This is a genomic window from Pseudomonas sp. Pseusp11, from assembly GCF_047304405.1.
GTDB lineage: Bacteria > Pseudomonadota > Gammaproteobacteria > Pseudomonadales > Pseudomonadaceae > Aquipseudomonas.
Window position 1 is genome coordinate 1 of the sequence record NZ_JBGLZF010000029.1, and the last position, 57078, is coordinate 57078.

Below are 57078 nucleotides of genomic sequence, written 5' to 3' on the forward strand. Positions count from 1 at the left end.
AAAGATCGCAGCCTGCGGCAGCTCCTACAGGGGGAGTGCGGTGTTGTTGAAGGGGGCGAGTAACTCGCCCCCTATAGATCAAGCGTAGCTTTCGATCGACGGGCAGGCGCAGACCAGGTTGCGATCGCCAAACACGTTGTCGACGCGACCGACCGGCGGCCAGTACTTGGCTTCGATCAGCGACGCTACCGGGTAAACAGCTTGCTCGCGGCTGTACGGGTGAGTCCACTCGCCAACGATTTCCGCAGCGGTGTGCGGGGCGTTTTTCAGTGGGTTGTCATCCTTGTCCAGCGTGCCGTTTTCCACTGCGCGGATTTCTTCGCGGATGCGGATCATGGCGTCGCAGAAGCGGTCCAGTTCTTCCTTGGATTCGCTCTCGGTCGGCTCGATCATCAACGTGCCGGCCACCGGGAACGACATGGTCGGGGCGTGGAAGCCGAAGTCGATCAGGCGCTTGGCCACGTCATCGACGCTGATGCCGCTGCTGTCTTTCAGCGGACGCAGGTCGAGGATGCACTCGTGCGCCACCAGACCGTTGCTGCCGGTGTACAGCACTGGATAGTGCTCTTCGAGGCGACGGGAAATGTAGTTGGCATTCAGGATCGCCAATTGCGAAGCGCGCTTGAGGCCGGCACCGCCCATCATTCGAATGTACATCCAGGTGATCGGCAGAATGCTCGCGCTGCCGAACGGTGCCGCGCAGACCGCGCCTTCCTTGCGTTCCATCTGGGCGTGGCCCGGCAGGAACGGCGTCAGGTGCGACTTGACGCCAATCGGGCCGACGCCCGGGCCGCCACCGCCGTGTGGGATGCAGAAGGTTTTGTGCAGGTTCAGGTGCGATACGTCGCCGCCGAACTTGCCCGGTGCGCAGAGGCCGACCATGGCGTTCATGTTCGCGCCATCGATATACACCTGGCCGCCGTTGTCGTGAATGATGCCGCAGATTTCGCGGATGCCTTCTTCGAACACACCGTGGGTCGACGGGTAAGTGATCATCAGCGCAGCGAGGTGCTCGCGGTGCTCGATGGCCTTGGCGCGCAGGTCTTCGATGTCGACGTTGCCACGGGCATCGCACGCGGTCACAACCACGCGCATGCCGGCCATGTTGGCGGTGGCCGGGTTGGTGCCGTGGGCGGACGACGGGATCAGGCAGATGTCGCGACGGTCTTCGCCACGGCTCTGGTGGTAGGCACGGATCGCCAACAGACCTGCGTATTCACCCTGGGAACCGGCGTTCGGTTGCAGGGAGATCGAGTCGTAACCGGTGGCGGCGCAGAGCATCGCTTCCAGTTCATCGGTCAGTTGCTGATAGCCGGCGCTTTGCTCGGCCGGAGCGAACGGGTGCAGGGCACCGAATTCAGCCCAGGTCACCGGGATCATTTCGCTGGCGGCGTTGAGTTTCATGGTGCAGGAACCCAGCGGGATCATGGTGCGATCCAGGGCCAGGTCCTTGTCCGCCAGTTTGCGCAGGTAGCGCATCAGCTCGGTTTCGGAGTGATAACGGTTGAACACCGGGTGGCTGAGGATTGGCGATTGGCGAACCAGTGCGGCCGGGAGGGTGCTTTGGACCGATGCGGCCAATGCAGCGAAGTCCGGCAGTGCCTTGCCGTCGGCCAGCAGGTTCCACAGGGTTTCGACGTCAGCCTGGCTGCTGGTTTCGTCGAGGGACAGACCCAGACGCTCAGCATCGACCACGCGCAGGTTGATCTTCTGCGCATGAGCCTTGTCGTGCAGGGCTGCCGTTTGCGCGCCGGTTTTGATCGTCAAGGTGTCGAAGAAGCTGGCTTGCTCGACGCTCAGGCCCAGTGCGCTCAAGCCTTTGGCGAGGATCGCGGTCAGGTGATGAATGCGATTGGCGATCTGCGTCAGGCCTTTCGGGCCGTGGTACACGGCGTACATGCTGGCGATGTTGGCCAACAGCACCTGGGCGGTGCAGATGTTGCTGGTGGCTTTCTCGCGACGGATGTGTTGCTCGCGGGTCTGCATGGCCAGGCGCAGGGCCGGCTTGCCGAAACGGTCCACGGAAACGCCGACCAGACGGCCCGGCATGTCGCGCTTGAATGCATCCTTGGTGGAGAAGTACGCCGCGTGCGGACCACCGAAGCCCAGCGGCACGCCGAAGCGTTGTGCGCTGCCGATGGCCACGTCGGCGCCGAACTCGCCCGGTGGGGTCAGCACGGTCAGGGCCAGCAAGTCAGCAGCGACCGCGACCAGTGCATTAGCGGCGTGGAAGCGCTCGGTCAGTTCGCGGTAGTCGAACACGTCACCGTTGCTGGCCGGGTATTGCAACAAGGCGCCGAAGAACGGCGTCACGTCGGTCAGTTCACGCTCGTCGCCAACGACCACGTCGATGCCCAAAGGCTCGGCACGGGTGCGCAAAACGTCGAGGGTTTGCGGGTGGCAATGAACGGAGGCGAAGAAGGCGTGGCTGCCCTTGTTCTTGCTCAGGCGTTTGCAGAAGGTCATCGCTTCGGCAGCGGCAGTGGCTTCGTCCAGTAGGGAGGCGTTGGCGATCGGCAGGCCGGTCAAGTCGCTGATCAGGGTCTGGAAGTTCAACAGCGCTTCGAGACGGCCCTGGGAAATTTCTGGCTGGTACGGGGTGTAAGCGGTGTACCAGGCCGGGTTTTCCAGCAGGTTGCGCAGGATCGGCGACGGTGTGTGCGTGCCGTAGTAGCCCTGACCGATGTAGGTCTTGAACAGCTGGTTTTTGCCGGCGATGGATTTGATCAACGCCAGGGCATCGGCTTCGCTCAGGCCGTCTTCGAGGCCGAGGATGCTGGTGCCTTTGATGCTGTCGGGAATCACGCTGGCGCTCAGGGCTTCCAGGGAGTCGAAACCGAGGCTGTTGAGCATGGCTTGCTCGTCGCCTGCACGCGGGCCGATGTGGCGGGTGATGAATTCGTTGGCGGTCGTCAGATTGACTTGAGTCATGTCGGGGCTCCTCAGGCTTGGGCAATCAGACGGTCGTAAGCGTCTTGATCCAGCAGTTGGCCGACAGCCGAGGCGTCGGTTGGCTTGAAGCGGAAGAACCAGCCTTCGCCCAGCGGATCTTCGTTGACCAGTTCAGGGCTGCTATCGAGGGCCGGGTTGGTCTCGACCACTTCTCCGTCCAGAGGCATGTACACGCCGCTGGCGGCTTTTACCGATTCCACGGTGGCGGCTTCTGCGCCTTTGTCGTAGGACTGCAGCTCAGGCAGTTGTACGAAAACCACGTCGCCCAGTGCGTTCTGCGCGAAAGCGGTGATGCCGACTGTAACGGAGCCGTCAGCTTCGGTGCGCAGCCATTCGTGATCTTCAGTAAAACGCAACTCGCTCATGGAAACTCCTAAGGGGGCCAGACTCGTCTGGTGGACGCGATGGAATGCAGGGGCAATGCCCTGCTTTATGAGTGGTTACTTAGCAAAATCGCGGCCAATGTTATTTTGTTGTTTAAAAACAATGACTTATGAATTTGTATGGACCGTCGTGTTTCTGTAGCTGTAGCGAAATCGCTACAGCTCGAGCCAAAGAAAAAAGCTTAGGTGGATCAAAGCCTTGGACAGCGCTGATCAGGAAGGGGTGTATCGATATCATTCCACTGTAGCGCTTTCAGTACAGATGGAGGTCGCTTTTAAACAGGTTAGAAACCCTTGAATTGGAACCCGACCCGTAGGAGCTGCCGAAGGCTGCGATCTTGTCCCAGGCACTGCAAGGCGAAAGTCAAAAGATCGCAGCCTTCGGCAGCTCCTACGGGGGATGTGTCGGATTGAAGACGGTGTTCCAACATCCGACCGAGTAAGCCTCACGGCTTATTGGGAATCCCGTACTTGCGCAACCGATGGGCAATCGCGGTGTGGGAGGTTTGCAGGCGGCTGGCCAGTTGGCGGGTCGAGGGGTAGCTGACGTAGAGCTTTTCCAGCAGGTCCTTCTCGAACGCTTCCATGGCCTGTTCGAGGCTGTCGACCTCAATGTCGCTCTGGCGCGCCACAGAGGTGCCGGCAATGTCGAGGTCGCCGATGTCCACCAGGCTGCTTTCGCAAATCGCCGCGGCGCGGAAGATCACGTTCTGCAATTGCCGCACGTTGCCGGGCCAGCGGTTGCCCAGTAGCGCCGGGTAGGTGCCGGGGGCCAGGCGACAGACCGGGCGCTGGATCTGCGCGCAGGCCTGCTGCATGAAATAGCGCGCCAGCAGCAGAATGTCCTGGCCGCGCTCGCGCAGGGGCGGGACTGCGACGTTCAGGACATTGAGACGATAGAACAGGTCTTCGCGGAAGGTGCCTTCGCTGACCATTTTTTCCAGGTCGCGATGGGTCGCGCTGAGGATCCGCACGTTGACCTTCACTTCGCGATCGCCACCGACCCGACGGAAGCTGCCGTCGTTGAGAAAACGCAGCAGCTTCGCCTGCAAATACGGCGACATCTCGCCAATTTCGTCGAGAAATACCGTGCCTTGGTTGGCCAGCTCCATCAGCCCTGGCTTGCCGCCCCGTTGTGCCCCGGTGAAGGCGCCGGGGGCGTAGCCGAACAGTTCGCTTTCGGCGAGGTTTTCCGGCAGTGCCGCGCAGTTCAAGGCCAGGAACGGTGAACTGTGGCGGGCGCTGATGGCGTGACAGGCACGGGCCACCAGTTCTTTACCGGTGCCGGTTTCACCCTGGATCAGCAGTGGTGCATCGAGGGCGGCGACCCGCTGGGCGCGGGCCTTGAGCGTACGAATCGCTGGCGATTCGCCGAGCAGGGCATCGAAACCTTCAGCGTGGTCGTGGTGCAGCGCCGAGAGGCGTTCACCGATGCGGTTCGGTTGATACAGGGTCAGCAGGGCGCCGGCGTCGGTGATCGGCGTGGCGTCCAGCAGCAGGGTTTGACCGTTGACGGTGATTTCGCGCAGCGGCAGGCGGAAGCCGTTTTCCAGCAATGTGTCGAGCAGCGCCGGGTCGGCAAACAGCTCGCTGATGCTTTCACCCGCCGGCTCGCGACCGTACAGGGCAATCAGTGCCGGGTTGGCCAGCAGCACCTTGCCGGCGCTGTCCAGGGCCAGCACCGGGTCGGTCATGGCGGCGAGCAGCGCATCGAGCTGCAAGTGACGGCGTTGACCGGGAAGGATGTCGACCACCGTCACCGCTTGCACGCCATGCACGTTGAACAGCGCATCGCGCAGCTCTTCGAGCACGGCCGGGCTCAAGGTCGGGGCGTCGATGTAGACGTTGGGTGGCACCATTTCCACCGCATCCAGATTGAGATTGCGCCCACCGAGCAAGGCCAGGACTTCCTGGGTGATACCGACGCGGTCGATGAAACTGACGTGGATGCGCATGGGGCGGCTTGATTCTGGAGTGCGGAGGGTGGCAAGTATGCCTTGCAGGAGGGTGGTAGGTGAAATCGGTAATGGGAGATGGCTTGAAAAGATCGCAGCCTTCGGCAGCTCCTACGCCAAGCGCATTCCCCTGTAGGAGCTGCCGAAGGCTGCGATCTTTTGATCTTCCAAACGTTATTCCAGGTGTTCGGGTTTGACCGGATCGCCCGACTTCATGTTGAGCTGTGCCCGCACGTCTTCGAACATTGCATCGTAGTACTGGTGAATTGAACCGATGCTGCTCAGCGTCTTGGGGATGCCGTACTTCTCGGCGATTCTGGTGACGTTACTGGCGAAGTTATAGGCCTGATCCTTTGGCAGGAAAAATGACTCCGTCAGTTCCTTGCCCTGGATGCTGCCGTGCATCGTGAACTGCATCCCTTTGCCCTCCTTGGGATCCTGGGTGACTTCATAGTCGATGCACACGTTGTAGCTGACATCGCCCTTGTTCAGTGCGTGGCGCTCGATGTGCAGGTGACCGGGCTCAAACTTGGCCATTGGCGTCTCTCCTTCAAAGGCATTGAATCAGGGCAGACCTCGCGCCTGCCTCCCTGCGTTTCTTTCTATTGATAGCTGATGCCAGGCGTCGCTGTGCTGATACGGGTGCCGGCCTTGCCCTGGACGATCGCTTCGATGTCCGAGAGTGAACCGATTACCGCGACTTTCCCAGTATGGCGGGCGAACTCGCAGGCCGCCTGGACCTTTGGTCCCATTGAGCCGGCGGCGAAGCCGAGTTTGTCCATTTCATCGGGGTGGGCCTGGGCAATGGCTTTCTGCGTGGGTTTGCCGAAATCGATGAACGCCGCGCTGACGTCGGTGGCGATCACTAACAGATCGCTTTCAAGCTGTTCGGCCAGCAGCGCCGAGCACAGGTCTTTGTCGATCACCGCTTCCACGCCTTGCAGTTTGCCGCTGGCGCCGTACATCGTCGGGATGCCCCCACCGCCGGCGCAGATCACGATGCTGCCTTTTTCCAGCAGCCACTTGATCGGGCGGATTTCGAAGATACGTTTGGGTTTCGGGCTGGCGACCACGCGCCGGAACTTGTCGCCGTCCGGGGCGATGGCCCAGCCTTTCTCGGCGGCGAGTTTCTCGGCGTCGGCCTTGGAATAGACCGGGCCGATGGGTTTGCTGGGGGCCCGGAACGCCGGGTCGTTGGGGTCGACTTCGACCTGGGTCAGCAGGGTGGCGAACGGGACTTCGAAGTCCAGCAGGTTGCCCAGTTCCTGTTCGATGATGTAGCCGATCATGCCTTCGGTTTCGGCACCGAGCACGTCCAGCGGGTAAGGAGAAACCTGGGTGTAGGCCGCCGCTTGCAGCGACAACAGGCCGACCTGCGGACCATTGCCGTGGGCGATCACCAGTTGGTTGCCGGGGTAGACCTTGGCGATCTGTTCGGTGGCGATCCGGATGTTGGCGCGCTGGTTGTCCGCAGTCAGGGGTTCACCCCGGCGGAGCAGGGCATTACCGCCCAGAGCAACGACGATACGCATAATGCAGATCCTTTCAGAGAGGGAGCGAACAACACGATGATCGTTCCCACGGTCCCCGTGGGAATGCCGCCTGGGACGCGGAGCGTCCCATGTGACGCGGAGCGTCAGTGGATGCATTCCCACGCAGAGCGTGGGAACGATCACCGCAACCAGTGTTCAGCCGTCAGACATCCGCCAGCGCCGACACCAGAATAGCCTTGATGGTGTGCATACGGTTTTCCGCTTGCTCGAAGGCGATGTTGGCAGGCGATTCGAAGACTTCTTCAGTCACTTCGACGCCGTTGGCCAGGTGCGGATAGCGTGCGGCGATGTCCTTGCCGACCTTGGTTTCGCTGTTGTGGAACGCCGGCAGGCAGTGCATGAACTTCACGCGCGGGTTGCCCGAGGCCTTCATCATGTCGGCGTTGACCTGGTACGGCAGCAGTTGCTCGATGCGCTCGTCCCACGCTTCCACCGGCTCACCCATCGACACCCAGATGTCAGTGTGGATGAAGTCCACGTCCTTGACCGCGGCTTTCGGGTCTTCGGTGATGGTGATGCGCGCGCCGCTCTCTTCGGCGAAGGCTTTGCACTGATCGATGAAGTCCTGATGTGGCCACAGCGCTTTCGGCGCGGCGATGCGCACGTCCATGCCGAGTTTGGCGCCGATCATCAGCAACGAATTACCCATGTTGTAGCGCGCATCGCCGAGGTAGGCGTAGCTGATGTCGTGCAGCGGTTTGTCGCTGTGTTCGCGCATGGTCAGGGTGTCGGCGATCATTTGCGTCGGGTGGAATTCAGCGGTCAGACCGTTGAACACCGGTACGCCGGCGAACTTGGCCAGCTCTTCGACGATTTCCTGTTCGAAGCCGCGGTACTCGATGGCGTCGAACATCCGCCCCAGCACGCGGGCGGTGTCTTTCATGCTTTCCTTGTGGCCGATCTGCGACGACACCGGGTCGATGTAAGTGACGTGGGCGCCTTGGTCATGGGCCGCGACTTCGAAGGCGCACCGGGTGCGGGTCGAGGTTTTTTCGAAGATCAGCGCGATGTTCTTGCCTTGCAGGTGCGCACGCTCGGTGCCGGTGTATTTGGCGCGTTTGAGGTCGCGGGACAGGTCCAGCAGGTAGTGCAGCTCGCGAGTGGTGTGGTGCATCAGCGAGAGCAGGCTGCGGTTGCGCATGTTGAAAGCCATGATTGGATCTCCTTGGGTTTCGGTTATCCCCTCGGCCGTGCTGGATAAGCATCGGCCAAGGCTCGAAAGTTAATAATCGATAGGGTCGCGAATGATCGGGCAGGTCATGCAGTGGCCACCGCCACGCCCGCGCCCGAGCTCACTGGCGCTGATGGTGATGACCTCGACGCCGGCCTTGCGCAGCAGGGTGTTGGTGTAGGTGTTGCGGTCGTAGCCGATGACCACGCCTGGCTCCACCGCCACCACGTTGTTGCCGTCGTCCCATTGCTCGCGTTCGGCGGCAAAGGCGTTACCTCCGGTTTCGACGACGCGCAGCGCCTTGAGGTTGAGGGCCTTGGCCACGGTGTCGAGGAAGCTGGCTTCTTCACGGCGCACGTCGATGCCGCCCGGTTTGCTTTCATCGGGGCGCAGGCTGAAGGCGACGATCTGCTTCACCACTTCCGGGAAAATCGTCACCAGGTCGCGGTCGCAGAAGCTGAACACGGTGTCCAGATGCATCGCTGCGCGGGATTTCGGCAGGCCGGCGACGATGACTCGTTCCACCGCTTTGTTCTTGAACAGGTTGACCGCCAATTGGCCGATGGCCTGGCGGGACGAGCGCTCGCCCATGCCGATTAACACCACACCGTTGCCGATCGGCATCACGTCACCGCCCTCAAGGGTGGCGCTGCCGTGATCCTGGTCCGGGTCGCCGTACCAGATCTGAAAGTCGGCATTGGTGAACTGCGGGTGGAATTTGTAAATGGCGGTGGCCAGCAGGGTTTCCTGACGGCGCGCCGGCCAGTGCATCGGGTTCAGGGTCACACCGCCATAGATCCAGCAGGTGGTGTCGCGGGTGAACTGGGTGTTGGGTAGCGGCGGCAGAATGAAGCTGGAATGACCGAGGAAGTCGCGGAACATCTGGATGGTCTTGCCACCGAAACTGTCTGGCAGGTCATCGGCGGAAACCCCGCCGATGAGGAACTCGGCGATCTTGCGTGGTTCCAGGCTACGTAGCCAGGCTCCCACTTCATGGACCAGGCCGAGGCCGACCGAATTGGCGGTGATCTTGCGTTCCAGAATCCAGTCCAGCGCTTCAGGCATCGCGACGATGTCCGTCAGCAGGTTGTGCATTTCCAGCACGTCGACACCACGCTCGCGCATTTTGGTGACGAAGTCGAAGTGATCGCGTTTGGCTTGGGCGACCCACAGCACATCATCGAACAGCAGTTCGTCGCAGTTGTTCGGGGTCAGCCGCTGGTGGGCCAGGCCGGGGGAGCAAACCATGACTTTGCGCAGTTTGCCGGCTTCGGAATGGACGCCGTACTTAACTTTTTCCGTGGTCATTACCGTGTTCCTCCAGATCAAAACATTCAGGTGCTGCTTTTCATTACAGTGCTAAAGGGTCAGAAAGCCGGCATACAGCCCATAGGCCGCCACCAGGGCGCCTATGACGACGGCGACGAAAATCAGCTTCTCGACGTTAGTGAAAACCGGTTTGTCGACTTCAAGTTTGGCCTTGGCGAACAGGATCGCGCCGGGGGCATACAGCAGGGCGGAGAGCAGCAAGTATTTGACGCCGCCGGCGTACAACAGCCAGATCGCGTAGATCAGTGCGATGCCACCGATGACCAGGTCTTTGCTGCGCTCGGCCGCAGCGTTTTCATAGCTCTCGCCGCGCACTGCCAGCAGCACGGCATAGGCCGCCGACCACAGGTACGGCACCAGAATCATTGAGGTGGCGAGGTAGATCAGCGACAGGTAAGTGCTGGCCGAAAACAGCGTGATGATCAGGAACAGCTGCACCATCGCGTTGGTCAGCCACAGTGCGTTGGCCGGTACAAGGTTGGCGTTTTCACGGCGCAAAAACGCCGGCATGGTGTGGTCCTTGGCGGCAGCGAACATGATTTCCGCGCACAGCAGCACCCACGACAGCAACGCCCCGAGCAAGGAAATGATCAGGCCGACGCTGATCAGCACCGCGCCCCAATGACCGACCACGTGTTCCAGCACCGCGGCCATCGACGGGTTCTGCAGTTTCGCCAGTGCAGGTTGGGTCATGATGCCCAGCGACAGAATGTTCACCAGCACCAGGAACAGCAGCACGGTGATGAAACCGATAACCGTGGCCTTACCGACGTCGCTGCGTTTTTCCGCGCGGGCCGAGAAAATGCTCGCGCCTTCGATGCCGATAAACACCCACACGGTGACCAGCATCATCTTGCGCACCTGGTTCATCACGCTGCCCAGGTCCGGGTTTTTCACGCCCCAGATGTCAGCGGTGAAGATCTCCAGTTTGAAGGCGAACACGGCGATCAATACGAACAGCAGCAGCGGCACGACCTTGGCCACGGTGGTCACCAGGTTGATGAACGCCGCTTCCTTGATTCCCCGTAAAACCAGAAAGTGCACCGCCCAGAGCAGGAGCGAGGCGCCGATGACGGCAGCAACGGTGTTGCCTTCGCCGAAGATCGGAAAGAAATAACCGAGGGTGCTGAACAACAGCACGAAGTAACCCACATTGCCCAGCCAGGCGCTGATCCAGTATCCCCAGGCGGACGAGAAACCCATGTAGTCGCCGAACCCGGCCTTGGCGTAGGCATAAACACCGCCATCCAGATCAGGCTTGCGATTGGCCAGGGTCTGGAAGACGAAAGCGAGGGTCAACATGCCCACCGCGGTAATCGCCCAACCAATAAGAACAGCACCAACGTCAGCACTGGCAGCCATGTTCTGGGGCAAAGAGAATATTCCGCCACCAATCATTGAACCGACCACTAAAGCAACGAGCGCACCGAGTTTCAGTTTTCCGGGGGATTCAGACATGGCATGACTCCAGTGCAGGAGAAGAGAGACAACAGAGTAGTTCTGCAGGCTGTTCAATCAGCTGACATAGATCAGTGCATGGGCACATTCCATTGTTAATGAAAGACTTATGTATCGTTCTCGGGCATAGCGGTATTGCCGGGGAAGCCCTGTTCAGAGGGGGGCAAGTCAGGTGGGCGTAAGCGGTATTGCTTGGGCTTTGAAATTAGTGTGTTTCTGCGGTTTCGCCAATTTTCTGATAACTGTTTTATATGACAGATTTGATTTATCAGGTGCGCGGTACTGGAATTAATGAATAAACGTTATTTCGTTTTATCTGTTTAGTTAAAAAACAACTACGCGACGATGTTTGCGGTGACTGTTCGGGCCTCATCGCGGGCAAGCCCACTCCCACATTGGATCGATATACATCTGTAGGAGCGAGGCTTGCCCGCGAAAGCTATCTGATGATCACCACCACTGCGCGCGATGGGCGCCCAGTTCCCCGGCCGGCAGCGCCCATTGCAGTGGCGTCCCGGTGATCTTCAACGGCACCTGCAACCGATGGGCCGGCCCCCACGGTGTTTGCTCAATCAACATCCCTTGATCGTGGTCATCCTCTGCGCGCAACGGCTCGTTGGTTCCGGCGCCATGTTCGATCAACAACTTCGCCGTCCGTGCCAGCGACAACCGCGCAGAGCCACCGTGCTCCAATAGCTTGATCGCACTGGCCGCCATCAAATACCCGGTGGCGTGATCAAGGGCCTGGACCGGCAGCGGTGTCGGTTTATCCGATTTCTTCCAGTGCATGCCCGCGTCGGCAATCCCGCTGCTCATCTGCACCAGGCTGTCGAAGCCGCGACGGTTCTGCCAAGGGCCGCTCCAGCCGTAAGCGTTGAGGCAAACATCGATCAGGCCTGGGGCCAGTGCCTGGCGTTGGGCGATGCCGTAACCCAGGCGTTCCAAGGCGTCGGCGCGGTAGCCGTGGAGCAGGATGTCGGCGTCCTTGAGCAGGCTTTCGAACACCGCGCGATCGGCTTTGTCGTGCAGATTCAGGCGCGCACAGCGTTTGCCCAAGGTGACTTCCGGCACCACGCCCGGTTCGTTCCAGGTCGGTGGGTCGATGCGCAGCACATCGGCGCCGAGCCCCGCGAGGAAGCGGCTGGCGATTGGGCCGGCGAGTACTCGCGTGAGGTCCAGCACCTTGATCCCGGCCAACGGTTGCGCCACCGAGCCTTGCCACGGTTTCATGTTTCGGCTGCCATCGGTGCTGAACTGAATCAACGGCTCGGCGTTCACGGCCCGACCTTGGGGGTGAGCTTGCCATTGCTTCCAGCTACGCATCTCGGCGGCGCAACCACCGGCCTCGACCACCGCTTGTTCCAGATCGCTTTTCGCCCACTGAGCCACTTTGCTCGCCATGGCTGTGCGGTCGGCACAGGTGCCGAGCACTGATTCAGCAGCGGCGCGGTGATGGGGCGCGTTGGTGTGCAGGCGGATCCAGCCGTCCTTGGTCGCGTAGTCGCCGGCGACCGGGTCCCACAGCGGCGGGACGCTCCAGCCCACGGGGCGGATCGAGGTGGCGAACCAGAACGACGCCAGGCGGCGGTCGACCTCAAGGCTGGGTAAGCGACCGGTTTGTTGATGCAGCAGTTCGCTGGCTGCCTGGCCGGCGGCGGCAATGCTGGCGCAGGCCAGGTCGGTCACGGCAAACGCCGAGGGCAGGGCGCCGCTCGAGGTGAACGGGATTGGGGTGTGAGGCAAGCCGAGTGCGGCTTGAATGGACGAGAGTAAATCAGTCATCGAAGGCCCTCCGGAACGAGAGCCCGAGCATAGTTCAAAAAAACGGCGCGGCCAGATGAAATCCTGTGGGGGTATTCATCGATTTTCGAGAGCCAATACACACGATCCAGAATGAGTGTTTAACGACACCCTGTGTTACGTCCTAAAGGCCACGAAACCTTGCGCCGTTGCCTACGCCTGCGCCAGAATCCGCCGGCTTGTGCGCCTTGGGCCGGGTCGGTAACTTGATTCGCATCACTGATTCCCAGTGATCGGGTTTAGCAGCCCGTGGTTAACCTAAGGTCGTACGCGCACTATCAGTCAGGCTCCATGCCTGCATTTGATGGCGGCTGTACGCAGGGCGCTTCGGCGCGCCGGCTTCCTTAGGTTCCCCGGTCTGCTAACCTGCGTTCAGCTGTCACCCCTTCTTTTAGCAGAGAAGAGGTTCCAGCATTATTTTGGAACCTGAAAATGATAAAGCCTACGCCAAACCCACCGCTCACCGATCCGGTCTCCCCCTACGAATCCCCCGATTCCAGAAAACTCAACGAAGCCGCCGAGCGCGCCCTCGACCATTACCTCAAGCCGGCGGCCACGGTCATGGCCACACCCTACCAACCCAACAAGCTGTACATGGCCAACCCGGCGGCCGCCACCGAGCCGATGCTGGTCAACGCCAGTGAAACCCTGGGCTCGGCCACCGTCATGCTCAACGACTTCGCGGCCTTGCTCGAAGGCACCCACCGCAAAACCCTGTTGGGCATCGCCCAGGTCGTGATGCTGGCCGAACTGGCTGTGAATCAGGTGCTGGATAAGGTGGTGCCGACTGAGTGATCCCCCGAGGATTGGGTATGCTGCTCACTTAAACGCACTCTTGGTCATGCCTACCTTTGTGGCGAGCGAGCTTGCTCGCGCTGGGCTGCGTAGCGGCCCCAAAAATCTGACAACCATTACCGATTTTTGTGAGTGCTGCGCACTCAAGCGGGAGCAAGCTCCCTCGCCACAGGTTTCTCTGACCTGTAGGAGCGAGCCTGCTGCCACAGCTTTACCCACGCCCCAACAGATAGGTCGCGTAATCCGGGATGCGGTGTTCGTGAGCCTGGTCCATCAACGGGCTGCTGAGCAGGTAGTCGGCGCTGCATTCGTTGCAGGCCACGGGGATGTTCCACACCGCCGCGACCCGCAGTAATGCCTTGATGTCCGGGTCGTGGGGTTGTGGCTCGAACGGGTCCCAGAAGAACACCAGCATGTCGACCCGCTGCTCGGCGATTTGCGCGCCGAGTTGCTGGTCGCCGCCCAGTGGACCGCTGATCATGCTTTCCACCGGCAGGCCGAGGCGTTGTTGCAACAACAACCCCGTGGTGCCGGTGGCGACCAGTTCATGCTGCGCGAGTTTGTCTTTCTGCCGCTCGGCCCAGTCCAGCAAAAACACTTTGCAGTGGTCATGGGCGACCAGGGCGATACGCTTGCGCGCCGCCATGGTCTTTTGCGTAAAGCTGATACCGATCATCGGTTGCTGCTCCAGACGAGAATGCGCCTGCGACGACGCATTTCTTGACGTTGCAAATACTCCTACAGGGCCGCGTCCAACAACGAATGAGGCGTCGTACGCCCCATCGCTTATTCAGCGTTGCAGAGCGCCAGGCAGTTATCGAGCATGCGGTTGGAGAAGCCCCACTCGTTATCGTACCAGGCCAGCACTTTGAGCAGCTTGCCGCTGGACTTGGTGTGGTTGGCGTCGAAGATCGACGACAGCGGGTTGTGGTTGAAGTCGCTGGAAACCAGCGGCAGGGCGTTGTAGCCGAGAATCTTCGAGTGCTGGCTGGCTTGTTTGAGCAGCGCATTCACTTCATCGGCCGACGCTTCGCGCTTGAGCTGCACGGTCAGGTCCACCAGCGACACGTTGATCACTGGAACACGCACCGCCATGCCGGTCAGTTTGCCCGCCAGTTCCGGCAGCACCAGGCCCACCGCTTCAGCGGCGCCGGTCTTGCTCGGGATCATGTTCTGGGTGGCGGAACGGGCGCGGTACGGGTCGGTGTGGTAGACGTCGGTCAGGTTCTGGTCGTTGGTGTAGGCGTGAATAGTGGTCATCAGACCGCTTTCGATGCCCAGTTCGCGGTGCAGCACCTGGGCCACCGGGGCCAGGCAGTTGGTGGTGCACGAGGCGTTGGAGATGATCTGGTGCGACTGGCGCAGAATGTCGTGGTTAACCCCATAAACCACAGTGGCGTCGGCGCCTTTGGCCGGGGCCGAGATAATCACTTTGCGTGCGCCGGCCGTAATATGGGCGGCGGCTTTGGCACGGTCGGTGAACAGACCGGTGCATTCGAACACGACGTCGACCTTCTCCGCGGCCCAGGGCAGTTCGGCCGGATTGCGAATGGCGCTGACCGAAATACGGTCGCCGTTGACGGTCAGGCTTTCCTGATCGTGCTGGACATCGGCATCGAATGTGCCGTGAACGGTGTCGTACTTGAGCAGGTGAGCATTCATCGAGCTGTCGCCCAGGTCGTTGATCGCAACGATCTGCAGATCCTGACGATAGCCTTGGGTATACAGTGCGCGCAGGACATTACGGCCGATACGGCCAAAACCATTGATTGCGATTCGAAGAGTCATTTACAGCGCCGCCGTCGTTTTGTTGTTGGAATTACAAGATTATTCGCAAAAAAATAGAAAACAAGCCTTTTTAGTGGCAATATTTTGTTTTATCTACAACGATTGACCTGAATCAACTGGTCCGAATGATCAAGAAAGCCGTCTGTCATCCCGATCACAACGGCGTTTGATCAGCATAGACAATCAGGTCGCCACATCCGTTAGCCTGGAGTTCTACACATGCATCCCCGCGTCCTTGAGGTCACCGAACGGCTTATCGCCCGCAGCCGCGCCACGCGTGAGGCTTACCTTGCATTGATCCGCGGCGCGGCCAGCGACGGCCCGATGCGCGGCAAGCTGCAATGCGCCAACTTTGCCCACGGCGTGGCCGGATGTGGCAGCGACGACAAGCACAGCTTGCGGATGATGAACTCCGCCAACATCGCAATTGTTTCGTCATATAACGACATGCTCTCGGCGCACCAGCCGTACGAAGTCTTTCCTGAACAGATCAAAAAAGCCCTGCGCGAAATCGGCTCCGTCGGCCAGTTCGCCGGCGGCACCCCGGCCATGTGCGATGGCGTGACCCAGGGCGAGCCAGGCATGGAACTGAGCCTGCCGAGCCGTGAAGTGATCGCGTTGTCCACCGCCGTGGCGCTGTCTCATAACATGTTCGACGGCGCGCTGATGCTCGGCATCTGCGACAAGATCGTGCCGGGCCTGATGATGGGCGCGTTGCGCTTCGGTCATCTGCCGATGATTTTCGTGCCGGGCGGGCCGATGGTGTCGGGCATCTCCAACAAGCAGAAAGCCGATGTGCGTCAGCGCTACGCCGAAGGCAAGGCGACCCGCGAAGAGCTGCTGGAATCGGAGATGAAGTCCTACCACAGCCCTGGCACCTGCACGTTCTACGGCACCGCCAACACCAACCAGTTGCTGATGGAAGTCATGGGCCTGCACTTGCCGGGCGCCTCGTTCGTCAACCCGAACACGCCGTTGCGCGATGCGCTGACCCGCGAAGCGGCGCATCAGGTGACGCGCCTGACCAAGCAGAATGGCAACTTCCTGCCGATCGGCGAAATCGTCGACGAGCGTTCGCTGGTCAACTCCATCGTGGCCCTGCACGCCACCGGCGGCTCGACCAACCACACCTTGCACATGCCGGCCATCGCCATGGCCGCGGGCATTCAGTTGACCTGGCAGGACATGGCCGACCTCTCCGAGGTGGTGCCGACCCTGAGCCACGTGTACCCGAACGGCAAAGCTGACATCAACCACTTCCAGGCAGCGGGCGGCATGTCGTTCCTGATCCGCGAACTGTTGGAAGCCGGCCTGCTCCACGAAAACGTCAACACCGTGCTCGGCCACGGCCTGAGCCGCTACACCCAGGAACCGTTCCTCGATAACGGCGAGCTGGTCTGGCGCGAAGGCCCGATCGAAAGCCTCGACGAAAACATCCTGCGCCCAGTGGCTCGTGCATTCTCGCCAGAAGGCGGTTTGCGCGTGATGGAAGGCAACCTCGGCCGTGGTGTGATGAAGGTCTCGGCGGTCGCCCTGGAAAACCAGGTCGTCGAAGCCCCGGCCATGGTGTTCCAGGACCAACAGGACCTGGCCGATGCGTTCAAGGCCGGTTTGCTGGAGAAGGATTTTGTCGCGGTAATGCGCTTCCAGGGCCCGCGCTCCAACGGCATGCCGGAACTGCACAAAATGACGCCGTTCCTCGGCGTGTTGCAGGACCGCGGTTTCAAAGTCGCGTTGGTGACTGACGGGCGCATGTCCGGCGCCTCGGGGAAAATCCCGGCGGCAATCCATGTCAGCCCCGAAGCTTATGTGGGCGGCGCTTTGGCGCGGGTGCGAGAGGGCGATATCATCCGTGTCGATGGCGTCAAAGGCACCCTGGAGCTTAAGGTGGACGCCGAAGAATTTGCAGCGCGCGAGCCGGCCAAAGGCCTGTTGGGCAACAACATCGGCACCGGTCGCGAACTGTTTGGTTTCATGCGCATGGCCTTCAGCTCCGCAGAGCAAGGCGCCAGCGCCTTTACTTCTGCCCTGGAGACGCTTAATTGAAACTGGCTTTGGTCGGTGACATCGGTGGGACCAACGCACGTTTCGCGTTGTGGAAAAACCAGCAACTGGAATCAGTCCAGGTGCTGGCAACGGCAGACCACGCCACCCCGGAAGAAGCGATTGCGCTGTACCTGAACGGGCTCGGCCTGGCGCCGGGTTCGATCGGTTCGGTGTGCCTGTCGGTGGCGGGCCCTGTGAGCGGTGATGAATTCAAATTCACCAACAATCACTGGCGGCTCAGTCGCAAGGGTTTCTGCAAGACCTTGCAGGTGGATCAACTGCTGCTGGTCAACGATTTCTCGGCCATGGCGCTGGGCATGACTCGCTTGCAGCCGGGCGAGTTCCGGGTGGTCTGCGAAGGCACGCCGGAACCGTTGCGGCCAGCAGTGGTAATCGGTCCGGGTACAGGCTTGGGCGTAGGCACGTTGCTCGATCTGGGCGAGGGCCGTTTTGCCGCGTTGCCGGGGGAGGGTGGTCACGTCGATCTGCCGCTGAGCAGCCCGCGAGAAACCCAGCTGTGGCAACACATCTATAACGAGATCGGCCATGTCAGCGCTGAAACGGCATTGAGCGGCGGTGGTTTGCCGCGAGTCTACCGGGCGATTTGCGCCGTGGACGGCCACACGCCTGTGCTCGACACGCCTGAGGCGATCACAAAGGCCGGGCTGGCGGGCGATCCGATTGCCCTGGAAGTGCTCGAGCAGTTCTGCTGCTGGCTCGGTCGCGTGGCCGGCAACAACGTATTGACCACCGGCGCACGGGGTGGCGTTTACATCGTTGGCGGGGTGATTCCACGGTTTGCCGATTTCTTCATCGAAAGCGGTTTCGCCCGGTGCTTCGCCGACAAGGGCTGCATGAGCGATTACTTCAAAGGCATTCCGGTGTGGCTGGTGACAGCGCCGTATTCCGGCCTGGTGGGCGCGGGTGTGGCGCTGGAACAGGCCTGAGACCTGTGGCGAGGGGGCTCGCCCCCGTTCGGCTGCGAAGCAGTCGTAAAAAAGGACCGCTACGCGATCCAACGGGGGCAAGCCCCCTCGCCACAAATCCGCGCACGTCATCAGATTTCCGTAAGGCATAATCCTCCCCAACACAAACAACAAGGATGCCGCCGTGAGCTCAGTCAACAAGTCGATTTTGTTGGTCGATGACGATCAAGAGATACGCGAGTTGCTGGACACCTACCTGACCCGTGCCGGTTTCCAGGTTCGTACCACGCCCGATGGCGCAGGCTTTCGTCAGGCGCTGAACGAGGCGCCGAGCGATCTGGTGATCCTCGACGTGATGCTGCCGGACGAAGACGGTTTCAGCCTCTGCCGCTGGATCCGCCAGCACCCGCGCCAGGCTCACGTGCCGATCATCATGCTCACCGCCAGCTCCGACGAGGCCGATCGTGTCATCGGCCTGGAACTGGGCGCCGACGACTACCTCGGCAAACCCTTCAGCCCCCGTGAATTGCAGGCGCGCATCAAAGCCCTGTTGCGTCGTGCGCAGTTCGGTCAGGAGCGGTCCGGCGGTGAAGTGCTGGCCTTCGACGACTGGCGGCTGGACATGGTCAGCCATCGGCTGTTCCACACCGACGGCGAGGAAGTGATTCTCTCCGGCGCCGATTTCGCCCTGCTGAAACTGTTCCTCGATCACCCGCAGGAAATCCTCGACCGCGACACCATCGGCAACGCCACCCGTGGCCGTGACTTGATGCCGCTCGATCGCATCGTCGACATGGCGGTCAGCCGTTTGCGCCAGCGCCTGCGCGACACCGAAAAGCCGCCGCGGCTGATCCGGACCGTGCGTGGCAGCGGCTACCAATTGGCAGCCAACGTGGTTGCCGGCAATGGCCACTGAGTTCCTGCGCAAGCTCGCCGGGCGCGTGCCGGTGCCGCGCTCGCTGCTCGGGCGCATGTTGCTGCTGACCCTGTTGGCGGTGCTGTTTGCCCAGACACTGTCGAGCGTGATCTGGGTTTCGCAACTGCGCGCCACGCAACTTGAAGGGCTGGTCACCAGCGCCCGCAGCCTGGCCCATTCGATGACGGCCAGTGTCAGTTATTTCCGCTCGTTGCCGGTGGCGTTCAGGCCGCTGGTACTCGACCAGTTGCGCAGCATGGGCGGCACCCGGTTCGTGGTGACCCTCAACGACAAACCCTTGGGCATGGAAGTGCTGCCGATCACGCCGCGCAAAGAAGCGGTGCTCAAAGCGGTGGACGAGGTGCTGCGCCAGTCGCTGGGCCAGGACGCGGATATTTCGGTGACGTTCGTCAGCCCCGAAGACCTGCGGATCTTCAATAGCGGGCTGAAACTCGATGAATTGCCACGCTCCTGGGCGCACTACGCGTTGACCCTGGAGCCAGTGAACCCACCGGTGCTGGTCACGCAAATCCAGATGGCGCCGGGGGAATGGCTGTACATCGCCTCGTTGTTGCCCGAACCCTACACCAGTCTTGAAGAGCAAGGCCTGCCGGCACAGCAAGTCTGGTTCATCGTACTCACCAGCGGCTTCTTGCTGCTGTTCATCGGCCTGCTGGTGCACTGGCAGAGCCGACCGCTCAAGCGATTGGCGCGGGCGGCGCGGGACATGTCCTTGGGCGCCGACGTCGAACCGGTCGCTCAGGGCGGTGGCAGTGAAGTGGTGGAAGTCGGTCGCGCGTTCAATGCGATGCGTGAACGCATCAGCCGTTACCTGACCGAGCGCAGCCAGTTGTTCAGCGCGATTTCCCATGACTTGCGCACACCGATCACTCGGCTGCGACTGCGGGTCGAATTGCTTGAAGACGAGAAACTGCAAGCCAAGTTCGGGCGTGATCTGGATGAGCTGGAGTTGCTGGTCAAAGGCGCGCTGCAATGCGTGAAAGACACCGACATCCACGAAAACATCGAGCAGGTGGACCTCAATCATGTGCTCGACTGCCTGGTGGAACCGTATCTGGCGCCTAACGGCAATGGCCGCGTGACACAGCAGGGGCGGGCGCTGCTGCCGTATCCCGGCAAGCCACTGGCGCTCAAGCGCTGCATTGGCAACCTGATCGACAACGCCTTGAAGTACGGGCAGAACGCGCATCTGCACATCGATGACGACGAGAGCGCGTTTGTGCTGCATGTCGACGACGAAGGTCCGGGCGTGCCCGAGCAGCGGCTGGAGCAAGTGTTCGAGCCGCACTTTCGCTTGGCCGGGCAGCAGCAGGGTTATGGCCTGGGGCTGGGGATTGCGCGCAACATCGCCCATAGTCATGGCGGTGAAGTCAGCCTGCAAAACCTGCGTGAAGGCGGGTTGCGCGTGACGTTGCAGTTGCCGCGACCAATGGATTGACACTGCCCCTGTGGCGAGGGAGCTTGCTCCCGTTGGACTGCGGAGCAGTCCCTCTTTCAGGGCCGCTCCGCGCCCCAACGGGAGCAAGCTCCCTCGCCACAAGTAACCACTCACTTCAAAATCAGGGTGAATGTCACAGCTCGGTGACAAAAGCCGCCCCCTTCGTTACCTGCCCGCCACCGACCGTTGTTTAGACTGGTCCCAGTCATAACAACAAAAAAGGTACCGCATGGACACCTTCCAACCCGCCTTCAGCAGTTGGCTGAACGCGCCTGCCCATCAGCAATGGCTTACCGCCGAAGGCCTGCGCCTGCTGGCGTTTGCCAGGGCTTCAAAGCTTCCCGAAGGCTTTGGCAATCTTGATGAAAAGGGCCGCCTCCCAGCCAGCGCCCAAGCCGAAACCATGAACACCGCGCGCATGACCCACAGCTTCGCCATGGCCCACATCCAGGGTTTGCCAGGGTTCGCCGAGCTGGTGGACCACGGCATCAAAGCCCTCAGCGGGCCGCTGCGTGACGCCGAACACGGAGGCTGGTTCGCCACGCCCGAACACCGCGACGGCAATACCGGCAAAGCCGCTTATCTGCATGCCTTCGTGGCGTTGGCCGCGAGTTCTGCGGTGGTTGCCCAGCGTCCCGGTGCGCAAGCCTTGCTCGACGATGCGATCCACATCATCGACAGCCATTTCTGGAGCGAGGGGGAGGGCGCCATGCGCGAGTCCTTCAACCGCGACTTCAGTTGCGAGGAGGCCTATCGCGGCGCCAACAGCAACATGCACGCCACCGAAGCCTTTCTCGCCCTGGCCGATGTCACCGAGGACCATCGCTGGCTGATTCGCGCGCAGCGCATCGTCGAGCGTGTCATTCACGAACACGCCGCCGCCAACGATTACCTGGTGGTCGAGCATTTCGACCGCGACTGGCAGCCGCTGCGTGACTACAACCACGACAACCCGGCCGACGGTTTCCGCCCTTACGGCACCACGCCGGGTCATGGTTTCGAATGGGCGCGGCTGTTGCTGCACCTCGAAGCCGCGCGGGTACAGGCCGGGATGCTCACGCCGGGCTGGCTCGTCACCGATGCGCAAAAACTCTTCGAGCACAATTGCCGCCACGGCTGGGACGTCGACGGTGCGCCGGGCATTGTCTACACCCTCGACTGGGACAATCGCGCGGTGGTTCGTCATCGCTTGCACTGGACTCATTGCGAAGCCAGCGCCGCTGCCAGTGCGCTGCTCAAACGCACCGGTGACGAACAATACGAGCGCTGGTACCGACTGTTCTGGGAATTCTGTGACAGTCATTTCATCGACCGCTGCGATGGCAGCTGGCATCACGAGCTCGATCCGCTGAACCGCCCGAGCGCCGATATCTGGGCCGGTAAACCCGACCTGTATCACGCCTGGCAAGCCGTATTGATCCCGCGCCTGCCGTTGGCGCCGAGCATGGCCAGTGCGCTGGGGCAGTTGTCCCAGAGCATTCCTGTGTAACCATGTGGTGACATTCGCGCGTCCCTTCGTTACCTGCGAAGGGCTATCCCCTGTTTAAAATCCTATGCAGCGCAAGCACCAGACTTGCATGCATAACAACAAGAAAGGTACTACTAGATGAATGCGATTTCTCGCCTCGCTACTGTCATTTCTCTCGCTTCACTGCTTCCCGTTACTGCATTCCCGCTCAGTGCCCTTGCCGCCGATTCCAAAGGTTCGGTGGAAGTCGTTCACTGGTGGACGTCTGGTGGTGAAAAAGCGGCTGTCGATGTGCTCAAGGCTCAAGTCGAAAAAGACGGTTTCACCTGGAAAGACGGCGCAGTCGCCGGCGGTGGCGGTGCCACTGCCATGACCGTACTCAAAAGCCGCGCCGTTGCCGGTAACCCGCCGGGCGTAGCGCAGATCAAAGGTCCGGACATTCAGGAATGGGCGTCTACCGGTCTGCTCGATACCGACGTCTTGAAAGACGCTGCCAAAGCTGAGAAGTGGGACAGCCTGCTCGACAAGAAAGTCTCCGATACCGTGAAGTACGACGGTAACTATGTGGCCGTGCCGGTGAACATTCACCGCGTCAACTGGTTGTGGATCAATCCGGAAGTCTTCAAGAAAGCCGGCATCGAAAAAGCGCCAACCACCCTTCAGGAATTCTACGCGGCCGGTGACAAGCTCAAGGCTGCGGGCTTCATCGCGCTTGCCCACGGTGGCCAGCCTTGGCAAGACAGCACCGTGTTCGAAGCGGTGGTCCTGTCGGTCATGGGCGTCGATGGCTATAAGAAAGCCCTGGTCGATCTGGATAACGCGGCGCTGACCGGTCCTGACATGGTCAAGGCGCTGACCGAGCTGAAGAAAGTCGCGACCTACATGGACGCCGACGGCAAAGGCCAGGACTGGAACCTGGAGGCGGCCAAGGTCATCAACGGCAAGGCCGGCATGCAGATCATGGGTGACTGGGCCAAGAGCGAGTGGACAGCGGCCAAGAAAGTCGCCGGCAAGGATTACGAGTGCGTAGCCTTCCCGGGCACCGACAAGGCCTTCACCTACAACATCGACTCGCTGGCCGTGTTCAAGCAGAAAGACAAGGGCACTGCTGCAGCTCAGCAGGACATTGCCAAGGTCGTGCTGGGTGAGAACTTCCAGAAAGTCTTCAGCATTAACAAGGGCTCGATCCCGGTTCGAAACGACATGCTGAGCGACATGGGCAAGTACGGTTTCGACTCCTGCGCCCAGACGGCTGCCAAAGACTTCCTGGCGGACGCCAAGACCGGTGGCTTGCAGCCGAGCATGGCGCACAACATGGCGACCACGCTGGCGGTACAGGGTGCTTTCTTTGATGTCGTGACCAACTTCATCAACGATCCGAAAGCCGATCCTGCCACTGCCGCCAAGCAACTCGGCACTGCCATTAAAGCAGCCAAGTAACCGTTAGCCGTGCACCCCTGTGGGAGGGATTTTGTGGGAGCCGGGCTTGCCCGCGATGCAGACACCTCGGTTTATCAGTTGCACCGAGGTGATGCCATCGCAGGCAAGCCAGCTCCCACAGAAGGCCGCTCCCACAAGGGAAAGCGCTTGTAATCTTTTCTCTTCGTACTGGATCTTCCCATGAGTTCTGTTGCTGTGTTCAGCAAGGCCTCGCCGTTCGATGCACTGCAGCGCTGGCTTCCCAAGCTGGTGCTGGCGCCGAGCATGTTCATTGTTTTGGTGGGGTTCTATGGCTATATCCTGTGGACCTTCGTCCTGTCGTTCACCACTTCGACCTTCCTGCCGACTTACAAATGGGCAGGTCTGGCGCAGTACCAGCGGCTGTTCGACAACGATCGTTGGTGGGTAGCGAGCAAGAACCTGGCGCTTTTCGGCGGCATGTTCATCGGCATCACCCTGGTGATCGGTGTGTTGCTGGCGGTGTTTCTTGACCAGCGCATTCGTCGCGAAGGTTTCATTCGCACCATTTACCTGTACCCGATGGCGCTTTCGATGATCGTCACCGGTACCGCCTGGAAGTGGCTGCTCAACCCGGGCATGGGCCTGGACAAATTGCTGCGTGACTGGGGCTGGGAAGGCTTTCGCCTGGACTGGCTGATCGATCCGGATCGCGTTGTGTACTGCCTGGTGATCGCGGCGGTATGGCAAGCCTCGGGCTTTATCATGGCGATGTTCCTCGCCGGTCTGCGTGGCGTTGATCAATCGATCATCCGTGCCGCCCAGATCGATGGCGCGAGCATGCCGCGCATTTACCTGAAAGTGGTGTTGCCGAGCCTGCGCCCGGTGTTCTTCAGCGCAGTGATGATCCTGGCCCACATCGCTATCAAGAGTTTCGACCTGGTGGCGGCAATGACCGCCGGTGGCCCGGGTTATTCCTCCGATCTGCCTGCGATGTTCATGTATTCCTTCACCTTCAGTCGCGGCCAGATGGGCATGGGCTCGGCCAGTGCGATTCTGATGCTCGGTGCGATTCTCGCGATCATCGTGCCTTACCTGTACTCCGAGCTGAGGGCCAAACGTCATGACTAGTTTCGCTGCCAAACCTGCCATCAGCCTGAGTCGCATCGCGATCTATGGCGTGCTGCTCCTTGCGGTATTGCTGTACCTGATACCGCTGGTGGTCATGCTGTTGACCAGTTTCAAGACGCCGGAAGACATCAACTCCGGCAACCTGCTGAGCTGGCCGACCGTGGTCAGCGGTATTGGCTGGATCAAGGCCTGGGGCACGGTTGACGGGTACTTCTGGAACTCGATCAAGATCACCGTTCCGGCGGTAATGATCTCCACGGCCATCGGTGCGTTGAACGGCTATGTGCTGTCGATGTGGCGCTTTCGCGGGTCGCAGTTGTTCTTCGGCCTGCTGCTGTTCGGTTGCTTCCTGCCATTCCAGACGGTCCTGCTGCCGGCCTCGTTCACCCTCGGCAAGATGGGCCTGGCCAGCACGACGACAGGCCTGGTGTTCGTGCACGTGGTCTACGGCCTGGCGTTCACCACGCTGTTTTTCCGTAACTACTACGTCAGCGTTCCCGATGCACTGGTGAAGGCGGCGCGGCTCGATGGCGCGGGGTTCTTCACCATCTTCCGCTTGATCATCCTGCCGATGTCCACCCCGATCATCATGGTCTGCCTGATCTGGCAGTTCACCCAGATCTGGAACGACTTCCTGTTCGGCGTGGTGTTCTCAAGCGGTGACTCGCAACCCATTACGGTGGCGTTGAACAACTTGGTCAACACCAGTACCGGGGCCAAGGAATACAACGTTGATATGGCGGCGGCAATGATCGCCGGGCTGCCGACCCTGCTGGTCTATGTGGTCGCAGGTAAGTATTTCGTGCGCGGGCTGACGGCCGGCGCAGTCAAGGGGTAATCATGGCTACGCTCGAACTTCGCAATGTAAACAAAACCTATGGCCCCGGCCTGCCGGACACCCTCAAGAATATTGAGCTGTCGATCAAGGACGGTGAATTCCTGATTCTTGTAGGTCCTTCGGGTTGCGGTAAATCGACCCTGATGAATTGCATCGCCGGCCTTGAGACCATCACCGGCGGCGCGATCATGATCGGTGACCAGGACGTCAGCGGCATGAGCCCCAAAGACCGCGACATCGCCATGGTGTTCCAGTCCTACGCGCTGTACCCGACCATGAGCGTGCGCGAAAACATCGCGTTCGGTTTGAAGATCCGCAAGATGCCCGCCGCCGACATCGACGCGGAAGTCGCTCGCGTGGCCAAGCTGCTGCAAATCGAACACCTGCTCAACCGCAAGCCGGGTCAACTCTCCGGTGGCCAGCAACAGCGCGTGGCCATGGGCCGGGCGTTGGCGCGTCGGCCGAAGATCTACCTGTTCGACGAACCGCTGTCCAACCTCGACGCCAAGCTGCGGGTCGAGATGCGCACCGAAATGAAACTGATGCACCAGCGCCTGAAAACCACCACGGTCTACGTGACCCACGACCAGATCGAAGCGATGACCCTGGGCGACAAAGTGGCGGTGATGAAGGACGGGATCATCCAGCAGTTCGGTACGCCGAAAGACATCTACAACAACCCGGCCAACTTGTTCGTGGCGAGCTTCATCGGTTCGCCGCCGATGAACTTCATTCCCCTGCGTTTGCAGCGCAAGGACGGCCGTCTGTTGGCGTTGCTCGACAGTGGTCAGGCGCGCTGCGAATTGCCGCTGGGCATGCAGGACGCCGGGCTCGAAGACCGCGAAGTGATCCTCGGCATGCGCCCGGAGCAAATCGTGCTGGCGAACGGCGAAGCCAACGGCCTGCCGACCATCCGCGCCGAAGTGCAGGTCACCGAACCGACCGGTCCCGACACCCTGGTATTCGTCAATCTCAACGACACCAAGGTCTGCTGCCGTCTGGCACCGGACGTCGCACCGGCCCCGGGCGAGACCCTGACGCTGCAATTCGATCCATCGAAAGTGCTGCTGTTCGATGCCAAGACCGGTGAGCGTCTGGGCGTTGCCGGCCTGCCAAAAACCGAAGCTCACAGCGCCAACGTGGCCCAGTTCAAAGGCCGCTGAAGATCAAATGTGGGAGCGAGCAAGCCCGCTCTCACAGGGGGGATTAGTGGCGGATGGAGACATCCGTCGCAATCGATGTAAACCGCGTTAGATAAAAACAGTTAATAACAATAAAACGAGGATGTAGGGATGAAGAAGAAGAACAACGCTCAGCTGATCTGCCAATTGACAGCGGTTGCGGCGATGATGCTGGCCGGTAGCGCACACGCGGCTGACGCGTTCAGTGCCGATTCCCAGTGGATGACGGGGGACTGGGGTGGTGAGCGGACCAAGCTGATCGAGCAAGGTATCGACATCAAGGCCGACTACGTCGGTGAAGTGGGCGCCAACCTGCACGGCGGCTACAACGACGACAAGACAGCGCGTTACGCGGACCAGTTTGGTCTGGGCGTGGCGCTGGACCTGCAAAAACTGTGGGGCTGGGATAACACCCAGGCCAAGATCCAGCTCACCAACCGTAACGGTCAGAACATCTCCAATGACCGTGTCGGCGACCCGCGTGCCGGCACCTTGAGCTCCTCCCAGGAAGTCTACGGCCGTGGCCACATGGTCCGTCTGACCCAGCTGTGGATCAAGCACCAGTTCCTCGACGGGAAACTGGACGTCAAGGCTGGTTACTTCGGCGAAGGCGAAGACTTCAACACCTTCCCTTGCGAGTTCCAGAACCTGGCATTCTGCGGTTCCCAGGCGGGTAACTGGGCGACCGGTATCTGGTACAACTGGCCGGTCATGCAGGCAGCGGTTCGCGTGAAGTACAACATCACGCCTGAGTTCTATGCGCAGATCGGCGCGTACAACCAGAACCCATCGCAACTTGAGCACGGTAACGGCTTCAAGCTCAGCGGCAGTGGTACCAAAGGCACCGTCTTGCCGGTTGAATTGGTCTGGTCGCCGAAGGTCAACAACCTGCCGGGCGAATACCGTGTCGGTTACTACAAGAGCACGGCCGACGCCAATGACGTCCGTAAAGACGACAACGGCAATGATGCAGCGACCACCGGCAATGCCTATCGCAGCCATGACAGCAAGCACGGCTACTGGTTCGTGGCGCAGCAACAACTGACCACCCATAACGGTGATGCTTCGCGCGGTCTGAACATCGCGGCCAACGCCACCTTCCACGACAAGGACACCAACTTCGTCGACAACTACCAGTCGCTGATGTTTGTTTACAAGGGCCCGTTCGATTCGCGTCCAAAAGACGACGTCGGGATCGGTTTCTCCCGTATCCATGTCAACGATGACGTAAAGAAAAACTCCGAGTTGGTTAACGCCGCCAATGGTGTCACCGACTACAACGATCCACTGTTCGCGCCACTGCGCAGCACCGAGTACAACTACGAGATCAACTACGGTTTCCACGTTACCAACTGGCTGACGGTGCGTCCTAACTTGCAATACATCACTCACCCGGGTGGTGTGGATGAAGTTGATAACGCGCTGGTCGCCGGCCTGAAAATTCAGTCGGTGTTCTAACGCTGTTGCGATAAGCTCCTCTCTATGTGCGCATATTTGCGGACGGCCATGGCTGTCCGCTTTTTTTTGGGGCTGGCTAACCAGGCTGCTGGCGAATGCTGTTGTGGCGAGGGAGCAAGCTCCCTCGCCACAGAAAGTTCACTGGCTACAAGAGCGCTGTTATTTTCAGGGGTTGTGAGTACACCAATGATTTTCAGGACCGTGGCACATGCTTGAGCATCCGCTACAACGCTTCTTCAAATCCTTGCGCGAACGTCCGGTGTTTGCGTGGGAGCGCTATCAGATGCGCGACGTGCTGGTGATCGACCATCCGCTGTGTCAGGCGGTGTTCAGTCGTCAGGGCGCGCAGTTGCTGCACTTCCAGCCAAAGGGTCAGAAACCCTGGTTGTGGTGCGCGGCGAAATGGCCGCACGTGGGTGCGATTCGCGGCGGCGTGCCGGTGTGCTGGCCGTGGTATGGCCGCCACCCAAGCGAAAACGCCTGGCCGTCCCATGGTTGGGCGCGTCTGCTCGACTGGAAACTGCTCGACAGCAGCAGTGACGACGATGGCGTGCGCCTGCACTGGCAGTTACAGCTGTGCGACTGGCAAGTGGACTTGCATGCGCACCTGGGCGAACGCATGGATTTGCACTTGAGCACCGAGCATCAGGACGACATGCCGTGCCAGTTGAGTCAGGCGTTGCACGCCTATTGGCGTATTGGCGACGTCGGTGAGATAGCGCTGTCTGGGCTCGAAGGAGTGCAAGGTTACGATCAGTTGAACCGCCAGGCTTGCCAACAGGAAGGCGAGTTGCGGGTCGACGGTGGGTGTCAGCGCGTGTTCCAGCATGACGGTGAATTACAGCTCAAGGACCACGCCTGGCAGCGCGAACTGTGCATCGACACCGGTGATCATGCAGACACGGTGGTCTGGCATCCCGGCTCGCGACCATTGCTGGGCGTGAGCTGGAACGAGATTTCCGAGTTCGTCTGTGTGGAAGCGGCCAGCGGCGGCACCGACAGCCTGTGCCTGGCGCCGGGGGAGAGGGCGCATTTGAGTTTGCAGGCGCGGGTTGGGGCGTGAGAAAGATCAACAGATCGCAGCCTCGCTTCGCTCGACAGCTCCTACAACGGATTGGCGTACACCCGTAGGAGTTGTCGAGCGAAGCGAGGCTGCGATCTTTTAAGTCCTAATTAAACTCATCCCCAATCGGATACCGACTGGCATTGAGGCTTTCCTTGATCTTGCGCAAATGCGGCTGGAAATCCACGCCTCGGCGCAAGGTCATGCCGGTGGCGAGCACATCGAGCACGGTCAGCTGAATGATCCGCGAGGTCATCGGCATGTAAATGTCGGTGTCTTCGGGCAACGGAATGTTCAGGCTCAAGGTACTGGCCTTGGCCAGCGGCGAACCTTCGGCCGTCAGCCCCAGCACCGAAGCGCCGTTTTCCCGGGCGATGCGTGCCACTTCCACCAATTCGCGGGTACGGCCGGTGTAGGAGATGATCACGAACAACTCACCGGTGTGGGCCACCGAGGCAATCATGCGTTGCATCAGCACATCGGCATGGGCGGTCACTGCCAGGTTGAAGCGGAAGAACTTGTGCTGCGCATCCAGTGCCACCGGGGCCGAGGCGCCGAGGCCGAAGAAGTGGATCTGCCGGGCCTGGATCAACAGGTCGACGGCGCGGCTGATCAGGTTCGGGTCCAGTGCCTGGCAGGCGCTGTCCAGGGACGCGATGGCGCTGCCGAAGATCTTCTGCGTGTAAGCCTCGGGGTTGTCGTCGGCTTCCACCGCACGGCTGACATACGCCGCGCCGCTGGCCAGGCTCTGGGCCAGCTGCAGTTTCAGTTCCGGGTAGCCGCTGACACCGAACGAGCGGCAGAAACGGTTGACCGTCGGCTCGCTGACCGACGCGGCCTGGGCGAGGGCGGCGATGCTGAACCGGGTCGCCTGCTGTGGGTTGAGCAGGATCACTTCGGCGACTTTGCGTTCTGCCTTGTTCAGGTCTTCGAGGCGACTCTGGATCTGTTCCAGTAAATTTCGCACGCGGTCCATATGGGTTCCTAAATTCACCTGCGCAAACAAGCGCTCGGCTATGCAAATTGGGCCTTTGATACGGCCCATAACGGTGGCCTATCCTACTGATGGCTCCGACCGACCACCACTCGGAATCTATATTTTGCGAAAATGTTGTGGTTATTACTACATTTTTCCTTGAGTGATGCCTTGAAAAAAGGTATTTGTAGCTTAACTTGATAAAAGAACAAACATCATGCCTTCGATTACGGTTGAACCGTGCACCTTTGCCTTGTTCGGCGCTCTCGGCGATCTAGCCTTGCGCAAGCTGTTTCCTGCCCTTTATCAACTCGATGGTGCCGGCCTGCTTCATGAGGATACGCGCATTATCGCACTGGCCCGTGAACCCGGCAGCGAGCAGCAGCATCTGGCGTTCATCGCCACCGAGTTGCGTCGCTACGTGGGCGCCAAAGAGCTGGATGAAGCCGTGCTCGAGCGCTTCCTGGCCCGGTTGAGTTACCTGCATGTCGACTTCCTCAAGGCCGACGATTACGTCGCCCTGGCCGAGCAGGCCGGCAGTGCCCAGCGGGTGATTGCCTACTTCGCCACGCCGGCGGCGGTTTACGGTGCTATTTGCGAGAACCTGTCGAAGGTCGGCCTGACCGAAAACACCCGCGTGGTGCTGGAAAAACCCATCGGTTCTGACCTGGAATCCTCGCGCAAGGTCAACGATGCCGTGGCGCAGTTCTTCCCGGAGAACCGCACCTACCGCATCGACCACTACCTGGGCAAAGAGACCGTACAAAACCTGATCGCCCTGCGTTTCGCCAACAGCCTGTTCGAAACCCAGTGGAACCAGAATTACATCTCCCACGTGGAAATCACCGTGGCCGAGCAGGTCGGGATCGAAGGCCGTTGGGGTTACTTCGACAAGGCCGGCCAGCTGCGGGACATGATCCAGAATCACCTGCTGCAGTTGCTGTGCCTGATCGCCATGGACCCGCCGGCCGACCTGTCCGCCGACAGCATCCGCGACGAGAAAGTCAAAGTCCTCAAGGCACTGGCGCCGATCAGCCCGGAAGGCCTGACTACTCAAGTGGTGCGCGGCCAGTACATCGCCGGTCACAGCGAAGGCAAGTCGGTGCCGGGGTATCTGGAGGAGCCTAACTCCAACACCCAGAGCGACACCGAAACCTTCGTTGCCCTGCGTGCCGACATTCGCAACTGGCGTTGGGCCGGCGTGCCGTTTTACCTGCGCACCGGCAAGCGCATGCCGCAGAAGCTGTCGCAGATCGTCATCCACTTCAAGGAACCGTCGCACTACATCTTCGCCCCTGAGCAGCGCTTGCAGATCAGCAACAAACTGATCATCCGCCTGCAACCGGACGAAGGCATTTCCTTGCGCGTGATGACCAAAGAACAAGGCCTGGACAAGGGCATGCAGTTGCGCAGCGGTCCGTTGCAGCTGAATTTTTCCGACACCTGGCGCAGCGCACGGATTCCCGATGCCTACGAGCGGTTGTTGCTGGAAGTGATGCGTGGCAATCAGAACCTGTTTGTCCGTAAAGATGAAATCGAAGCCGCGTGGAAGTGGTGTGACCAGTTGATCGCCGGGTGGAAAAAGTCCGGTGATGCGCCCAAGCCGTACGCGGCCGGGTCCTGGGGGCCGATGAGCTCCATTGCACTGATCACGCGGGACGGGAGGTCGTGGTATGGCGATATCTAAATTGAAACTGCCTCAGGGCGTCAGCGCCCATGAGTTCAAAAGCCCGGTGCTGCTGGCCGAAGGCCTGGCATTGACGGTAGCCAGACAACTGAGCGAGGCGATTGCCGCACAAGGCGCCGCGACGCTGGTGGTGTCCGGTGGGCGCAGCCCGGTGGCGTTTTTCCAGCACTTGGCCAAGCAGGCGCTGGACTGGTCGAAGGTGGTGGTCAGCCTGGCTGACGAGCGCTGGGTGCCGGTGGAGCATGCCGACAGCAATGCCGGTCTGCTCAAGCGTTACCTGCTGCAAGGCCCGGCGGCCAAGGCCCAGTTCCTGAGCCTCTACAGTGCCACCGCCAACCTGGAACAGGCCGCCGAGCAGGCTGATCGCTTGCTCGCCGAATTACCGGCGATCGATGTGCTGGTGCTGGGCATGGGCGACGACGGTCACACCGCGTCGCTGTTCCCCAACAGCCCGAACCTGGCCGACGCCTTGAAAGTCGACGGCAGCCGTCGCTGCTGGCCGATGCTGGCGCCGACCGTACCGCATCAGCGCCTGACCATGAGTCGTGCGCTGCTGGCTTCGGCCAGGCACACCGTTCTATCGATTTCCGGTCAGTCCAAGCTGACCACCCTGAGCGCCGCAGTGGCCGGTGACGATGTCGCCGCCATGCCGATTCGGGCGTTTCTGCAACCTACGTTAGAGATTTACTGGTGCCCATGAACCAAGGATCAGCCGCTATGACAAACACATCCCCGACCGTTTCCATGGCGGACAAAGTTGCCCTGATCGACAGCCTCTGCGCCAAGGCGCGGATCCTGCCGGTGATCACCATCGCTCGCGAACAGGACGTGCTGCCGTTGGCCGACGCCCTGGCCGCCGGTGGCCTCACGGCGCTGGAAGTGACCCTGCGTTCGCAGTTCGGCCTCAAGGCCATCCAGATCCTGCGCGAGAAGCGTCCGGAACTGGTGACCGGCGCCGGTACGGTGCTTGATCGCAGCATGCTGGCCGCTGCCGAAGCCGCCGGTTCGCAGTTCATCGTGACGCCAGGCATCACCCGTGACTTGCTCGAAGCCAGTGTCGCCAGCCCGATTCCGCTGTTGCCGGGCATCAGCAACGCCTCCGGCATTATGGAAGGCTATTGCCTGGGCTATCGCCGCTTCAAGCTGTTCCCGGCGGAAGTCAGCGGCGGCGTCGCAGCCATCAAGGCCTTGGGCGGCCCGTTCGGCGAAGTTAAATTCTGCCCGACCGGCGGCGTCAGCCCGGCCAACATCAAGAGCTACATGGCGTTGAAAAACGTGATGTGCGTGGGCGGTAGCTGGATGCTTGACCCCGAGTGGATCAAGAACGGCGACTGGGCCCGCATCCAGGAGTGCACCGCCGAGGCGTTGGCCCTGCTGGATTGATCTGATTTACCGGATTTACCAAACACTTCGTTGTGTGTTCTACGGCTTTACGGTGCGCTTGGTCGGTGCACCGTTTTTTTTTGCCTGATGAAAACCTGCGGGACATCACGCGATACATAGTTACCGCATCTCGTCGCACGTCCAGCGTTAACCTGCGTTCATCTTATGGAAGAGAGAATGTCATGGACGACAACACTGCAGTTGCATCCGCTTCACCGGTTTATCAACTGTCACCCGAGCAGATCGCCGGTCCGTATTTTCGAAACCCGAAACTGATCAGACGAAACATCAGCGAAGGCATGGACGGCATTCCCTTGGTGCTGCGGCTCACGATCATCGATGCCATGACCGGTCAACCGGTTACCGGGGCATTGGTCGATATCTGGCATTGCAATGCGCGCGGGGCGTATTCGGGCTGGAGCAAGATCAACCCGGATAAGGAAGTTGATGTGGATGATATCGGGTCGATCCCGCGCACCGACGACGACACCTACCTGCGTGGTGGGCAATTCACCGACAAAATGGGCATCGTGCGGTTTACCACGATTTATCCGGGGTTCTATGCCGGCCGCGCTTTACACATCCATGTCGCGGTACGCATTACGGCCGGCAATAACTATCTGGAAGAGCGGCACGTCGCCTGGGTCGGCCAGCTTTACTTTCCCGAGGTCGCATCAAGGTCGGTGCTCAACGCCCGTGAGTACAGCGGTCGAGCCGTCTCACCGCTGACCAATGCGCAGGATATGTTTTATCAGCGCATGGGCGGCGAGGCCTCGACCCTGAACATTCACACCATCGGTCGAGACTCGAATGAAGACGGCTTTTTCGGGCACACGACCATCGGTGTCGACACGTTTGCGGTGTCATCGCAAATCAAGCCCGAGGACTTCGACAAGTACACCGTGTGACGTCAGCGTAATTCGCTCAGCGCCCGGGCCAGCCGATCCATGTCGGCAGCCGTGGTGGTGAGCCCCGGCGTAATGCGGATGCACGGGCCACATGCTGCGCCGCTGCGCGCCACGGTAAACAGGTTGTAGTCGTTGAGCAGGCGCTCGACCATCACTTGTTGGTCGGCATGTCGGGTAAAGCGCATCGAGGTGATGCCGCAGTACAGGCGCGGGTCATCCGGGGTCATGACTTCGATCCCCGGTAACGCCCGAACGGCATCGACCCAGCGGTTGCGCAGGTAATTGAGCCGTGTGCCCTTGGCGACAGAACCGCCCATGGCCTGATGCTCTTCGAACACCAGCGGCAGGGTCAGCAGGGCCGGGATGTTCGGGGTGCTGTATGGCGTGCGGGCGCGAATGTCGGTGATCGGGAAATGCATCTCGCCCATGTCCGGGTCGATGTCGGCCAGGCGCTCGGGCGCGATGTAAATGAAGCCGAGGGTCAGCGGTGCACCGATCCATTTGTGCAGGTTGTAGCCGGCAAAGGCGATGCCCAGCTCATCGAGGTTGAACTCGATCTGGCCCAGAGCATGGGCGCCGTCGAGGATCACATCGATGCCATGCTCCCTTGCGGCAGCGGCAATCGCCTGCACCGGCATTACCAGACCGGTGCGATGGGTGACGTGGGTCAGGGCCATCAACTTCAGTCGCGGATAACGTGTGAAAGCTTCGCGGTACGTGGCCAGCAAGCTGTCGAAACTGGCGGGGTGACGGTGCTCGATCTCGATCACTTCCACGCCTCGATAGCGGGCCAGCCAACGCATTGCGCTCTTGACCGTGTCGTACTCCAGATCGCACAGCAGGATCTGATCGCCCGGTTCCAGGCGATTGTAGTTGCGGATCAGCGACTGCAAACCGTCCGAGGCGTTGCGGGTGAAGGCGACGGCTTCGGCCGGGGCACCGATCAGCTCGGCCAGCTGCGCGCGAATCTTGACGCTTTCGCCCTGTTCGAAGCGCTGGCGCACATGTACCGAGTTGCCGCGGTTGATGAGCTCGATGTTGCGCTGATACTCCTCGACCACAGTGCGTGACATGCGCCCGAAGTAACCGTTCTCCAGGTTCAGGGGGCCGGGTTCGACAGCATAGCGGTCGGCAAAGGTCTGCCAAAAGGCTTCATCACGGGCACGGCGGGTGTTATCGGGCATGGGCGACTCGGTGCGATAGGTCAGATCAGTGACGAGGGGCAGGTTTGCCGTGTTTGACACGCAACGGTTCGAGCAGCTCCGACAGACCGTTGTGGTCGATTTCCTGCATCAAGGCCAGCAACCCGCCCAGTTCCCCGTGAGGGAAACCTTCGCGAGCGAACCAGTTCAGGTACTGGCCGGGCAGGTCGGCGATGATACGGCCCTTGTATTTGCCGAAGGGCATCTCGCGGGTAATCAGCAGTTCGAGCTTTTCGGGATTCATCATCAGTCGTCTTGATTCAAAACAGTCTGGAAAATACAGGCATTCTGCATGCAGGCCAATTGACAGATCATGCAAAAAAAGCGGATACAGATCTCACGTTTAAATATAACTTGTTGAAATTTAAGTAGAAAAATATCAATTCGAAGCTGGCATGCAGGGTGCAACGACTTACTGCATCTTTCATCAACCGCAAGGAATTGAAAAATGACCGACATTAATAAAGAAGCGATCTCTGTACTCAACGACCTGATTGAAACCTGTAAAGATGGTCAAGAAGGGTTCAAGACTTGCGCTGAAGACATCAAGAATCCCGAACTCAAAACCCTGTTCATTCGGCGTTCCGCCGATTGCGCCACTGCCGCTGCCGAACTGCAGGCCACGGTGCGTTCCCTGGGCGGCGATCCGGAAACCTCCACCAGTGTCGGCGGCGATCTGCACCGTCGTTGGGTGGATGTGAAGTCGATGTTCACCGGCAAGGATGAAGAGGCAGTGCTGAACGAAGCTGAGCGTGGTGAAGACCACGCGAAGAAGGCTTACAAGAAAGCGCTGGAAAAAATCAACGAAGACAACCTGGTAAGTATTCGTGACACCGTTGAACGCCAGTACCACGGCGTGCAACGCAACCACGATCAGGTCAAAGCCCTGCGTAACCAGGCTCGCGCACGCTCGTAAGCGTTCGTTCCCCATCAAAAACGCCAGCCAGTCTGGCGTTTTTTTGTGTTCGAGATTGTAGGAGAACGAAACGCTGCATTCACCGTGGCGAGGGGGGCTTTTTGTGGCGAGGGAGCTTGCTCCCGCTGGGGTGCGCAGCGCCCCCAATCGGGCACCTCGATTCACCTGTTCCGGCGCGGAGCAGCTTCTACGACTGCTGCGCAGCCGAACGGGAGCAAGCTCCCTCGCCACAGAAGCCCATCCAGGCCACGGATGAGCGATGAATCAGCCGATGCTGATCGCCGGCAAGGTCGGCAATGTCACGGTCTGCTGTTTACGCGGTGCCAGAATCTCCGCCTCGCCATCCACTACCAGTTCATCACGCTGGTTGAACACGCGAGTGGCGATCCGCACACGAAACTTCGGCATTTTCTCGAGAATTTCCAGGCGCACAGTCAGCGTGTCGCCAATCTTCACCGGCTTCTGAAAGCTCATCGTCTGACCGATATAAATAGTCCCCGGCCCAGGCAACTCGCAAGCCACCGCCGCGCTGATCAACGCGCCGCTGAACATGCCGTGGGCGATGCGCTCCTTGAACATGGAGGCAGCGGCGAATTCGGCGTCCAGGTGCACCGGGTTGTGGTCACCGGACATCGCGGCGAACAACAGAATGTCGCGTTCTTCGACGGTTTTGCTGTAGCTGGCGGTCTGGCCGATTTCGAGGGCTTCGTAAGGGGTGTTGGTAACCTGGGTCATCTGTCTCGATTCCTGTGACGAATTAAATGAATCCACAAAAAAACTATTCGGCTCTGGGTGGCCGGCGGTTGCTCAAGGCCTGGGCGATCCAGTTCAGCACGTCGGCAGTCACCTCATCGCGATTGCTCTCATTGAACAGTTCGTGCCGGGCCTGCGGGTAAATATTCAAGTGCAGGCTCTGGCAGCCAGCGTCGCGCAGGGCGTGGGCCAGATCTTTCAGACGTTTGCCTTCGCTCACCGGATCACATTCGCCGCCAATCACCAGCAGCGGCAGGCCCGGATCGATCTGGGCGAGATTGGACGCTTTGCTGATTTGCTGCAAGCCGCCGAGCAAATCGATCCATAGCTGATTGGTGCAGCGAAAGCCGCAGAGCGGGTCGTTGGCGTACTTGTCGACCTCGGCCGGGTCGCGGCTCAGCCAGTCGAACGAGGTGCGAGCCGGTTTGAATTTCTTGTTGAACGAGCCGAATGACAGCCATTCGATCAATGCACTGCGACCCTTGGGCCCCTGGCGCAGGCGTTCGAGACGAGCAATCTGCCGCGCTGCGCGATAGAGCGCCACGGGCTGGAAGTTCGAGCCGCTGAGAATCGCCCCGTGCAGGCTGGCGCTGTGGTGCAGCAAGTAAGCCTGGGCGATGTAGCTGCCCATGCTGTGGCCCAACAGCACGATCGGCGTGCCGGGATGCTGTTGGCCGATATGTTGGTTGAGGCTGGCGAGGTCACCGACCACTTTGCCCCAGCCATCGCTGTCGGCGAAGTGGCCCAGCGTGCCGTTTTCAGCGGTTTTGCCATGTCCACGCAGGTCCGGTGCGTAAACACCGTAGCCCTGTTCACAGAATTTTTCTGCCAGGCGAGCGTAGCGACCGCTGTGTTCCGCCATGCCATGGGCCAGCAGGATCACGGCTTTGAGCGGCGCAGCCGGCAGCCACTGGTTGACGAAGAGGCGGCTGCGGTCGCTCGCGGTCAGCCAGAAAGTGTCATGGATCATGGCGATTCCTTTGCATGGGACTGTAGGCGGCATGGGCGTCGTTGCATTGTATAGCGCATCCCGCGCGCGCCGTCTGATCAGGCCGCGCCGGGGCAGCAAGATTCACGGGATCAATGAGGACCGTGCGCATATTTGCCTGATTCACCATAGCTGCTAGTGTCCGGGAAGCACCGCTTTTCAGAAGTGATAGAAAAAGCGGCCCCGGATAGATTCAGGTAATGAGGACAAGAACAATGCAACCTGATTTCTGGAATGACAAACGCCCGGCCGGCGTGCCCCTGGATATCGACCTTGGGGCCTATAAGTCGGTGATCGAGGTGTTCGAGCGTTCCTGCAAAAAATTTGCTGACCGCCCGGCATTCAGCAACATGGGCGTGACCCTGACCTACGCTGAACTGGAACGTTACAGCGCTGCGTTCGCCGGTTACCTGCAAGCCCACACCGACCTGGTGCCGGGGGATCGCATCGCGGTGCAGATGCCCAACGTCCTGCATTACCCGATCGCCGTGTTCGGCGCCTTGCGCGCCGGGCTGATCGTGGTCAACACCAACCCGCTGTACACCGCGCGGGAGATGCGTCATCAGTTCAAGGACTCCGGTGCCCGGGCGCTGGTGTACCTGAACGTGTTTGGACAGAAGGTCCAGGAAGTGTTGCCCGACACTGACATCCAGTACCTGATCGAAGCGAAGATGGGCGACCTGATGCCCACCGCCAAGGGCTGGCTGATCAATACCGTGGTCGCCAAGGTCAAGAAAATGGTCCCGGATTATTCGCTGCCCCAGGCCATCTCCTTCAAGAGCGCGCTACGTCTGGGCCGGGGCCTGGGCATCAAACCGCTGAACGTCGGTCTCGACGACATCGCCGTGTTGCAATACACCGGCGGCACCACCGGGCTGGCCAAGGGCGCGATGCTGACCCACGGCAACCTGGTGGCGAACATGCAGCAGGCGCGGGCATGCCTCAGTCAGCTGGGTGCCGACGGTCAGCCGCTGCTGCGCGAAGGCCAGGAAGTGATGATCGCGCCGCTGCCGCTGTACCACATCTATGCCTTCACGGCGAACTGCATGTGCATGATGGTGACCGGCAACCACAACGTGCTGATCACCAATCCGCGGGACATCAAGGGCTTCATCAAGGAACTGAAGAACTGGCGGTTCTCGGCGCTGCTGGGGCTCAACACGCTGTTCGTCGCACTGATGGACCATCCCGATTTCAAGACCCTGGATTGCTCCAGCCTCAAACTCACCAACTCCGGCGGCACGGCGCTGGTCAAGGCCACCGCCGAGCGCTGGGAGCAGCTCACCGGTTGCCGGATCACCGAAGGTTACGGCCTGACCGAAACCTCGCCGGTGGCCTGCACCAACCCTTACGGCGACAAATCACGCATCGGCACGGTCGGCCTGCCGGTGCCGGGCACAACCCTGAAAGTGATCAACGACGAAGGCGTCGAGCAGCCGTTGGGCGAGCGCGGCGAACTGTGCATCAAAGGCCCGCAGATCATGAAGGGCTACTGGCAGAAACCCGAAGCCACCGCCGAAGTGCTGGATGCCGACGGCTGGTTCAAGTCGGGCGATATCGGGGTGATCGACCCGGACGGTTTCGTGCGTATTGTCGATCGCAAGAAAGACATGATCATCGTTTCGGGTTTCAACGTGTACCCGAACGAGATCGAAGACGTGGTGATGGCCCACCCGAAAGTCGCCAACTGTGCGGTGATCGGCGTGCCGGACGAGCGTTCGGGGGAGGCGGTGAAACTGTTTGTGGTGGCCCGTGAGTCGGGGGTCAGCCTTGAAGAGCTGAAGGCTTACTGCAAGGAAAACTTCACGGCGTACAAAGTACCCAAGCACATCGTGTTGCGTGAGTCGTTGCCGATGACGCCGGTGGGCAAGATTTTGCGGCGGGAGTTGCGGGATATCGCATAAACGGTCGTAGACCGAGGTGATGCCAAAAGATCGCAGCCTTCAGCAGCTCCTACGGGGATCGCATTCCTCTGCAGGCGCTGCCGAAGGCTGCGATTTTTTGCTTTGAAAGCCGCGAATTCAGAGGCTTTCAGGGCGGTATAGGATTTTTGCTCTAAAATGACTGCTTGCTATTCTTGAGTCACCAAAGTGACTGTAGAGGCCAATTTAGGCTCTAGTCGGCCCTTGGCAAAGCTGCTACTCTCGGCGCGCTTTGTGACTTCTCGGCCTATGTAAAGCCAGATTCACCAATAGACAAACACCAATAATAATCGCATCAAATGCGGTGTTGAATTCGCGTTGCTGAGGAGTGGGCTTCCATGATCGAAGACTTTTGGAAGGATAAGTACCCAGCTGGAATTGCTGCCGAGATCAATCCAGACGAGTACCCGAATATTCAGGCAGTGTTGAAGCAATCCTGCCAACGCTTCGCTGACAAACCGGCATTCAGCAACCTGGGCAAGACAATCACCTACGGTGAGCTGTACGAATTGTCCGGTGCCTTTGCCGCTTACCTGCAACAGCATACCGATTTGCAGCCAGGCGATCGAATCGCCGTGCAATTACCCAATGTGTTGCAGTACCCGGTCGCCGTCTTCGGTGCCATCCGCGCCGGGCTGATCGTGGTCAACACCAACCCGCTGTACACCGCGCGGGAAATGGAACACCAATTCAACGACTCCGGTGCCAAAGCCCTGGTCTGCCTAGCCAACATGGCGCACCTGGCCCAGACCGTCGTGCCGAAAACCGGCGTCAAGCACGTGATCGTCACTGAAGTGGCCGACCTGCTGCCGCCGCTCAAGCGTCTGCTGATCAACAGCGTCATCAAGTATGTGAAGAAGATGGTCCCGGCGTATCACTTGCCCAAGGCCATCAAATTCAACGACGTGCTGAGCAAAGGCCATGGCCAGCCAGTGGCTGAAGCCAACCCGGCCAGCAGCGACGTGGCGGTGCTGCAATACACCGGCGGCACCACCGGCGTGGCCAAGGGCGCGATGCTGACCCACCGCAACCTGGTGGCGAACATGCTGCAGTGCAAGGCGCTGATGGGCTCCAACCTTAACGAAGGTTGCGAGATCCTGATTACCCCGCTGCCGCTGTACCACATCTATGCCTTCACCTTTCATTGCATGGCGATGATGCTGATCGGTAACCACAACATCCTGATCAGCAACCCGCGCGATCTGCCGGCGATGGTCAAGGAACTGTCGAAGTGGAAGTTCAGCGGTTTCGTCGGCTTGAACACGTTGTTCGTCGCGTTGTGCAACAACGAAGCGTTCCGCAAGCTGGATTTCTCGAACCTGAAAATCACCCTGTCCGGCGGCATGGCCTTGCAACTGGCCGCGGCTGAACGCTGGAAAGCGGTCACCGGTTGCCCGATCTGTGAAGGTTACGGCATGACCGAAACCAGCCCGGTGGCCACGGTGAACCCGAGCCAGAACATCCAGATCGGCACCATCGGTATCCCGGTGCCGTCGACCCGGTGCAAAGTCATCGACGATGCCGGCGTTGAACAGCCGTTGGGCGGCATCGGTGAACTGTGTGTGAAAGGTCCGCAAGTCATGAAGGGCTACTGGCAGCGTCAGGAAGCCACCGATGAAATACTCGACAGCGAAGGCTGGTTGAAGACCGGTGATATCGCACTGATTCAGCCCGATGGCTACATGCGCATTGTCGATCGCAAGAAAGACATGATCCTGGTCTCCGGTTTCAACGTGTACCCCAACGAACTGGAAGACGTGCTGGCGACCCTGCCGGGCGTGCTGCAATGCGCGGCCATCGGCGTGCCGGACGAGAAGTCGGGGGAGGCGATCAAGATCTTCATCGTTGCCAAACCGGGCGTGACCCTGACCAAGGAACAGGTGATGGAGCACATGCGCGCCAACGTCACCGGCTACAAGGTGCCCAAAGCCGTGGAGTTCCGCGACGCGCTGCCAACCACCAACGTCGGCAAGATCCTGCGCCGCGAGTTGCGCGACGAAGAGCTGAAGAAACTGGGCATGAAGAAAGTCAGCGCCTGATCAAACAAAAGCCCCGCAGATGCGGGGCTTTTTGTTTAAGACGGTATCAAGAGCGCTTTTGTGGCGAGGGAGCTTGCTCCCGCTCGGCTGCGCAGCAGTCGTAAAAGCAGCCAGCGGCCTGATCAGGTGAATCGAGGTGCCTGATTTAGGGGCGCTACGCACCCCAGCGGGAGCAAGCTCCCTCGCCACAGGGGACTCTTTGATGGCTTGAGAGGATTACTGGCGGAACTGCGCGAAATTGACGTTGGTGCCCGCCGGACGCATGTCCTGCAGGTACGAGTCCTTGTCGGCGCTCAGTTCCAGGCTCAGGGCGGCCTTGCGTTTGCCCTGGTTGCGCACCACCAGGCCTTCGAGCTTCTCGCGCAGGAACACCGTCGGCACTTTCAGGTGCAGCAGTTCGTCGGTGTCCGGGGTGTGCATCAGCAAGTGAATCCATTCGTACTGACCAATGGCCAGCCGCGCGACCGGGATATCGAACCAGAAAATGTTGCGGTTACGGTTCAATTCGGTGAAATGGCAGTTGTTGACGCCAAGCACGGCACCGCCAAGTTCCTGGTTTCTGCGGGCAATGGCCTGCTTTTTATCGAGTTTCATAACGTTCCTACGGGATTGGATCTTCAGCGCCATGGCCTGAATACGTTGCGCATTCTCGGTGCAAAGCCTGCAAACATAAAGCTTGATCTGCGTAGAACGATGAAATGTCGCAACGGTCGAACTACGAAATTGTTTCAAAGTCGCCAAGTAGGCTACTTTGTTGTAGAAAACGGCCCCTTGAGTCGCCATGACTTCAACCTTTTTGCGGCGAGACGCTAATGTTTTTCCCGACCATGAAAGGTCTGCCCCTGCATCGCGTGATGATGCGCACGGTCACCGAGTTCGTCGCCGACGAGATGTCGACCTATGCCTCGGCGCTCGCCTATCAGATGCTGTTCTCGCTGTTTCCTTTCATCCTGTTCCTGATTGCCCTGATCGGCTTCCTGCACTTGCCGGACTTCTTCTCCTGGCTGCGCCTTCAGTCGGAACTGGTGCTGCCGCCCCAGGCGCTGGAGCAGGTGAACCCGGTGATCGACCAGCTCCAGCAATCCAAGGGCGGTTTGCTCTCGGTAGGTATTGTGATCGCCCTGTGGACCGCGTCCGCCGGTGTGCGGCTGATGATGAGTGCGATGAACGCCGCGTACGACGTGGTTGAAGGCCGTCCGGTGTGGAAGCGTTTTCCGCTGTCGATTTTCTACACCATCGGCATTGCCGGCATGCTGCTGGCCGCCGCTGCGCTGATGGTGCTCGGGCCGCAGGTGATGGCCTGGATCGCTTCGCAAGTGGGCCTTGAAGATTTCATCGTGACCGTCTGGACCATCGCGCGCTGGCCGGTGATCGTGATTCTGTTGATGATGGCGGTGGCGCTGATTTATTACGTCATGCCCGACGTCAAACAAGAGTTTCGCTTCATCACCCCGGGTGCGGTGTTGTCCGTGGTGGTCTGGATCGTCGCTTCGCTGGGCTTCGGCCTGTACGTCAAAACCTTCGCCAACTACAACGCCATGTATGGCAGTATCGGCGCGATCATCGTGTTGTTGCTGTACTTCTATATTTCCGCCGCGGTGCTGCTGCTCGGTGCGGAAATGAACGCGGTGATCGAGCACATGTCCTCCGAAGGCAAGAAACCCGGTGAAAAGGTGCACGAAGAACCCAAACAGCATGTCTCAGGACTGGGACGAGATCACTCAATCCAGCCGACCACTGACGAAGTCATAAAATGATCCGTGAAATTCTGAAAATGGGCGATGAACGCCTGCTGCGCATTGCTCCGCCGGTGCCGGCGGAAATGTTCGACAGCCCCGAGTTGTGGCAACTGATCGACGACATGTTCCAGACCATGGAAAGCGTCGGCGGGGTCGGCCTGGCCGCGCCGCAGATCGGTGTCGACCTGCAACTGGTGATCTTCGGTTTCGAGCACAGCGAACGCTATCCGGACGCCGAAGCGGTGCCGCAGACGATTCTGATCAATCCGCTGATCACGCCATTGAGCGCGACCCTCGAAGAGGGTTTCGAAGGCTGCCTGTCGGTGCCGGGTCTGCGCGGGGCGGTGGATCGCTATCAGCAGATTCGCTATGAAGGCTTTGATCCCAAGGGCGAGCCGATCGTGCGCATTGCCTCCGGATTTCATGCACGGGTGGTGCAGCATGAATGCGATCACCTGATCGGCCGGTTATACCCCTCGCGCATCACAGACTTCAGCAAGTTCGGGTTTACCGAAGTGATGTTCCCGGACCTTGATCCTGCGGCGGACGATTGAATCGCTAAAGGATCGCTGTTCATGCCGAACCTGGTTGCAAACCCATGGCAATCATCGGTTTGCTGCGCGCATAACGGCTCAACCGTTCGGCCAGGGCGTAGGGCAGGGGCGGGTCGAAGGTAAAGCCGCGACGCTCATAAAAGCCACGTAAATCCGGATGGCAGAACAGCCAGACCGGCTCTTCAAGGTGCTTGACGGCGTGAGCGATCAACGTCGCGGCGATTCCTTGTTCGCGACAGCTCGGGTCGACAAACAGCCCGGTCAGCCAATGCCCGCCGGCCACCGGCCGCAAACACAGCGCCGCGATGATCTCTTCACGTCTTGCGACCCACAATTGAGCGTCTCGCACCGCTTTCATCGACGATTGGTGGGCGCGGTAAAACTTGTTCATCAACGGCCATAATGGCTCGTCGAGCAAGGTGTACTGGGTGTTGGGCATGGGCTCGGACAGTCGGTGGGCAGGGCACAGATTATAAAAGAACACGCGCGCCGGGATAGGTGTATACCTGATCTCACATCCCCCCTGTGAGTGGAGTACGCATCATGTCCAAAGGTATGGAATCAAAGAAAGCCGCAAAGAAAAAACCGGCGAAAACCGCGATTGAAAAACGCGCGGACAAGAAGGCCAAGAAGGTGAATGTGTTCGGCCACTGATCCCGCGTCAATGGAGCCCGAGTCCTCGGGCTCCGATTTTTTACGTCTATCGAAATAACCAAACAATCTGCAAGAAATCCCGGCGCCGTTGCACAGAGGGGGATTGGTCCCCGTTCTGAGCAAAGCCATGCCCCATTACTTCGACGCTGCCCACCGTGAAGAAATCGAAACCCTGCGCCAACGTTTCACCGCTCGCACCGAGTGGCCGACCTGGTTGCTGCTGATCGGCGTTTACGTCTGCTGGTTCAGTATTGTGCTGGGCAGTGCCCGGTTGGGGCTCTGGTGGAGCACGTTGTTGCTGATTCCACTGCTGGTGTTGTGGTTGTCGGTGCAGCACGAATTGCTGCACGGTCATCCCACCCGTTGGCCAATGCTGAATAAAGTCCTGGGTTATGCGCCGTTTGCGGTCTGGTATCCCTACACCTTGTACCGCGACAGCCATTTGCTGCATCACCGCGACGAAGACCTGACCATCCCAGGTAGCGACCCGGAAAGCCGTTACCTGAGCGCTGAACAGTGGCGGCGCAGTTCGCTGTTCGAACAGGGCCTGCACTGGCTGAACAAAACTGTGCTGGGGCGCTTCGTCATTGGTGCGCCACTGGCCTTGCTGGCGCTGGTGCGGGAGGAGCTGCAACGGCTGAAAACGGGTGAGCGCCAAGCCTGGGCAATGTGGCTGAGTCACGGTTCGCTGACCCTGCTGATGCTGGCGTTCATCGCGCGCTACAGCGTGCTGCCGGTCTGGTATTACCTGTTGCTGATCAGCGTGCCGGCGCTGTCGATTGCGATGATTCGCTCCTACTATGAACACCGTCCGCATGCGCAACCGGAGCAACGCACCGTCATCAATGAAGCGGGGTGGCCGTGGCGCTGGCTGTTCCTGAATCTCAATCTGCACCTGGTGCACCACGACTTGCCGGGGTTGCCCTGGTACGACTTGCCACGGGTGTACCGCGCGCGTCGCGAGCAATGGCTGACGCGCAGTGGCGGGTTTCTGGTGCGGGGTTATGGCCAGTTGGTGCGTCAGCACGGAGTGAGGGCAATCGATAGCCCACGGCATCCGTTTCATTGATAGGCGTCAAAAGATCGCAGCCTTCGGCAGCTCCTACAGGTGTATGCCGATTCAATGTAGGAGCTGCCGAAGGCTGCGATCTTTTGACTTTCACTGGTGAAGAAATATTCGATGACACAACACCTCGCTGAGTTACTGATGTATGTCGCTCCCGAGCCAATCCGCCAGGCCAACGAGCGTTGGCTGCAGCATATCGTCGAACAGCTCGGCAGCACCCGCCTTGATGCCGAAGAACTGTCGCTGATGGACCTTTGGCTATCCCCGCACCTGCTGCTGACCCAAACCTGCGGCTACCCGTTGATGACTGCCTTGCGCGGTCGCGTCCGGGTCATTGGTCGTCCTCGTTATGAACTGCCGGACAGCAGCGGCGGCAACCATTGCAGCCTGTTGCTGACTCGCGCCGATGATCCTCGAAGAACCTTGTCGGCCTTGCGCGGCAGTCGCGGTGTGATCAACGGCGAAGACTCCAACAGTGGCATGAACCTGTTGCGTCACCGACTGGCGCCGTTGCACCGCGACGGGCAGTTTTTTGCCAGTGTCGCCATCAGCGGCAGCCACCGCGAAAGCCTGCGTTGGCTGCGTGACGACCTGGCAGACCTGGCCGCCATCGACAGCGTGACCTTCGCCTATCTGGCGCAGCACGCCCAGGCAGAAGTCGCTGGCTTGAGAGTATTGGCGCGCACCGCGTTCAGTCCGACGTTGCCGTACATCGCTGCGGCCGGCACCACTGATGTGCAGGCTGAACAGCTTCGACAGGTGATGAATCAGACGTTGAAGGAACTGCCCGATGTCGCCGAGACGTTGGGCCTGCAAGAAGTGTTGCCGGCCCGCGAGAGCGACTATCAGATCGTGCTCGACTACCAGCAAGAGGCCGAAGCGTTGGGGTATGGGCGGTTGCGGTAGCTTCGGAAAAAGATCGCAGCCTTCGGCAGCTCCTACAGGATGTACGCCATCCAAATGTAGGAGCTGCCGAAGGCTGCGATCTTGGCGATCTACATAATTCGTTTATGGAATATAAAAATTCATTTTAAGTATTTTTAATGAATAAGGCTCCTTGCTAGGATCGCGCCACCGGATCACCGGACATTCAGCGACCCCTAACCCAAGGAGCCCCTATGTCCGGCGCCGACGTTTCTCATCGCAATGACGTGGGCGGATTGTTCCGCGCCCACTACACCTGGCTGTGCGCACGTCTGCGCCGAAATCTGGGAGCCAGTCCCAGTGTCGAAGACATTGCCGCCGAAACCTTCGTGCAACTGCTCGAGTCGCCAGGCCTGACGCCGATTCGCGAACCCCGCGCCTTGCTCACCACCATCGCCCAGCGATTGATTTATCAGTTGTGGCGCCGCCGGGATCTGGAACGCCAGCACCTCGACCAGTTACCGCCGGTTGACCCGGTCGGTGGGCCATCGCCTGAAGACCTGGCGCAGTTCTCCCAGACCCTGAAGCAGCTGAATCGAACCCTCGATCGCCTGCCGGGCAAGGTCAGGGCAACGTTTCTATTGTCGCGAATCGACGGCCTGACCTACCCACAAATCGCCGCCGAACTGGGCATTTCCCAGCGTTCGGTCAGCGTTTACATGACCCGTTCCCAGGCACTGTGCGCGCTGCACAGCGCCAACGAACCCCTGAATCGAACATCCTTGAACCGAACACCCCAGACCCGGAGGTCCGCATGAGATCGATCAAAACCCTGCTCAGCAGTTCGCTGCTGGCCCTGAGCCTAGTGGCTGGCCATGTTCCCGCCGCAGAAAAAACCACACCCATCCATTTCGGCGACATCACCTGGGAAAGCGGCAGCCTGATCACCGAGATCCTGCGGCTGATCGTCGAGAAAGGTTATGGCTATCCAACCGACACCTTGCCCGGCAGCACCGTCAGCCTCGAAGCCGCGTTGGCCAAGAACGACATTCAGGTGATCGGCGAAGAGTGGGCCGGGCGCAGTCCGGCCTGGGTCAAGGCGGCATCGGAGGGCAAAGTGTTTGGTTTGGGCGATACCGTCAAAGGCGCCACCGAAGGCTGGTGGGTGCCGGAATACGTGATCAAGGGCGACCCGGAACGCGGCATTAAACCCTTGGCGCCGGAGCTGAAATCCGTCGCCGACCTGGCGCGTTACAAGGACGTATTCCGCGACCCCGAAGACCCAAGCCGCGGACGTTTCCTCAACAGCCCGACCGGCTGGACGTCGGAGATCGTCAACAGCCAGAAACTCAAGGCCTATGACCTGACCGCCAGCTACGTCAACTTCCGCACCGGTTCCGGCGCGGCGCTGGATGCCGAGGTCGCTTCATCGATCCGCCGGGGTAAACCGGTGCTGTTCTACTACTGGTCGCCGACGCCACTGTTGGGTCGCTTCAAACTGGTGAAACTCGAAGAGCCACCGTTCGACGCGCAAGCCTGGAAAACCCTGGCCGATGCCAACAATCCGAACCCCAAGGGCACGCGTTCGATGCCGGCCAGCCTGGCCATCGGCGTGTCGGCACCGTTCAAGGCACAGTATCCGGACCTGGTGGCGTTCTTCGAAAAGGTCGATTTGCCGATCGATCTGCTGAACCAGACCCTGGGGCAGATGAGCGAAAAACGCCAGCAACCGCGTCAGGTCGCCGAAGCGTTTTTGCGCGATCAGCCGCAAGTGTGGAAGGGCTGGGTGCCGGGTGAGGTAGCGAGCAAAGTGAGTGCGAGTTTGTAGTTCAGCGGTGTTTGATAGATAGCTATCGCGGGCTTGCCCGCGAAGCGATCTAAAGCCTTACACCAACTCCGCCGCCAACGCCGCTTTCACGCTTGGCCGCTGATCAACCTGCGCCTGAAACCGGGCCAACGCCGGCCAATCATCCAGATCAATTGCAAACAGCCGGGCCCACCGCAACACCGTAAACAGATACGCATCGGCAATGCTGAACCCGCCGGGCATCAAGTAATCCTGCCGCTCCAGCGTCCGGCTCAACACGGCAAAGCGCTTGAACAGTTTCTCTTTGATGAGCGCCTTCACCTCGTCCGGAAATTGCGGATTGAACAGCCAACCCAGCCCGCCATGAATCTCGGTCGAAACGAAGTTCAGCCATTCCTGTAACCGCACCCGCTCGAACGTTCCGCTCGCCGGTGCCAGGTTTGCCTCCGGGTGCAGATCCGCCAGGTACTGCAGGATCGCCGGGCCTTCGGTCAGCACATCGCCGTTATCCAGCTGCAATGCCGCGACGTAGCCTTTGGGGTTAATGGCGAGGAAGTCATCGCCGGTGACGGTTTTCTTGCTGCTGTTGTCGACGCGGACCAACTCGAACGGCAGCTCCAGTTCGCGCAGCACAATGTGCGGCGCCAAGGAGCAGGCTTGCGGGGCGTAATACAACTTCATGGGCAGGGCTCTGGTTGCGGATTTGCGCCAGTGTCATAGTGCGCGGCACCCTCGGTAAAATTAATCTTTCAGAAAACTGCCATTAGGAAAGCTACTGTCATGATGAACCTGATGCATTGGCGAATGGTGGTGGCGGTGGCCGATACCGGCAACATTACCCGCGCCGCTGAGCGGGTCGGCATGACTCAGTCCGGTGCCAGCCAGGCACTGGCCTTGATTGAAGAAACCCTGGGCGTTCAGCTGTTCAGCCGGGAAAACCGCCAGACCTTGCCGACCGCCATCGGCTTGCCGGTGATCGAACAGGCGCGAACCATGCTCGGCGCCCTGGAAAATATTCGCAGCACCGTCGATGCCGCTAAAGGCATTCAGCTCGGGACGATTCGTCTGGCCAGTTTTCCTTTGGTGCTGACGACGTTCCTGCCGTCACTGTTACGCCAGTTCAATCGGCTGTATCCCGGCATTCAAGTGGTGGCGCTGGAGGTCAGCGACGATGAAGTGGAAACGTTGCTCAGTGCCGGGCTGGTGGATGTCGGTGTGGCGTTGAACCCGGCACCCGCGCGTAATGTCGGGCGTTTGGGGCGTGATGCCTGGGTGGCGGTTCTGCCCGGTGGCCATCCTCTGGCGCGCCGCTCGAATGAAGAGGGCGTCTCACTGGCGGAACTGGCGGAGCAACCCTTTGTGCTGGCCACGGGCGGGTGCTCGACCAATGCCCGCAGCCTGGCGGCTGATGCCGGGTTGCAACTGCTGGATGTGCGGGCCGAGGTGCGTGAGTGGAGCAGTGCGTTCACCCTGGTGCGGGAAAACATCGGCGTGACCCTGGTACCGGAAATGACCCTGCCGACTAATCGCCAAGGCTTGCGGATAGTGCCGGTGACGCCGCGCATCGACCGGGAGTTTGCCTTGGTAGTCGCGCCCGACAAAGAACCTTCGGCGGCGGTGCGGGCGCTACTGAGGATGCTCGCAGAACATCAGTTATCGGCTGATTCGTCCGGGAACTGAAAAGGAGGGTGATCAACCCTTGCCGCCGAGCGGCAGAGGTCGACCGACCTCATGCTACAGCGCAAGAACCACGTTGCCCGGATTCTGGAGACGCACCGTCAAGGAAACCTAATGGGAATGTCGAACTCCTGAAATGCATCGTCCACCGGCCTATAACCCAACACCCGGGTAGTTTCACTGAGGTCCAGGCGTTTGAAACGGTTATTGGAAATACCGTGGGCGATCAGGTGTTGCACACCTTCGACCTCCACAGAGAGTTGCAGCAACTGCACTGCATCACGAGGGCTGAGCCATGCACTCAGGTCGCGAGCGTTGGTCAATTCGTGACGGTCCGTAAACTCGAAAGCGCCAATGCGTATGGCAATGCTCGAGAGGTTGTGTTTGGCAGCGTAGAACGCACACAAGGCTTCGCCATAACACTTGCTGACGCCATACAGATTGGCCGGCATCACCTGCATGCCCGGTGTGATCTGCCGGTCCACCGGATAGCCCTCGATGGTCTGCGCGCTGCTGGCGAACACCAATCGTTTACAACCTGCAGCCACGGCGGCTTCGAACAGGTAAGTGGTGGCCAGAATATTGTTGGGCAGTAACTCATCGAAAGAGGCGGTGGCGTGAGGGATGCCGGCCAGATGCACAATGACGTCGATGCCTTTCAGCACTTCGCTTATGGCGGTGAGGTCGGACAGGTCCAGGCGTACAAAGCGATGCGGTGCTTCGACATTGAAGTCAGGCTCGATGCGATCCGTCAGCACGAAGGTGTAGCGGTCCTGCGAAGCTTCAAAAAAGGTTTTGCCGATTCTGCCGCAGGCGCCGGTCAGCAGTACGTTGAGTCCGTTCATGGGGTTCTCTTTTTATGGAAGGGCAGAGGGAGCGGGTTTGGCGTTATGGCACGCCGTTGCAGGCGTGTTCCATGAACCCCGGTCGCAGCGCCAGTCGTTGGCAATACGCGTCGACGGCGGGATAGTCCGGGCGCTCCATCGGGGTCATCCGCCAGCGGTTGACCGACAAGCCGATGAGGATATCGGCCAGGGTGAACCGAGGTCCGGCGACATACGCACCGGTCGACGCGAGTTGCTGTTCGAGGATGCCCATTTTCGCGTTCCAGCCGCGAACGCCATCGGCGATCCGCTGCGAGTCCTGGAAGTTCGGCAATTGCCGCACCAGCGCAAAAAAGGCGTAGCCCCAGGACGGATTGAGTTCGGTGGCTTGCCAATCCATCCACTGTTCCACCCGAGCGCGCGCCGCTGGTTCGATGGGCAACAGGTCGGTGTTTTGGTATTTGCCCGCCAGATAGCGGCAGATGGTGTTGGACTCCCACAGCACGCCGGCTTCGTCGATGAGCACCGGCACCTGTGCGTTAGGGTTGAGCTGGAGAAATTCCGGACTCTGGGTCGAGGCAAAACCGCTGCCCCAGTCTTCCCGTTCGTAGGAAACGCCCAGTTCGTCGCAGGCCCACAGGACCTTTCTGACGTTGATTGACGAGGCCCTACCCAAAATCTTCAGCGCATGTCCCATTGAGCTTCTCCGTTTGCTGTTACAGGTGTGCCGGGAATCTAGCACGAGCAAAGGGATGATTGCGTATCAGGTACTCTCGCGCACCTTCAATTCAAACCCCATGTCCTGCACCGGTTTGGCCACCGAATTGCCGGCCATCAAGGTCAGCATCAACTCGGCCGAACGACGGCCAATGGCCTCTCGAGGCGTATTGATGCTACTCAGGCGCGGCACCATGTGTTCGGACATGGGCAGGTCGTTGAAGCCGAGGATCGCCACCTGTTCGGGGATCTTGATCCCACAGCGCAAGGCTTCAAGCAATGCGCCCTGGGCCAGGTCGTCGTTGCCGAAGAAGATCGCATCGAGGTCCGGATGACTGGCCAGCAGTTGCAGAAACAGCTCACCGCCCAAACCGACGGAGGAGGGGCGCGGGGTCAGCACTTCCAGATCAGGATCATACAAACCGGCCTTTTGCAGCGCGCGGCGGAAACCTTCGCCCCGCAGCAACGTGCGCTGGTCCAGTTGCGCACCGATGTAAGCCAGGCGTTTGCGACCGCGTGACAGCAAATGCTCGGCCGCCGTTTCGCCGGCGGCCAGTTGCGAAAAACCGACGCAATTGAGTCCCGCCGCACTGTCCAGCTCCATCATGTAGACGCAGGGAATGTTGCTGGCCTCGATCATCCGCCGCGAACTTTCGGTACGGTCGAAACCGGTCAGCAGCAAGCCGCGCGGCTGATAAGCCATGTAGTTGCGCAGCAGGTTTTCTTCTTCATCGCGCGAGTAGTGGTAGTTACCGATCAGCACTTCGAAGCCCTTTGGTCGCAAAACCTGATGAATGGCTTCCAGCGTGTCGATGAACAGCAGGTTGGATAATGACGGTACCAACACCACAACGGAATGGCTCTGCGCCGAGGCCAGGGCGCGGGCGGCGGGGTTGACCACGTAGTTCAGTTCGAGGGCGGCCTTCTGGACTTTTTCCACCAGTTCGGTGGCCACCGTGCTGACGCCACGCAGGGCGCGGGAGGCCGTAATCGGGCTGACACCGGCCAGGCGCGCGACTTCGTTGAGGGTAGGACGGCCAGTGGTTCGTGTATTTTTATCGTTTTTAGGGGTATTCATCGGACGGCTTGCCAAACAAAATTCAAGGCACTAAGGTAGCGCTGTCTCGATGCAGCTGCAAATGCGTGAGCGGGGTTTGCCTGATCCTCGCTTTTCGGCATCGGGAACGAACATGCTGCAACCCACAAAAATGACAAGAAGGCGTCGGCAACATCTGCTTTTGCACTAGAGTTTTACGTAGCAAAGGTAGCGCTGTCTGCGCGCTGAGGTGTTACATGAATCATTCCATCACCGCCCTGGTCATCATGGGCGTTGCCGGTTGCGGCAAGACGTGCGTCAGCCAGGCCCTGTGCCAGCTCAGCGGCGCGACCGCCATTGAAGGCGACACTTTCCACCCTGCCGCCAATATAGAAAAGATGAGCGCGGGTATCCCCCTGAACGACGAAGACCGTGCCGGCTGGCTCGACAGCCTGTGCGATGAACTGCGCCGCGTCGACGCCCGTGGCGAGCGCCCGGTGCTGACCTGTTCGGCCCTCAAACACAGTTACCGCGAACGCTTGCGCAGTGCCTTGCCGGGCCTGGGTTTTGTGTTCCTTGAGCTGACCCCTGAAGTCGCCGCCGATCGTGTCTCCCATCGGCCGGGCCACTTCATGCCGTCGACCCTGATCGACAGCCAGTTCGCCACCCTTGAATCGCCCGTTGGTGAGCCCCTGACCCTGGCTCTGGACGCTTCGAGCCACAGCGTCGACGAATTGGCCGCTCAGGCCCACCGCTGGTGGCTCGATCACGGCTTGAAACTCGCCAGTTGAGTTTTGCTCCAAGAGATAGCGCTGTCCTGACGGCTTCTGATTAATCGCTTTAATAACAACAACAAACAGGAGACACCCCCCATGTTTGGCATGTCCCACGAGTCGTTTCTGCTGCTCGATGCAGTGGTCACGGTGATCGGCTTGATTGTCCTGATCACCAAGTTCAAGTTTCACCCGTTCATTGCATTGATCATCGCCGCCGCGTTCCTCGGGCTGACCTCCGGCATGCCGATCGGCACCATCATCAAGGCGTTCCAGGATGGTTTCGGCGGCGTTCTCGGTTTCGTCGGGATCATTCTGGCGCTGGGCACCATGCTCGGCAAAATGATGGCCGAGTCCGGCGGGGCGGATCAGATCGCCCAGACCCTGATTCGAGCCTTCGGCAAGGACAAGGTGCAGTGGGCCATGATGTTCGCGGCCTTCCTGGTCGGCATCCCGCTGTTCTTCGAAATCGGCTTCGTGCTGCTGATCCCGCTGGTGTTCATCGTCGCCCGTCGTACCGGCGTATCGATCATCAAGATCGGTATCCCGCTGCTGGCCGGTCTGTCCGCCGTGCACGGTCTGGTTCCTCCGCACCCGGGGCCGTTGCTGGCCATTGGCGTGTTCGGTGCCGACATTGGTAAAACCATTCTCTACGGCCTGATCGTTGCGCTGCCGACCGCCATCATCGCCGGTCCGATCTTCGGTACGTTCATTGCCAAGCACATTCCCGGTCATCCGAACCAGGAGCTGGTGGATCAACTGGTGCGCGATGAGGATGCAGGCGATCTGCCTAGCTTCGGCATTACCTTGGTTACCGTGCTGTCGCCTGTGTTCCTGATGCTGCTCAAGACCTTTGCCGATGTGGCGCTGCCGGACGGCAACTTCTTCCGCACTTTCATGGACCTGATCGGTCACCCGATCTCGGCGCTGCTGCTGGCATTGCTGCTGTCGCTGTACACCTTCGGCTACAAGCAGGGCATCGGTTCGCAACAGATGCTCAAATGGCTGGACGCGAGCCTTGCGCCGACCGCCGCGATCATCCTGATCATCGGTGCCGGTGGCGGCTTCAAGCAGATGCTGGTTACCAGCGGTGTAGGTGATGTGATCGGTCACATGGCGGTGGCTGCACAGATCTCGCCGATCCTGCTGGCCTGGCTGGTAGCCGCGGTGATTCGCATCGCGACCGGTTCGGCAACTGTGGCGACCATCACTGGCGCCGGCATCGTGGTGCCGGTAGTGGGGATGATTCCGGGTGTGAACCGTGAGCTGCTGGTGCTGGCCACCGGTGCCGGTTCGTTGATCCTGTCCCACGTCAACGACGCCGGTTTCTGGCTGGTGAAGCAGTACTTCAACATGACCGTGGCGGAAACCTTCAAGACCTGGACCGCGATGGAAACCATCCTGTCCGTGGTAGGCCTGGGCTTCATCCTGCTGTTGTCATTGTTCGTCTGACACGAACGGCCAACACAAAAAAACCGCAGCGATGCGGTTTTTTTGTGGGTGAGATCTAACCCAATGTCGAGCAAGCTTTTTGTGGCGAGGGAGCTTGCTCCCGCTCGGCTGCGCAGCAGTCGTAAATCCGTCCACCGTGTTCTATCTGAAAAAAACATGGTGATTGGTTTTGGGGCCGCTTCGCGACCCAGCGGGAGCAAGCTCCCTCGCCACAGATGTTTGTTCTCCGCAGGTTTTTTGTAGTCAGGCGTTGGTTTTGGTGACCAACCCATCCGCCCGGAACATCCCGCGAATCCCGCGTACAGCCTGACGAATCCGGTCCTGGTTTTCGATCAGCGCGAAGCGCACATGATCGTCCCCGTACTCACCAAACCCGACACCCGGCGAGACGCAGACCTTGGCCTCGGCCAGCAGTTTCTTGGCGAACTCCAGCGAGCCCAGGTGTGCATACGCCTCGGGAATCTTGGCCCAGACGTACATCGACGCCTTCGGGTTCTCGACCATCCAGCCCAGTTCATGCAGACCTTTGACCAGCACGTTGCGACGCTGGCGATACTGTTCGGCAATATCGCGCACGCATTGCTGATCGCCTTCCAGCGCCGCGATGGCCGCAACCTGCAGCGGGGTGAAGGTGCCGTAGTCGTGGTAACTCTTGATCCGCGCCAGAGCGTTGACCAGTTCCGGGTTGCCGACCATGAAGCCGATGCGCCAGCCCGCCATGTTGTAGCTCTTGGACAGGGTGAAAAACTCCACCGCGATGTCCTTGGCGCCGGGCACTTGCATGATCGACGGGGCTTTCCAGCCGTCGTAGACGATGTCGGCGTAGGCCAGGTCGTGCACCACCAGAACGTCGTACTGTTTGGCGAGGGCGATCACCCGTTCGAAGAAGTCCAGCTCCACGCACTGGGCAGTGGGGTTGGACGGGAAGCCGAGGATCATCATTTTCGGTTTCGGGATCGAACCGCGAATCGCCCGTTCCAGCTCGGCGAAGAAATCCACGCCAGGGATCAGCGGCACCGATCGCACCTGGGCACCGGCAATCACCGCACCGTAGATGTGAATCGGGTAGCTCGGGTTTGGCACCAGCACGGTGTCGCCCTGGTCGAGGGTGGCCAGCATCAAATGCGCCAGGCCTTCCTTGGAACCGATGGTGACGATGGCTTCGTTTTCCGGGTCGATATCAACCTGGTAGCGATCCTTGTACCAATTGGAAATCGCCCGGCGCAGGCGCGGAATCCCTTTGGACGTGGAGTAGCCGTGGGTGTCTTCGCGCTGGGCGACGGTGACCAGTTTTTCGACAATGTGCGGCGGCGTGGCGCCGTCGGGGTTGCCCATGCTCAAGTCGATGATGTCTTCGCCACGACGACGGGCGGCCATCTTCAGCTCGGCAGTGATGTTGAAAACGTAAGGAGGGAGTCGATCTATGCGCGCAAAGCGGCGCGGCGAACCTTGTTCGGCCATTGTTGCCTCGAATAACGTAAGCGCCCGGAACCGTCCGAGCGACGCTGGCCACTGCGGTGGCCTGTGGCGGAATGTAAGGGCAGGTGTGGCAAACTGTCCAGCCTCTACGTGAACAATTTTTTCCGAAGGAAACGGGTTGATGGAATTTACCAGCGGCTTCCTGCTCAGCCTTTCACTGTGCCTGGACATCGGCGTGGCCAATATCGCGATGATCACGCTGGCGATGCAGCGCGGCTATTTCCAGGGTTTTGCCTTGGGGCTGGGGACTTGCGTCGGCGATCTGATTTACGCCGTGCTGGCACTGGCCGGCATGACCGTATTGCTGCAATACGAAACCGTGCGTTGGGTGTTGTGGATCGGCGGGTCGGCGTTGCTGCTGTACTTCGCGGCGAAGATGATTCATTCGGCGATCTACCACGATGCCGTGTTGGCCGCGACCGCCGACGTTGGCCACAACTCCCATCGCAAAGAGTTCTTGCGGGGGATTTTCCTCGCCATGTCGTCGCCCAGTGCGATTCTCTGGTTCGCCGCGGTGGGCGGCACCCTGATTGCCCGTTCCGGTGGCGGCGGCACCCTCAGCTCGGCGTTGTTTCTCGGTGGATTTCTCTGCGC

The 57078-nt window shown here is 60.0% G+C and carries 52 protein-coding genes (1 of these 52 only partly in view); 29 read left to right on the top strand and 23 right to left on the bottom strand.

The annotated features are described in order from the left end of the window. Positions 1-78: 78 nt before the first annotated feature. From gcvP to ACCC96_RS21525, 9 genes are all read right to left on the bottom strand, one after another. The gene (gene gcvP, locus ACCC96_RS21485) at positions 79-2931 is read right to left on the bottom strand and encodes an aminomethyl-transferring glycine dehydrogenase (protein WP_019581475.1); all 2853 of its coding nucleotides are present in this window, start codon (positions 2929-2931) and stop codon (positions 79-81) included. Positions 2932-2942: 11 nt separating this feature from the next. After that, positions 2943-3317 (bottom strand): glycine cleavage system protein GcvH, encoded by a 375-nt coding sequence (gene gcvH, locus ACCC96_RS21490; RefSeq protein ID WP_413696840.1) that lies wholly within the window; start codon positions 3315-3317, stop codon positions 2943-2945. A gap of 464 nt (positions 3318-3781) precedes the next feature. After that, positions 3782-5290 carry a sigma-54-dependent transcriptional regulator gene (locus ACCC96_RS21495; RefSeq protein WP_413696841.1) on the bottom strand — a complete coding sequence of 503 codons (1509 nt, stop codon included), beginning with the start codon at positions 5288-5290 and terminating at the stop codon, positions 3782-3784. Positions 5291-5464: 174 nt separating this feature from the next. Next, positions 5465-5827 carry a DUF5064 family protein gene (locus ACCC96_RS21500; RefSeq protein ID WP_258672593.1) on the bottom strand — a complete coding sequence of 121 codons (363 nt, stop codon included), beginning with the start codon at positions 5825-5827 and terminating at the stop codon, positions 5465-5467. A gap of 65 nt (positions 5828-5892) precedes the next feature. After that, on the bottom strand, positions 5893-6822 hold the full coding sequence (arcC, locus tag ACCC96_RS21505; protein WP_413696842.1) for a carbamate kinase: 930 nt from the start codon (positions 6820-6822) through the stop codon (positions 5893-5895). Positions 6823-6985: 163 nt separating this feature from the next. Beyond that, a complete protein-coding gene (locus ACCC96_RS21510; protein WP_413696843.1) occupies positions 6986-7996 on the bottom strand; it encodes an ornithine carbamoyltransferase in 1011 nt (336 codons plus the stop codon). Positions 7997-8065: 69 nt separating this feature from the next. Continuing rightward, on the bottom strand, positions 8066-9322 hold the full coding sequence (arcA, locus tag ACCC96_RS21515; RefSeq protein WP_413696844.1) for an arginine deiminase: 1257 nt from the start codon (positions 9320-9322) through the stop codon (positions 8066-8068). Between the two features lie 51 nt (positions 9323-9373). After that, entirely contained in the window at positions 9374-10801 is a 1428-nt protein-coding gene (gene arcD, locus ACCC96_RS21520; RefSeq protein ID WP_413696845.1) for an arginine-ornithine antiporter, read from the bottom strand. Positions 10802-11251: 450 nt separating this feature from the next. Beyond that, positions 11252-12583, bottom strand: coding sequence for a CoA transferase (locus ACCC96_RS21525; RefSeq protein ID WP_413696846.1), 1332 nt, complete (start codon positions 12581-12583; stop codon positions 11252-11254). 450 nt (positions 12584-13033) lie between these two features. Here ACCC96_RS21525 and ACCC96_RS21530 point away from each other — a divergent pair, with 450 nt between their 5' ends. After that, positions 13034-13396 (top strand): DUF6124 family protein, encoded by a 363-nt coding sequence (locus tag ACCC96_RS21530; RefSeq protein WP_413696847.1) that lies wholly within the window; start codon positions 13034-13036, stop codon positions 13394-13396. Positions 13397-13607: 211 nt separating this feature from the next. Here ACCC96_RS21530 and ACCC96_RS21535 read toward each other — a convergent pair whose 3' ends face one another. Both ACCC96_RS21535 and gap read right to left on the bottom strand, forming a co-directional pair. Then, on the bottom strand, positions 13608-14072 hold the full coding sequence (locus ACCC96_RS21535; RefSeq protein ID WP_413696848.1) for a methylglyoxal synthase: 465 nt from the start codon (positions 14070-14072) through the stop codon (positions 13608-13610). 110 nt (positions 14073-14182) lie between these two features. After that, on the bottom strand, positions 14183-15184 hold the full coding sequence (gene gap, locus ACCC96_RS21540; protein ID WP_007934706.1) for a type I glyceraldehyde-3-phosphate dehydrogenase: 1002 nt from the start codon (positions 15182-15184) through the stop codon (positions 14183-14185). A 219-nt stretch (positions 15185-15403) separates the two neighbouring features. On the opposite strand from gap, the gene edd reads away from it, so the two are divergent. The 11 genes from edd (at position 15404) to ACCC96_RS21595 (ending at position 29068) form a co-directional block, all read left to right on the top strand. Then, positions 15404-17230: a phosphogluconate dehydratase gene (edd, locus tag ACCC96_RS21545; protein WP_018926475.1), complete on the top strand. Its 1827-nt coding sequence runs from the start codon at positions 15404-15406 to the stop codon at positions 17228-17230. Continuing rightward, on the top strand, positions 17227-18177 hold the full coding sequence (locus ACCC96_RS21550; protein ID WP_413696849.1) for a glucokinase: 951 nt from the start codon (positions 17227-17229) through the stop codon (positions 18175-18177). Before edd ends, ACCC96_RS21550 begins: the two co-directional genes overlap by 4 nt. Positions 18178-18340: 163 nt before the next feature. Beyond that, positions 18341-19072, top strand: a complete 732-nt coding sequence (locus ACCC96_RS21555) for a response regulator (protein ID WP_007934711.1) — start codon at positions 18341-18343, stop codon at positions 19070-19072. Then, complete coding sequence (locus ACCC96_RS21560) at positions 19062-20531, top strand: ATP-binding protein (RefSeq protein WP_413696850.1); 1470 nt, start codon at positions 19062-19064, stop codon at positions 20529-20531. Before ACCC96_RS21555 ends, ACCC96_RS21560 begins: the two co-directional genes overlap by 11 nt. Before the next feature lie 229 nt (positions 20532-20760). Next, a complete protein-coding gene (locus ACCC96_RS21565; protein ID WP_413696851.1) occupies positions 20761-22020 on the top strand; it encodes an AGE family epimerase/isomerase in 1260 nt (419 codons plus the stop codon). A 117-nt stretch (positions 22021-22137) separates the two neighbouring features. Beyond that, complete coding sequence (locus tag ACCC96_RS21570) at positions 22138-23439, top strand: ABC transporter substrate-binding protein (protein ID WP_413696852.1); 1302 nt, start codon at positions 22138-22140, stop codon at positions 23437-23439. Between the two features lie 180 nt (positions 23440-23619). Further along, a complete protein-coding gene (locus ACCC96_RS21575; protein WP_018926470.1) occupies positions 23620-24528 on the top strand; it encodes a carbohydrate ABC transporter permease in 909 nt (302 codons plus the stop codon). After that, a complete protein-coding gene (locus ACCC96_RS21580) occupies positions 24521-25366 on the top strand; it encodes a carbohydrate ABC transporter permease (RefSeq protein ID WP_019581464.1) in 846 nt (281 codons plus the stop codon). Before ACCC96_RS21575 ends, ACCC96_RS21580 begins: the two co-directional genes overlap by 8 nt. 2 nt (positions 25367-25368) lie before the next feature. Continuing rightward, entirely contained in the window at positions 25369-26529 is a 1161-nt protein-coding gene (locus ACCC96_RS21585) for an ABC transporter ATP-binding protein (RefSeq protein WP_018926468.1), read from the top strand. 129 nt (positions 26530-26658) lie between these two features. Further along, the gene (locus ACCC96_RS21590; RefSeq protein WP_413696853.1) at positions 26659-28005 is read left to right on the top strand and encodes a carbohydrate porin; all 1347 of its coding nucleotides are present in this window, start codon (positions 26659-26661) and stop codon (positions 28003-28005) included. Positions 28006-28213: 208 nt separating this feature from the next. Further along, on the top strand, positions 28214-29068 hold the full coding sequence (locus ACCC96_RS21595; RefSeq protein ID WP_019651704.1) for a D-hexose-6-phosphate mutarotase: 855 nt from the start codon (positions 28214-28216) through the stop codon (positions 29066-29068). Positions 29069-29174: 106 nt separating this feature from the next. Here the strand turns inward: ACCC96_RS21595 and ACCC96_RS21600 are convergent, their stop codons facing one another. Further along, positions 29175-30035, bottom strand: coding sequence for a MurR/RpiR family transcriptional regulator (locus ACCC96_RS21600; protein WP_172901244.1), 861 nt, complete (start codon positions 30033-30035; stop codon positions 29175-29177). 226 nt (positions 30036-30261) lie between these two features. Between ACCC96_RS21600 and zwf the strand changes: the two genes are divergently transcribed. The 4 genes from zwf to ACCC96_RS21620 all read left to right on the top strand — a co-directional run bounded on the left by zwf (position 30262) and on the right by ACCC96_RS21620 (position 34022). Continuing rightward, entirely contained in the window at positions 30262-31731 is a 1470-nt protein-coding gene (zwf, locus tag ACCC96_RS21605) for a glucose-6-phosphate dehydrogenase (protein ID WP_018926464.1), read from the top strand. Further along, the gene (pgl, locus tag ACCC96_RS21610) at positions 31718-32431 is read left to right on the top strand and encodes a 6-phosphogluconolactonase (RefSeq protein ID WP_413696854.1); all 714 of its coding nucleotides are present in this window, start codon (positions 31718-31720) and stop codon (positions 32429-32431) included. Before zwf ends, pgl begins: the two co-directional genes overlap by 14 nt. 17 nt (positions 32432-32448) lie before the next feature. Beyond that, entirely contained in the window at positions 32449-33114 is a 666-nt protein-coding gene (locus tag ACCC96_RS21615) for a bifunctional 4-hydroxy-2-oxoglutarate aldolase/2-dehydro-3-deoxy-phosphogluconate aldolase (protein ID WP_018926462.1), read from the top strand. Between the two features lie 182 nt (positions 33115-33296). Continuing rightward, positions 33297-34022: an intradiol ring-cleavage dioxygenase gene (locus ACCC96_RS21620; RefSeq protein ID WP_413696855.1), complete on the top strand. Its 726-nt coding sequence runs from the start codon at positions 33297-33299 to the stop codon at positions 34020-34022. 2 nt (positions 34023-34024) lie between these two features. Here the strand turns inward: ACCC96_RS21620 and ACCC96_RS21625 are convergent, their stop codons facing one another. Together ACCC96_RS21625 and ACCC96_RS21630 are read right to left on the bottom strand one after the other, a co-directional pair. After that, positions 34025-35206, bottom strand: a complete 1182-nt coding sequence (locus ACCC96_RS21625) for an aminotransferase class V-fold PLP-dependent enzyme (RefSeq protein ID WP_413696856.1) — start codon at positions 35204-35206, stop codon at positions 34025-34027. 25 nt (positions 35207-35231) lie between these two features. Then, positions 35232-35468, bottom strand: a complete 237-nt coding sequence (locus tag ACCC96_RS21630) for a DUF3820 family protein (RefSeq protein ID WP_026346079.1) — start codon at positions 35466-35468, stop codon at positions 35232-35234. A 204-nt stretch (positions 35469-35672) separates the two neighbouring features. Between ACCC96_RS21630 and ACCC96_RS21635 the strand changes: the two genes are divergently transcribed. After that, positions 35673-36140, top strand: a complete 468-nt coding sequence (locus ACCC96_RS21635; RefSeq protein ID WP_413696857.1) for a ferritin-like domain-containing protein — start codon at positions 35673-35675, stop codon at positions 36138-36140. 264 nt (positions 36141-36404) lie between these two features. On the opposite strand, the gene ACCC96_RS21640 is transcribed toward ACCC96_RS21635, so the two are convergent. Both ACCC96_RS21640 and ACCC96_RS21645 read right to left on the bottom strand, forming a co-directional pair. Then, positions 36405-36875 carry a MaoC family dehydratase gene (locus ACCC96_RS21640; RefSeq protein ID WP_413696858.1) on the bottom strand — a complete coding sequence of 157 codons (471 nt, stop codon included), beginning with the start codon at positions 36873-36875 and terminating at the stop codon, positions 36405-36407. 43 nt (positions 36876-36918) lie between these two features. Beyond that, positions 36919-37863 carry an alpha/beta hydrolase gene (locus tag ACCC96_RS21645; RefSeq protein ID WP_019651709.1) on the bottom strand — a complete coding sequence of 315 codons (945 nt, stop codon included), beginning with the start codon at positions 37861-37863 and terminating at the stop codon, positions 36919-36921. A 233-nt stretch (positions 37864-38096) separates the two neighbouring features. Here ACCC96_RS21645 and fadD2 point away from each other — a divergent pair, with 233 nt between their 5' ends. Continuing rightward, positions 38097-39785 (top strand): long-chain-fatty-acid--CoA ligase FadD2, encoded by a 1689-nt coding sequence (fadD2, locus tag ACCC96_RS21650; protein ID WP_096480957.1) that lies wholly within the window; start codon positions 38097-38099, stop codon positions 39783-39785. Between the two features lie 356 nt (positions 39786-40141). Then, positions 40142-41842 (top strand): long-chain-fatty-acid--CoA ligase FadD1, encoded by a 1701-nt coding sequence (gene fadD1 / locus ACCC96_RS21655; protein ID WP_413696859.1) that lies wholly within the window; start codon positions 40142-40144, stop codon positions 41840-41842. 216 nt (positions 41843-42058) lie between these two features. On the opposite strand, the gene ACCC96_RS21660 is transcribed toward fadD1, so the two are convergent. Beyond that, positions 42059-42436 carry a hypothetical protein gene (locus tag ACCC96_RS21660; protein ID WP_018926454.1) on the bottom strand — a complete coding sequence of 126 codons (378 nt, stop codon included), beginning with the start codon at positions 42434-42436 and terminating at the stop codon, positions 42059-42061. A gap of 218 nt (positions 42437-42654) precedes the next feature. Here ACCC96_RS21660 and ACCC96_RS21665 point away from each other — a divergent pair, with 218 nt between their 5' ends. Both ACCC96_RS21665 and def read left to right on the top strand, forming a co-directional pair. Then, on the top strand, positions 42655-43599 hold the full coding sequence (locus ACCC96_RS21665; RefSeq protein ID WP_018926452.1) for a YihY/virulence factor BrkB family protein: 945 nt from the start codon (positions 42655-42657) through the stop codon (positions 43597-43599). Next, entirely contained in the window at positions 43596-44135 is a 540-nt protein-coding gene (gene def / locus ACCC96_RS21670) for a peptide deformylase (protein ID WP_413696860.1), read from the top strand. Before ACCC96_RS21665 ends, def begins: the two co-directional genes overlap by 4 nt. A 19-nt stretch (positions 44136-44154) precedes the next feature. Here the strand turns inward: def and ACCC96_RS21675 are convergent, their stop codons facing one another. Further along, entirely contained in the window at positions 44155-44574 is a 420-nt protein-coding gene (locus tag ACCC96_RS21675) for a GNAT family N-acetyltransferase (RefSeq protein ID WP_018926450.1), read from the bottom strand. A gap of 342 nt (positions 44575-44916) precedes the next feature. On the opposite strand from ACCC96_RS21675, the gene ACCC96_RS21680 reads away from it, so the two are divergent. The 4 genes from ACCC96_RS21680 to ACCC96_RS21695 all read left to right on the top strand — a co-directional run bounded on the left by ACCC96_RS21680 (position 44917) and on the right by ACCC96_RS21695 (position 48547). Further along, a complete protein-coding gene (locus ACCC96_RS21680) occupies positions 44917-45858 on the top strand; it encodes a fatty acid desaturase (protein WP_413696861.1) in 942 nt (313 codons plus the stop codon). Between the two features lie 111 nt (positions 45859-45969). Next, entirely contained in the window at positions 45970-46761 is a 792-nt protein-coding gene (locus ACCC96_RS21685) for a phosphate/phosphite/phosphonate ABC transporter substrate-binding protein (RefSeq protein WP_413696862.1), read from the top strand. Between the two features lie 212 nt (positions 46762-46973). Continuing rightward, positions 46974-47537 (top strand): sigma-70 family RNA polymerase sigma factor, encoded by a 564-nt coding sequence (locus ACCC96_RS21690; RefSeq protein ID WP_413696863.1) that lies wholly within the window; start codon positions 46974-46976, stop codon positions 47535-47537. Then, a complete protein-coding gene (locus ACCC96_RS21695) occupies positions 47534-48547 on the top strand; it encodes an ABC transporter substrate-binding protein (protein ID WP_413696864.1) in 1014 nt (337 codons plus the stop codon). Before ACCC96_RS21690 ends, ACCC96_RS21695 begins: the two co-directional genes overlap by 4 nt. A 57-nt stretch (positions 48548-48604) precedes the next feature. On the opposite strand, the gene gstA is transcribed toward ACCC96_RS21695, so the two are convergent. Beyond that, positions 48605-49207: a glutathione transferase GstA gene (gstA, locus tag ACCC96_RS21700; protein ID WP_413696865.1), complete on the bottom strand. Its 603-nt coding sequence runs from the start codon at positions 49205-49207 to the stop codon at positions 48605-48607. 99 nt (positions 49208-49306) lie between these two features. On the opposite strand from gstA, the gene ACCC96_RS21705 reads away from it, so the two are divergent. Beyond that, positions 49307-50206, top strand: coding sequence for a LysR family transcriptional regulator (locus ACCC96_RS21705; protein WP_413696866.1), 900 nt, complete (start codon positions 49307-49309; stop codon positions 50204-50206). A gap of 98 nt (positions 50207-50304) precedes the next feature. On the opposite strand, the gene ACCC96_RS21710 is transcribed toward ACCC96_RS21705, so the two are convergent. The 3 genes from ACCC96_RS21710 to ACCC96_RS21720 all read right to left on the bottom strand — a co-directional run bounded on the left by ACCC96_RS21710 (position 50305) and on the right by ACCC96_RS21720 (position 52822). Continuing rightward, the gene (locus ACCC96_RS21710) at positions 50305-51048 is read right to left on the bottom strand and encodes an NAD-dependent epimerase/dehydratase family protein (RefSeq protein WP_413696867.1); all 744 of its coding nucleotides are present in this window, start codon (positions 51046-51048) and stop codon (positions 50305-50307) included. Positions 51049-51091: 43 nt separating this feature from the next. Next, positions 51092-51724, bottom strand: a complete 633-nt coding sequence (locus ACCC96_RS21715) for a glutathione S-transferase family protein (RefSeq protein ID WP_028939399.1) — start codon at positions 51722-51724, stop codon at positions 51092-51094. A gap of 66 nt (positions 51725-51790) precedes the next feature. After that, positions 51791-52822: a LacI family DNA-binding transcriptional regulator gene (locus ACCC96_RS21720; protein ID WP_258672629.1), complete on the bottom strand. Its 1032-nt coding sequence runs from the start codon at positions 52820-52822 to the stop codon at positions 51791-51793. Positions 52823-53037: 215 nt separating this feature from the next. Here ACCC96_RS21720 and ACCC96_RS21725 point away from each other — a divergent pair, with 215 nt between their 5' ends. Both ACCC96_RS21725 and ACCC96_RS21730 read left to right on the top strand, forming a co-directional pair. Continuing rightward, positions 53038-53571: a gluconokinase gene (locus ACCC96_RS21725; protein WP_019651720.1), complete on the top strand. Its 534-nt coding sequence runs from the start codon at positions 53038-53040 to the stop codon at positions 53569-53571. A gap of 81 nt (positions 53572-53652) precedes the next feature. Next, complete coding sequence (locus tag ACCC96_RS21730) at positions 53653-55005, top strand: GntP family permease (RefSeq protein WP_413696868.1); 1353 nt, start codon at positions 53653-53655, stop codon at positions 55003-55005. 243 nt (positions 55006-55248) lie between these two features. Here the strand turns inward: ACCC96_RS21730 and alaC are convergent, their stop codons facing one another. After that, on the bottom strand, positions 55249-56466 hold the full coding sequence (gene alaC / locus ACCC96_RS21735) for an alanine transaminase (protein ID WP_018926437.1): 1218 nt from the start codon (positions 56464-56466) through the stop codon (positions 55249-55251). Positions 56467-56605: 139 nt separating this feature from the next. Here alaC and ACCC96_RS21740 point away from each other — a divergent pair, with 139 nt between their 5' ends. Next, positions 56606-57078, top strand: the 5' portion of a protein-coding gene (locus ACCC96_RS21740; RefSeq protein WP_413696869.1) for a LysE family translocator. It continues 190 nt past the right edge of the window; the window shows 473 of its 663 coding nt (coding positions 1-473); its start codon is at positions 56606-56608; its stop codon lies off the right edge, out of view.

Coding starts and splice junctions, on each gene's coding strand:
- gcvP (WP_019581475.1), bottom strand. CDS start 2,931: ATGACTCAAGTCAATCTGACGACCGCCAACGAATTCATCACCCGCCAC.
- gcvH (WP_413696840.1), bottom strand. CDS start 3,317: ATGAGCGAGTTGCGTTTTACTGAAGATCACGAATGGCTGCGCACCGAA.
- ACCC96_RS21495 (WP_413696841.1), bottom strand. CDS start 5,290: ATGCGCATCCACGTCAGTTTCATCGACCGCGTCGGTATCACCCAGGAA.
- ACCC96_RS21500 (WP_258672593.1), bottom strand. CDS start 5,827: ATGGCCAAGTTTGAGCCCGGTCACCTGCACATCGAGCGCCACGCACTG.
- arcC (WP_413696842.1), bottom strand. CDS start 6,822: ATGCGTATCGTCGTTGCTCTGGGCGGTAATGCCCTGCTCCGCCGGGGT.
- ACCC96_RS21510 (WP_413696843.1), bottom strand. CDS start 7,996: ATGGCTTTCAACATGCGCAACCGCAGCCTGCTCTCGCTGATGCACCAC.
- arcA (WP_413696844.1), bottom strand. CDS start 9,322: ATGACCACGGAAAAAGTTAAGTACGGCGTCCATTCCGAAGCCGGCAAA.
- arcD (WP_413696845.1), bottom strand. CDS start 10,801: ATGTCTGAATCCCCCGGAAAACTGAAACTCGGTGCGCTCGTTGCTTTA.
- ACCC96_RS21525 (WP_413696846.1), bottom strand. CDS start 12,583: ATGACTGATTTACTCTCGTCCATTCAAGCCGCACTCGGCTTGCCTCAC.
- ACCC96_RS21530 (WP_413696847.1), top strand. CDS start 13,034: ATGATAAAGCCTACGCCAAACCCACCGCTCACCGATCCGGTCTCCCCC.
- ACCC96_RS21535 (WP_413696848.1), bottom strand. CDS start 14,072: ATGATCGGTATCAGCTTTACGCAAAAGACCATGGCGGCGCGCAAGCGT.
- gap (WP_007934706.1), bottom strand. CDS start 15,184: ATGACTCTTCGAATCGCAATCAATGGTTTTGGCCGTATCGGCCGTAAT.
- edd (WP_018926475.1), top strand. CDS start 15,404: ATGCATCCCCGCGTCCTTGAGGTCACCGAACGGCTTATCGCCCGCAGC.
- ACCC96_RS21560 (WP_413696850.1), top strand. CDS start 19,062: ATGGCCACTGAGTTCCTGCGCAAGCTCGCCGGGCGCGTGCCGGTGCCG.
- ACCC96_RS21565 (WP_413696851.1), top strand. CDS start 20,761: ATGGACACCTTCCAACCCGCCTTCAGCAGTTGGCTGAACGCGCCTGCC.
- ACCC96_RS21570 (WP_413696852.1), top strand. CDS start 22,138: ATGAATGCGATTTCTCGCCTCGCTACTGTCATTTCTCTCGCTTCACTG.
- ACCC96_RS21575 (WP_018926470.1), top strand. CDS start 23,620: ATGAGTTCTGTTGCTGTGTTCAGCAAGGCCTCGCCGTTCGATGCACTG.
- ACCC96_RS21580 (WP_019581464.1), top strand. CDS start 24,521: ATGACTAGTTTCGCTGCCAAACCTGCCATCAGCCTGAGTCGCATCGCG.
- ACCC96_RS21585 (WP_018926468.1), top strand. CDS start 25,369: ATGGCTACGCTCGAACTTCGCAATGTAAACAAAACCTATGGCCCCGGC.
- ACCC96_RS21590 (WP_413696853.1), top strand. CDS start 26,659: ATGAAGAAGAAGAACAACGCTCAGCTGATCTGCCAATTGACAGCGGTT.
- ACCC96_RS21595 (WP_019651704.1), top strand. CDS start 28,214: ATGCTTGAGCATCCGCTACAACGCTTCTTCAAATCCTTGCGCGAACGT.
- zwf (WP_018926464.1), top strand. CDS start 30,262: ATGCCTTCGATTACGGTTGAACCGTGCACCTTTGCCTTGTTCGGCGCT.
- pgl (WP_413696854.1), top strand. CDS start 31,718: ATGGCGATATCTAAATTGAAACTGCCTCAGGGCGTCAGCGCCCATGAG.
- ACCC96_RS21615 (WP_018926462.1), top strand. CDS start 32,449: ATGACAAACACATCCCCGACCGTTTCCATGGCGGACAAAGTTGCCCTG.
- ACCC96_RS21620 (WP_413696855.1), top strand. CDS start 33,297: ATGGACGACAACACTGCAGTTGCATCCGCTTCACCGGTTTATCAACTG.
- ACCC96_RS21625 (WP_413696856.1), bottom strand. CDS start 35,206: ATGCCCGATAACACCCGCCGTGCCCGTGATGAAGCCTTTTGGCAGACC.
- ACCC96_RS21630 (WP_026346079.1), bottom strand. CDS start 35,468: ATGAATCCCGAAAAGCTCGAACTGCTGATTACCCGCGAGATGCCCTTC.
- ACCC96_RS21635 (WP_413696857.1), top strand. CDS start 35,673: ATGACCGACATTAATAAAGAAGCGATCTCTGTACTCAACGACCTGATT.
- ACCC96_RS21640 (WP_413696858.1), bottom strand. CDS start 36,875: ATGACCCAGGTTACCAACACCCCTTACGAAGCCCTCGAAATCGGCCAG.
- ACCC96_RS21645 (WP_019651709.1), bottom strand. CDS start 37,863: ATGATCCATGACACTTTCTGGCTGACCGCGAGCGACCGCAGCCGCCTC.
- fadD2 (WP_096480957.1), top strand. CDS start 38,097: ATGCAACCTGATTTCTGGAATGACAAACGCCCGGCCGGCGTGCCCCTG.
- fadD1 (WP_413696859.1), top strand. CDS start 40,142: ATGATCGAAGACTTTTGGAAGGATAAGTACCCAGCTGGAATTGCTGCC.
- ACCC96_RS21660 (WP_018926454.1), bottom strand. CDS start 42,436: ATGAAACTCGATAAAAAGCAGGCCATTGCCCGCAGAAACCAGGAACTT.
- ACCC96_RS21665 (WP_018926452.1), top strand. CDS start 42,655: ATGTTTTTCCCGACCATGAAAGGTCTGCCCCTGCATCGCGTGATGATG.
- def (WP_413696860.1), top strand. CDS start 43,596: ATGATCCGTGAAATTCTGAAAATGGGCGATGAACGCCTGCTGCGCATT.
- ACCC96_RS21675 (WP_018926450.1), bottom strand. CDS start 44,574: ATGCCCAACACCCAGTACACCTTGCTCGACGAGCCATTATGGCCGTTG.
- ACCC96_RS21680 (WP_413696861.1), top strand. CDS start 44,917: ATGCCCCATTACTTCGACGCTGCCCACCGTGAAGAAATCGAAACCCTG.
- ACCC96_RS21685 (WP_413696862.1), top strand. CDS start 45,970: ATGACACAACACCTCGCTGAGTTACTGATGTATGTCGCTCCCGAGCCA.
- ACCC96_RS21690 (WP_413696863.1), top strand. CDS start 46,974: ATGTCCGGCGCCGACGTTTCTCATCGCAATGACGTGGGCGGATTGTTC.
- ACCC96_RS21695 (WP_413696864.1), top strand. CDS start 47,534: ATGAGATCGATCAAAACCCTGCTCAGCAGTTCGCTGCTGGCCCTGAGC.
- gstA (WP_413696865.1), bottom strand. CDS start 49,207: ATGAAGTTGTATTACGCCCCGCAAGCCTGCTCCTTGGCGCCGCACATT.
- ACCC96_RS21705 (WP_413696866.1), top strand. CDS start 49,307: ATGATGAACCTGATGCATTGGCGAATGGTGGTGGCGGTGGCCGATACC.
- ACCC96_RS21710 (WP_413696867.1), bottom strand. CDS start 51,048: ATGAACGGACTCAACGTACTGCTGACCGGCGCCTGCGGCAGAATCGGC.
- ACCC96_RS21715 (WP_028939399.1), bottom strand. CDS start 51,724: ATGGGACATGCGCTGAAGATTTTGGGTAGGGCCTCGTCAATCAACGTC.
- ACCC96_RS21720 (WP_258672629.1), bottom strand. CDS start 52,822: ATGAATACCCCTAAAAACGATAAAAATACACGAACCACTGGCCGTCCT.
- ACCC96_RS21725 (WP_019651720.1), top strand. CDS start 53,038: ATGAATCATTCCATCACCGCCCTGGTCATCATGGGCGTTGCCGGTTGC.
- ACCC96_RS21730 (WP_413696868.1), top strand. CDS start 53,653: ATGTTTGGCATGTCCCACGAGTCGTTTCTGCTGCTCGATGCAGTGGTC.
- alaC (WP_018926437.1), bottom strand. CDS start 56,466: ATGGCCGAACAAGGTTCGCCGCGCCGCTTTGCGCGCATAGATCGACTC.